Source organism: Maribacter zhoushanensis, assembly GCF_029350975.1.
Lineage (GTDB): Bacteria > Bacteroidota > Bacteroidia > Flavobacteriales > Flavobacteriaceae > Maribacter > Maribacter zhoushanensis.
The window spans coordinates 692,058-749,728 of sequence record NZ_JARKMR010000001.1; the positions used below are offsets into that span (position 1 = coordinate 692,058).

The following is a 57,671-nucleotide window of genomic DNA, read 5'->3' on the forward strand; positions in this document are numbered from 1 at the left end:
ATTGTAAGTTTTAAACTTAAAAACCAAGTTTGATGGAGCATATAAATCAAAGTCAACATTCTTTTTGTAGAAATCTGACTGTAAGCGAAAAGCTGTTCCACTATAACTAGGTCTTGTTTTCTCCACATAAAAGTATTCAATAACACTACCTTTTTCTACCCCCTCAAAAGCAAAATACTTGTAGTTTTTTCCAGTTTCTTCATCCTGGGCCGTGAGGATTTTTGATTCGTCCAAGTCTATTACTTTTCCAGATTTGGTTATTACTCTGGCCTTACTTTTTAAGAGTATTGAATTAGATGAGTAGGGCAAATAAATTTTATTGTAATCTTCTATTCTGTCATTACTATTCAACCAAAGTGCTTTGTGTTCTAAATAATGCTCTGTAAATTCATTTTCATTTGAATAAGCAAATTCGGCAACATACTTTTCTTTGAGAGCCATCATAGGTTCTTCATTATCAATGTCTAAGATATATTGTGGTGATTCATCCCAATTATAGCTTAAAACAAAAAGATTGTCTTGACCATAAAATGTGTTTGACAAAACAACAACAATTAGAAAACAAAAATTTTTCATTCTACTTTATTTTTTCTTTAATACCACCACTTCCTTGTATTGACGCTCTACCTTTTTCACAAGTTGATTCACGACTTTTTGAGCCTCAGAATCAAAAACCAGAGCATTTAGTCGAAAGTTGTGTTTATATATAATTTGGTTTCCTTTTAATTTATAATAAATACTACTATCAAAGTATTGACTTGTAATATCTACGCCTTCAGGCAAATAGTCAACTTCATAACCATCAGGAATATTTAGTACATAATGGTACTGAACACTGTCTAAATAGTCGTGTTCAAGTGGTACTTGACGTTTTTTATCCGTTTTTATATTTGAAACGATAGTTTTGCTCAAATTCATATTAACATAGATTTCATCTCCTAACACTTTGACATAATTTGGAATATTAAAATCATAATCTACAATGAAGTCATTATCGTAACTATATTTATTCGTTTCCTGAAACTTATCAATTAGGAAGCTATTGTTGCCCTTTCGAAAGACCGAGTTGTACAATTGAAGAAGTTCGGTCTTAGTTTCCTTTTTTTCTAGATTATAGAAAAAATCCATTTTTCCGTATCCTGATAACTCGGACTTTGATTTTCCTTTTAGATTAGTTCCATCCAATTCGATAATGGCATTATCCTTATACCAGTTTTTTGAAGGGTCAATAATTGGAACTTTTTTAATCATAAAAGAATCTTGACCTACTGAAACTAAAGCTTCTTTTCCCTGAATGAATGAACTAGGTATTTCTATGGGGTTGTACCTGCCTGTTGCATCTAAGAAATAAGATTTTCCCTGATATTCATAATGTAAAATCATGTGATTATCTGCCGATGGTGTAGGAACGTCATTATAACTATAAGGAATACTTCTCGTGCCGATCCAAGTTAAGTTTCCTTCAATACCGGCGATATTGAGCATTTTCAGTAATAGGCTTGAGTTATCTTTACAATCGCCATACTTTTTATAAAACACCTCATTAGCTTCTCTAGGCACAAAACCGCCTAAGGCATATTCAAAAGCTATATATTTTACGTTCTCTTGAGTCCAATAGTAAATGGCTCTGACTTTTTCCAACTCATTTTCCTTGTCTGCGATAAGGCTTTCAACAAGCTGAACCAGTTCTTTTGGTGGTATTTCTTTATTTAAATCTTTTACTAAAGAAAAATACCATTCGTAAAGGTTTGAGACATTTTCCAATAGTTTTATGGTCTCCCCATCTTGCTCATAAGAAACTATAATTGGAATAATATGGGGTAATATGTTTTTATAATCAGGAGCTTTGTCCTCATACTTAAATTCGTCTGTGTTTTTTATTTGCCAAGTATAAATGTTTTGTTTTCTCGTCTTTTTTTCCGTGAATTCAACCGAGATACCTTCCATATTGATTTTTTCAAATCGTAGATGTACATTTTTATCTGATACAATGGTGAATTTGTTATTTTCAATCGGATAAAAACTGCCAAAATAAAAAGCACTTAAAAAACGTGGATTTTTAATCGTTTGCTTATAATTCAGTTTTGTTTTTGCACCTTTCCCAAGGCTGGGAAAAATAAAGTTAATAGACTTAACATCATCATAGAATGAACCATCCAATTCATCCTTATCCTTAAAATCAGAAACTTTTAACTCTTCATATTTGTTATCCTTAACAATAAATGATGATGCCTCTATTTTATCCAATTCATAGAAAGAAGAATAATTCAAAGATTGCTTCGCATCATACTTGGCACTCTCATAAAGGTATAAGTCTTCTTCAATAGACTCTTTAGATATCACAAATTGACCTCTTTCAATACCAATTTTCAAGACGGTTTCTTGGTTTAACCTAACAGACTGGGAATTTGGATATTGTTCCTTGTATTTGTCATAATTTAATGCAGTTTGAGCATAAGAAATAGACCCAATTAGTAATAATAAAAGTGATGTTATCCTCAAATTCTTTTTATTTAGACGTGGATGAAATAATGTCTCCATTAAGGTAGGTTTCTTCAACAATTAATTTCCCGTCTTTATCATATTTCTTGGTGCTGCCCTCTTTTACATTATGCAAGTAAGTTTCTTCCTTTTTCAAATTCCTATTCTCGAAATACTCTTTAACAATACCGTTTAGATTACCCAATTGATAAGATTGTTCCTTTCGTATTGAGCCATTAGGGAAATACTCTGTTCTTTTACCATTAAACTCGCCATCTATGTACGACACTTTCTCTAACAATTGTCCAGAGTAATAATACTCTTCAAAGTTATTTATGAGGTACCCATTTTTATATTCCATCTCCCTAGAAATAGAACCGTTGTTATAATAAGTTGTGATTTTACCTGATTCATTATCAATTGGAATAATTGGTACTTCCTTGGCGTTTGTATCTAGATAACTATACCCTATTAAACGACCGTGCTCATAAAACCTAACCAATTGTAATTCTCCGGTTGGACTGAAATCTTCTCTTCTTCCATGTCTTTGGTCATCATTATATTGTCCTTTAGATTGGACTTTTCCATTTTTATGATAGTGAATAACCTCTTTTTGTAATTTGCCTGATTGATAGTTGTATTCGCTTTCTAAAGTTCCATCTTCGTAATAATAAATATAATCGCCTTGCAACTCTCCATAAACATAGTTTGCTTTTGTTTCGATATTTCCATTATCATGGTACCAAATTAATTCTCCATGTAATTTACCATTTAAATATTGACCTTGCATTACTTTTCTTCCATAAAAATCAGAAAAAGAGAATGGCCCATGTCTAACACCATTAACATAGGTTAATTTAGTACTTGGTTCGTTACTACTGTGCTGATAGACCAATTCATAATTCTCGTTTTCATTCTCGTAGTTAATGGAGTATGAAATATTACTACCGTTTACATCATAAAAAATGTCTTTAATCTGATTACCATAATTATAAATGCTTGCTTGTAATTTAACCCCTTTACCCGAAAAAAAAAGTTGTTCCCCATGCAGCGACCCTTTATGGTAAAAGTTGATTTCCGTAATATTGCCCTTTGGATTATATGACCTCCATTCTCCATGCATATTGTCTTTCTTGTACCAACCTTGCCTATTAATTTTACCGTTTTTGTGATAGTTCACATAGTATCCTATTAAACTATCATTTTTGTATTTCGAAATAGACTTTAACTTTTGGTTTGGATAATATATTTTATATTCCCCTTGCAACTTGTCTTCTTCATATATCCCTTCATCTGTCAAAATCCCATGGGGAGAATAATATTTCCATTTACCTTTCTTTCCTCCTTTAATATCATATTGACCTTCAGATTTTATTTTACCATGAGGTGAATAGCCTTTATAATAAAACTCACCTCCTTTTTTTCTATTTTCTTCGATTAAACTGCCTTCTTTGTCAAAGTACTTATAGGCAATGAACTCTCCTTTACGATACTCAAAAATATAGTGTAATTTTCCATCGGTATCATAATATTTATACTCACCTTCGATTTCTCCATCGTCGTTATAGTTAAAATCACTTTCTAACTTGCCATTACTATAAAAAGTTTGCCACCTTCCTACATAATCACCTTTAGAAGTCTTTCCAATCTCCTTCGGAGAACCGTTAGGATAGAATAACTTGTAGGAGCCATCTACAAATCCATCTTTACTGTTTAAATCTGTATCCAAAGCCCCGTTTAAATAATATTTTATCTCTTGCCCATTGGCCTTTCCGTTTTTAAAATTTATTTTAGAACTTATCTGTCCCGTGGGGAAGTATTCAATATATTCTTCTTTTATATCACCATTAATATAATCGGCTTGAGCTTTCAATAGCTCGGCACCTACATCATGATATGCTTTATAAAGACCGTTTAATTTTCCATCTTTAAAGTATTTTTTTTGCTGTAATGCTCCTTTTTCATTGAAGTATAAATATGCTCCATTTAAATTACCGCTGATATAATTAGCGACAATTTTTTGTCTGCCATTATCGTAAAACTCAATATTACTGCCATTAAGTTTTCCATCTAAGTATTGAGCAGTTTCTCGAATTTTTCCTTGATTGTTATAAAACGTCCAATCTCCGCTTCTGTCTCCATTTGAATTAAATTCACCTTTTGCTGTAAGCCTACCTTCTTTAGTAAATAATTCCCACGGTCCAAGAATAACATCTCCTTTCGTTTCTCCAATACCTTGAAGATACCCGTCATCAAAATAATAGGTCAAGTTTTCTTCAATGCTATTTTGCTCAATAGTATTCTTTTTAACAATTTCAGCCCATTTTTTTTTAGATAAGTCAAAAAACTCAGTAATCTCAGACTTTTTTTTCTCAATAACTTTCTTATAGGTTTCGTTCTCGATAGAATATGAAAGTGTATAACTAAAAACATCAAAATATCCGTTATCATTTATCCATTTATAAAATGGAACAAATTTCGTGTCCCAAAATCCCCCGTTCCCAGAAAAGTTTTTTATCGATTCTAAAAGGGCATGATTTTGTCTGGTTAATGCAATGTCAATTTCGTTGCCTGTATCATACTTTTCGTTCAGGGCAATACGATTATTGATAATTAAATCAATCTCTTCAAATGATTCATCATCATCTGAAATTTTAAGGTTAGGATTTTTAGAATTATCATTCTTGCTTTTGACAATATTGTTCAAAGATTTTAAGGTATTAAATGCATTGCCAGCATCGGGCTCAAGTAACAAATACATATTGTAAGACATTAAGGCTTGACTCATTTTTTCTTGCCTGTAACAGATATTACCCAATTGTAAATAGGAGTTTTTATAAAATGGATCAAGAAGAATTGCCATTTGATATGCTGCTATTGCCTCCTCTATCTCTCCAATTGCTTCCAAAGAAACCCCTTTGTTGTACCATAAGGTTTTGTTTTGTGAAAATCGTTTAAGCCCTTCTGTGCAAGTATTGAGAGCTTCTTGATTTTTATCTTGTCCCAATAGTACAGCCACTTTATTTATATAAAATGAACTGTGTAAATCATAGCATTCAGTATCGAGGCCTTCATCTATTACTTCTATGGCCTTATCATACTTTTTAAGAGTCATTAAATAGTAAGACTTCGATACCAGTACCGTACAATACGTAGAATCATTTTTGTTAATTTGATTGAGATGGTCTATTGCTTGTTCATATTCCTTCTTTTCTATAGTCTCTTTCAATTTTTCCTTTACTGAATCATAATCTATGAACGGAATTTTTTCTTGTGCGTTACTAAGGAGGCTAAATAGTAAAATTGGTAGTAGGAGTAGGTTTTTTTTCTTCATTTCTCAAATATAAAAAAGCAAGAGGTGTTTCCGTAATTTTTGTAAGTAATTTCGATATTTAGTATTTAAAATCGATTATAGTATTTTAAGAATTTTCTCTTTTATAAGTGCTTCTTTTTTAGAATCTAATTCTTCTGCATAAACGAGTTTCCAGGGTCCTTTGTTTTTGGTGTATGTTGTTTTACCTTGATTATGTTGTTCCAGTCGCATGGTATAATCTGTAGAATATCCTTTGTAGTAGACATCGTGCGAAGCAGAATAAATAATGTATACGTAGTGATTGGTCATAAAACAGAAAAAAGGTTGTAAACTAAAAAAGCTCTCAATTTCTTGAGAGCTTTTTGCGGTCTGGACGGGACTCGAACCCGCGACCCCCTGCGTGACAGGCAGGTATTCTAACCAACTGAACTACCAGACCGTGGCGTTTAGCGAGTGCAAATATATGTGGTTTATTTAATTGCACAAACATTTTTTTTACTTTTTTTTCAATCTAGAGAAATTTATTTCTTTCTACGAGAAAAGTATTGAGCACTGTTGAGAAATCTCGGTGTATATCTATGTCTACATATTTGATTTTATATTGGGCGCATTTCATTTTTATGTCAGATAAATAAGCTGTAATACGTTCATTGTAAGCTTCTTTAATATTATCGGCATATAAGTCTATATGTTCGCCGGTTTCTACGTCGACAAATCTTTTGGGCGTATTTTCAAAATTGAAGTTTAATTCACGATTTTTATCCATCGGATGAAAAAGTACAACATCGTGCTTATTATATTTCAAATGACGGAGCGCTTCGAACAATTCATCATCATTTTTTTCGGTTTGAAACATGTCGGTAAACAGGAAAATGAGACTTCTACGTTTAATATTTTCTGCAATTTGATGTAAATAGGTATAGGTATTTGTCTCTTTTGGCGGATTTTTAGCCATGCCAACGGCACTTAATTGTGCCAATAACATTTGAAAATGACGCTCGCTACCTTTTTCTGGAGCATAATAATTATAGGCATCAGAATAAATACTCAAACCAACAGCATCACGCTGCCTTTTAAGCACGTTCATCAGCGCAGCGATTGCTAAGACGCTAAATCCTATTTTATTTAAGGAATCGATGCTTAAATTATCGACCTGTGGATAATACATAGACGCAGAGTTGTCCAATATCATATGGCACCTTAAATTGGTTTCCTCTTCATACCGTTTGGTGTAGAGTTTGTCTGTCTTGGCAAAAAGCTTCCAGTCTATATGTTTGGTGCTTTCACCATTGTTATAGATTTTATGTTCGGCAAATTCAGCAGAAAACCCATGAAATGGACTCCTGTGTATACCGCTAATGAACCCTTCTACAACTTGATTGGCAAGAAGCTCTAGGTTAGAGAATAATGATGATTTGTTTAATTCTGATTGTAGATTCACAATTCTAAAGATACTAAAGACGGTTTAACTTTAAGGATGGTAATAATTAAAATTGTCCCAAATAAAAAGAGCTGGCATATGCCAGCTCTTTTTATATTTTATATAAGTCTATGAAGCTTACAAAGCTGCGTCTATAGCATCTGTATAAACTTTCTTAGGTGATACACCTACTTGTCTGCTTACAATTTCACCACCTTTGAATACTAATACAGTAGGTATGTTACGTACCCCGTATTTAGCGGCGAATTCTTGATTTGCATCTACATCAACTTTACCAACAACAGCTTTGCCGTCATATTCAGTACTAACTTCGTCAATGATAGGACCTACCATACGACAAGGACCGCACCATGCTGCCCAAAAATCTACTACTACTGGTTTATCGCTTTTTAATACTACCTCGTCAAAAGTAGCATCTGTTATTTCTAATGCCATCTTAATTTCTTTTATTGATTATGCAAATTTAGTCAATTATTCTTCTGTTTCCTTACAGCTTGGCAATTCGTTTTGCCTATTCAGGTATCAAGCTAATTTATATATTTATATAGTTCTTTTCTTACATAGAGTCGTTGGTCATAAAATACAGTTAGCGATTCTAATATGTGAATTTTACTATTTCAATAGTCAAATATGATACTCGTTGCTTTAATTCAGTTTAAAATGAACGTCTTGTTTCTCTAAAAGTTGTAATAACTCGGTCGAAATATTTACTTTTTGTCGCCTGCTGTTTAAAGTGACCTTAATTTTTTCTTCCATTTCATAAACGATAAAATTAACCGGATGTTCCCCTACGTGGTCTATGAAGGTGTCTTTGAGGGTGCGTACCTTCTCTTCTTTTAAATCGGCAATGTTTAGTTTTATCGTAAGCTTTCTGGCATAGGTTTCCATAACTTCTTGTAATAACATAAAGCTATTGAACTGCATTCTTGGGTCTCCTTTTTTACCCGTGTCCTTATTCATCCATCCATCACGAACAAATAATTTTACATAGGCAAAAGAGTTGATCATTAAGAAGTGCCTGAATTTTAAATATTCTTCTCCAAAAATCCGAAATTCATAAGAGTCTGTGTAATCTTCCATAGTAAAAGCGGCCCAGCCTTTTCCATTTTTAGAAACTCTATGTTGTACATCTGTAATTACGGCGGCAAAGGTGAGTTCTCTATTTACATAGGTAGGCAAATCATTTACACAAGCTATGTTGGCATTACAGAATGCTTTTACCTCTGTTTTGAAATCATCTAGAGGGTGACCTGATATATAAATACCAACCACTTCTTTTTCTCTGCGCAGTTTCTCCATAGTTCCCCATTCCTCACATGGTGGTACCACAGGTTCTGGTATTTGCACTTCGCTGGCGTCACCAAATAAACTTACTTGACTTGAGTTCTCGCTTTCTTGGAATTTAGCGCCATACTTTATGGTCTTTTCCAGAAAGGTTACTCCGTCACCTTCATTATGAAAATACTGTGCTCTGTGAGTGTCTCCAAAAGAATCGAACCCACCTGCCACAGCTAAACTTTCAAATGCTTTTTTATTGGCTGCGCGAAGTTCTATACGCTTTGCAAAATCGAAAACGGATTTATAGGGTCCGTCTTCTTTTCTGTTCTCAACGATGGTTTCTACTGCACCACGACCAACACCTTTTACGGCTCCCATGCCAAAACGTACGGCGCCGGCATCGTTCACTGCAAACTTGTAGTAAGATTCGTTTACGTCTGGACCCAATACTTCTAAGCCCATACGTTTACATTCCTCCATGAAGAAGGTAACTTGCTTAATATCGTTCATATTGTTGCTCAATACCGCAGCCATATACTCGGCAGGGTAGTGGGCTTTGCAATATGCGGTTTGGTAGGCAATCCAAGCATAGCAAGTAGAGTGAGATTTGTTGAAAGCATAGGCAGCGAATGCTTCCCAGTCTTTCCAGATTTTCTCCAGTTTATCAACCGCATGTCCTTTAGCAGAAGCTTGTTCAATGAACTTTGGCTTCATTTTATCAAGTACGTGCTTTTGCTTTTTACCCATTGCCTTACGCAAGACATCGGCTTCACCCTTTGTAAAGTCCGCCAACTTTTGCGAAAGGAGCATCACTTGCTCTTGGTATACCGTAATACCGTAGGTTTCCGCTAAGTACTCCTCACAGGCATCTAAGTCATATACAATTTCTTCAGTACCGTGTTTACGGGCAATGAAACTTGGTATGTATTCCATTGGGCCGGGACGGTACAAGGCGTTCATGGCAATAAGATCCGCAAAAACCGTTGGTTTAAGCGATCTCATGTGCTTTTGCATACCGGGAGATTCATATTGGAATACACCAACTGTTTCTCCTCTTTGAAAGAGTTCGTATGTTTTTACATCATCTAGCGGAAAATTCTCTGGGTCTAGCTCAACACCATGTTTTGCTTTTACGATCTTAACGGTGTCCTTTATCAAGGTCAGCGTTTTCAATCCCAAGAAATCCATCTTCAACAATCCTGCATCTTCCACGACCGAGTTGTCAAACTGGGTACAGTACATTTCGGAATCCTTGGCTAGGGCAACAGGAACGAACTTGGTAATATCATCTGGAGTAATAATGACCCCACAGGCATGAATACCGGTATTACGAACGGAACCTTCTAAAACATATGCTTGGTTCAAAGTTTCCGATTCTGGACCATCGCCCTCGGAAATCGCTAAAAGCTCGTTTATTTTTTCTAAATCTTCTGATCTAAACTTTGAGCGTAAGACCTTTTCATCGACTCCAATTATCTTTTTTAGCTTAGACATATCGGGTATCAACTTTGCCATGCGATCAGAATCTTGCAGAGGCAAATCTAAAGCACGTGCCGTATCTCTAATAGCAGATTTGGCGGCCATGGTACCATACGTGATAATCTGTGCCACTTGGTTAGATCCGTACTTGTCAATTACATAATCCATTACACGACCACGCCCTTCATCATCAAAGTCAATATCAATATCGGGCATACTTACACGATCCGGATTTAGGAAACGCTCAAAAAGTAGGTCGTACTTAATAGGGTCTAGATTCGTAATCCATAAACAATAGGCTACGGCAGAACCTGCTGCGGATCCACGACCAGGACCAACGGATACATCCATGTCTCGCGCTGCTCTAATGAAATCTTCCACAATCAAGAAATAACCAGGGTACCCTGTTTTTTCAATTACTTTAAGCTCAAAATCTAGCCTTTCATCAATTGCAGGAGTAATTTCCCCATATCTCTTTTTGGCGCCTTCATAGGTAATATGGCGTAGAAATTTATTTTCACCACGCTTACCACCGTCCAGTTTATCTTCCTCAAATTGAAACTCTTCAGGAATATTAAAGGCAGGTAACAGTACATCACGTGCCAAAGTAAAGGTCTCTACCTTGTCCACGATTTCTTGAATGTTGATGATGGCTTCAGGAATATCCTTAAAAAGCTCTTTCATCTCATCAGATGACTTAAAATAGTATTCTTGGTTGGGCAGCCCGTAACGATACCCGCGACCACGACCTATTGGTGTAGCCTGTTTTTCACCATCTTTTACACAAAGAAGAATATCGTGCGCATGTGCATTTTCTTTCTCTACATAATAGGTGTTGTTGGTAGCAACCAGTTTTACATTGTGCTTTTTTGCAAATTTTATCAATACCTGGTTTACGCGGTCTTCGTCTTCCTGTCCGTGACGCATAATTTCCATGTACAGGTCATCACCAAAAGTTTCTTTCCACCAAATTAATGCTTCCTCTGCCTGGTTTTCACCAACATTCAATACTTTACTGGGAACTTCACCATAAAGGTTCCCTGTAAGTACCATAACATCTTCCTTGTACTGCTCAATAACTTTTTTATCGATACGTGGTACATAATATTTACCGCTAACGAATGCAATTGAAGACATTTTTGCCAAATTGAGATATCCTTTTTTGCTCTTGGCAAGCATTACAATTTGGTATCCGTTGTCTTTTTGAGATTTGTTGGTGTGGTCTTCACAGACTTGAAATTCACAACCTATAATTGGGGTTATTTCCTGTTCAGGTTCCGGTAATTCGTTTAAAGGTTCTTGTCCTTCTTCTAAGGTGCCGTTTTGTGTAGCTTCAAATCTTTTTTGATTGGCTTCATTTCTAGATACAACACCTTTGTTATGATTTAATACTCCGTTTACAAAATGGAAAGCACCCATCATATTGGCATGGTCCGTCATGGCAACTGCAGGCATATTGGCTTTTGCTGCGGCTTTCACCAAATCAGGTACGCTTATGGTAGATTGTAATATGGAGAATTGTGTGTGATTGTGTAAATGTGCAAAACTTGCGTTTTCTAAGTAGGCAAGATTTTCTTCTATTTCTTCTTGAGAAACGCCACCAGTATCTTTTGCCCAAAGTGCATCGGCAATTTTTTTCGATGCTTTCTTAAGGTTGATATGTTTAAGACCGATAAGTTCTATTTCCTTCGGATTCGCCTCAGAGAAATTCTTGAAATAATCGGGCTGAACATCTAATTGTTCTTTGGTGTACTGTTGCTTACGAATAAGTTCTAGAAAACAACGCGTAGTTGCCTCAACATCGGCAGTTGCATTATGCGCTTCGCCAAAAGGCTCGCCAAATAAAAATTGATGCAGTTCAGTTAACGTAGGCAGTTTAAATTTACCGCCACGGCCACCAGGAATTTGGCACAATTGTGCCGTATGCTCGGTACAGGTATCTAAAACAGGTAGTTCCTGTAACGGATTTTCAACTCCTAAACGGTGAAATTCCGCCCCCATAATATTGACGTCGAATCCAACATTTTGCCCAACAATGAATTTTGTTTTAGACATGGCAATGTTGAATTTCTCAAGAACCTCTGCTAGCGAAATACCTTTTTGTTCGGCTAGCTCTGTAGAAATACCGTGAATTTGTTCTGCGTCATATGGAATGTTGAATCCGTCTGGGCGTACTAGGTAATCTTCATGCTCAATGCAATTTCCCATATCGTCATGCAACTGCCAAGCTATTTGAATACAACGTGGCCAGTTGTCGGTGTCGGTAATAGGTGCGTTCCAGTTTTTTGGAAGACCGGTGGTTTCGGTATCAAAGATGAGGTACATATAGAATATTCTGTGTGTTCAAAAGCGGTCAAGTCATTGACCTAAAAAGTGTGTATAAAATTACAAAAAAAGTGATGGTTGAAAAGGTGGTTCTTACAAAGAGTTATTAACGTATGATTTTAAAGTGCGTTTTTTTAATATAAGTCGGTTTTGTTTTATTACTTATACACTTTGGAATAGCTGTTTAAACTGGTGTTTGAAGCTTAAAATATGATTTCTTTGCATTAGGTAATTAATCAGTAATTTTCTAAAGAATAAATAACTTGAATTCATTGTTGTCAATTCGGCATTTTGAATTATATTTGCACCCGCTTTCAGATTAGCTTTGCTCACTGATGGCGAACGAGTTAAAAAACTAGAATTAATAATCAAGGGTCGGGCACCCTACAAATTAATGTGATATGCCAGTAAAAATTAGATTACAAAGACACGGTAAAAAAGGAAAACCATTCTATTGGGTAGTTGCTGCAGATGCAAGAGCTAAAAGAGATGGTAAATTCTTAGAGAAATTAGGTATCTACAATCCTAATACAAACCCTGCAACAATTGAACTTGATGTTGATAGTTCTGTAAAGTGGTTACAAAACGGTGCACAACCAACTGATACTGCTAAAGCTATTCTTTCTTACAGAGGTGTTCTTTTAAAGCATCACTTATTAGGTGGTGTACGTAAAGGTGCATTGACTGAAGAGCAAGCTGAAGAAAAATTCAATGCTTGGGTTACTGAAAAAGAAGCTGCTATTGCCGATAAAGTTGGTGGTATAGATAAAGTTAAAGCTGATGCTAGAGCTGCTGCCTTAAAAGCAGAGAAAGAAGTTAATGATAAGCGTGCCGCTGAAGCTGCAGCTGCTGCATTACCAGAAACTCCAGAAGGGGAAAGTGCTGAAGAAGAAGTAGAAGCTGTTGAAGCTGCTGGTGAGCCAGAGCAAGCTACAGAAGCACCTGCTGCTGAAGAAGATAAAGCATAATTTTTAAGAGACGATGCGAAAGGAAGATTGTTTCTACCTAGGTAATATCGTTTCAAAATATAGTTTCAAAGGTGAGGTTCTAGTAAAACTAGATACCGATGACCCCGAGATTTACGAAAACATGGAATCAGTATTTGTTTCTTTAGGAAACAATCTGGTTCCATTTTTTATTAAAAGATGCCGACTTCACAAATCTAACTTACTTCGTATAGATTTTGAAGAGGTGAAATCAGAATCTGATGCTGATCGCATTATGAAATCTGGACTCTATTTACCCCTTACCATGTTACCAAAACTTTATGGTAACAAATTTTATTACCACGAAATTATCGGTTTCTCTATGATAGATTCTGTTCACGGTGATATTGGTATTATACAAAGTGTCAACGATACTACCGCACAAGCCTTGTTTGAAGTTGAAAAAGATGGCGTACAATTATTGATACCCGTAAGTGATGATATCATTACTAAAGTAGATCGTGAGAACAAAAGTATTTTTGTGACTACTCCTGATGGTCTGGTTGAGTTGTATTTGTCTTAAATGCCATTTTTTTTAGTATGTTCTTTATAGTTTAGCATACTTTAATGACGTTTTTTTAATTACCATTATCTTATTATGTATTGTTCGGTTAAAAACACTAATTTTCAATTGTGGATATTAGATTGAGGAAGTTTTTACGCAGACCAAAGTTTTTTGGTACAAGTGATATTAAACCTTGGCATCATATTCTCTTTTGGTCGGTTTACTTCATCTTCAATACATTTCGTTGGACATTTATACATGATGATTTTCTACTCTCACTACGTACCAATTTAATTGGTTTCCCTATTCATATGTTCTTGGCATATTTGAACGCGTACTATTTAATGCCTAAATTTATTTATACCAAAAAGTACCTTCAATACACTGTATTTATACTGTTGGCCTTGGTTGTAATGCTTTTGTTTAAATATAATCTTACCTATTACTTGGTGAGTACAGATGTTATGCCTGAAGCAAATGAAGTCGTAGATTCACTGACCATTGGTTTTGCCGTACAGAGTATGATAGGTGAAGTATATGTAATTTCATTTTTTACGGCGATAAAGCTTACCGTAGATTGGCTTAGGGAAAGTAGTAAGCTTCATGATCTAGAAAAGAGGCAACTTAAAACGGAACTTCGTTTTTTGCGGTCTCAGGTATCGCCACATTTTTTCTTCAATACTTTAAATAATATATATTCTTTAACCTTGGAAAAATCTGATCAGGCACCAGAGGTTATTTTGAAGTTGTCAGAATTAATGCGCTATTTGTTGTATGCTACTAAAAAACAGCGTCAAGATTTAACCAGTGAAATTAATTGTATTAGAAATTACATAGATTTGGAACGTATTCGGTTCGATGATTCTTTGAAAATAGATATGAATATTTCAGGTAGTCTTACTAACTGTAAAATACCACCCATGTTATTGATTCCCCTAATTGAAAATTGTTTTAAACATGGAGCGAATAAAAATATAGGGGAGATGAAAATTATCATCGATGTTAAAGTCGATGATGGATTTATGGATTTTGAGGTGTCGAATTCCATACCATTGGTGAATAAAGAATACGTTTATCCTGTAAAAATTGGAGGTATTGGACTCTCGAATGTTAAAAAACGTTTAGAGTTGGGATATGGTAAAAACGATTACGATCTAAAGATTTTTGAAGAGGATAATATGTTCAATGTTTTTTTAAAGCTTAAGGTGATATGATTTTGAAAGTGATAGTAGTTGATGATGAACCGTTGGCAATAAATGTGCTAAAAAACTATATAGAAAGAGTAAAAGAATTGCAATTAGTAGCTACTTTTTCTAATGCACTTGATGCCTCTACTTTTTTGAGAGATCACAAGGTAGATATCATGTTTTTAGATATTAATATGCCTTTTCTTGACGGATTAGAATTTTTAAGCACCTTACATAATAAACCCTTCGTTATTATGACGACCGCACATGAAGAACATGCTTTAAAGAGCTTTGAACTTGAGGCTATAGATTATTTGGTGAAGCCTATTCCATTACCTCGTTTCTTTAAATCTGTTGATCGTGTTATTTGTCTTAAAAAGGGTTCTGGTAACGGTGGTTCAGATAAAGATGAGAAGCCTTCTATTTTTGTAAAAGTCGATAAAAAGAAACTTCAAAAAGTATACCTTGAGGAAATTATGGTCGTAGAAAGCCTTAAAGATTACATTAGGATAATTACGCCTACGGCTAAATATATTATTCATAGAACCTTAAGTAGTTTTACCGATGAGCTACCTGGAGATAACTTTATTAGAATTCACCGCTCTTATACTATTGCTGTAGATAAAGTAAGTGTGGTAGAGGGTAATAGTGTAGAAATTGGCGGTATTAGATATACTATTGGTAGAAGCTATTTGGCAGATGCCAAAAGTAGAATTTTGAATGATTTAATTAATTAGGAAATATACATTGAGCAAACTATTTAAATTTAAGCAATTCAGTATCAACCAAGACCGCTGTGCCATGAAAATTGGTACTGACGGTGTGTTACTTGGTGCTTGGACTACTGTGGATGCTAATCCGGAATCTATTCTTGATATTGGTGCTGGCACAGGGGTTATTAGTTTGATGTTGGCACAAAGAAGTCATGCAGAAGTTGTTGATGCCTTAGAAATAGATGCAGATGCCTACGAGCAATGTGTAGAGAATTTTGAGTTATCACCTTGGGGCGATCGTTTATATTGCTATCATGCCGGTCTAGATGAGTTTGTTGATGAAATTGAAGATCAATATGAGTTGATAGTTTGCAATCCGCCATTTTATTCAGAAACTGTTAGTTCAGGAAACGTACAGCGTGACCAAGCTAGGCAAAACGAGTTTCTTCCTTTTAATGAATTGTTAGAGGGAGTTTCAAAATTATTATCAGAAAACGGATTGTTCACTACCATTATACCATTCAAGGAAAAAGATACTTTCGTGAAAATGGCATCAGATTTAGGTTTAGTTATAACTGAATGTCTTCATGTAAAAGGTAATCCTACTGCAGAGATTAAACGCGTATTATTGGCTTTTTCTCGTAAAGGACAAGATTGTAAAGTGTCTGAATTAATAATTGAAACTGGCAGACATCAGTATACCCCTGAGTATGTGGAGCTGACTAAAGAATTTTACTTAAAAATGTAACTTTACCTTAGTAAACTGTTGTATTTCTTTAATTATATTTGATAAAAGCATTGATATGAGACCAGATTTATTTGAAGCGCCAGACTATTATAATTTAGACGATTTACTTTCTGAAGAACATTTACTAATTCGTGATGCGGCTCGTCAATGGGTGAAAAGAGATGTCTCTCCTATTATTGAAGAATATGCCCAAAAGGCAGAATTTCCTAAGCAGATTATAAAAGGTCTTGCCGAGATTGGTGCTTTTGGTCCGTACATTCCTGAAGAATACGGCGGTGCAGGGTTAGATCAAATTAGTTACGGACTTATCATGCAAGAAATAGAAAGAGGAGATAGTGGTGTTCGTTCTACGGCATCGGTACAAACTTCTTTGGTGATGTACCCAATTTTTACCTATGGAACAGAAGAGCAACGTAAAAAATACTTACCAAAATTAGCTTCGGGTGAATGGATGGGTTCTTTCGGTTTAACCGAGCCTAACCACGGTTCTAACCCTAGTGGTATGGAAACCAAGTATAAAGATATGGGTGATCATTATTTGTTGAACGGTGCAAAACTTTGGATTTCAAATTCGCCTTTTTGTGATATAGCCGTAGTATGGGCAAAGAATGAAGAAGGTCGTATACATGGCTTAATAGTAGAACGTGGTATGGAAGGTTTCACAACTCCAGAAACGCATAACAAATGGTCTTTAAGAGCTTCGGCAACGGGGGAGCTGATTTTTGATAATGTAAAAGTGCCAAAAGAGAACCTTTTGCCCAATAAATCAGGATTAGGTGCGCCATTAGGTTGTTTGGATTCTGCAAGATTCGGAATTTCATGGGGAGCCATCGGTGCTGCAATGGACTGTTATGATACCGCATTAAGATATGCTAAGGAGCGTGTACAATTTGGCAAGCCGATTGCCGCAACACAATTACAGCAAAAGAAATTGGCAGAAATGATTACCGAAATCACCAAGGCGCAATTGCTAGCATTTCGTTTGGGTCAGTTAAAGAATCAAGGTAAGGCTACTTCGGCACAAATATCAATGGCAAAAAGAAACAATGTGGAGATGGCTATAAAAATAGCCCGTGAGGCAAGACAGGTGTTAGGAGGTATGGGTATAATTGGCGAGTATAGCATTATGCGCCATATGATGAATTTAGAAAGTGTAATTACTTATGAAGGTACCCATGATATTCATTTGTTGATTACAGGAGCCGATATTACAGGTATGCCTGCTTTTCAATAAAGTAACAGTTTGGTATAATTGCCTTAACATAGTATAAAGATTGAACATATACCTTTGAACATCGCGTGTAAGATGTGTGTATGTTTTTTGGATAAGAGCTTAAGCCGATGGGAGCATCGGCTTTTTTATGCGCTAAATTTAGTTGGCTAGGAATTCTGAAAACCATTTTCCAGATTTTTTAATCGTTCTTTTCAGTGTTTTAAAATCTATATGAACGAGTCCAAATCTTGGGTAGTAGCCTTCTGCCCATTCAAAGTTATCTGTAAAGGTCCAAACGAAATATCCATGTATATTTAAGCCGTCTTGTTTTGCCTTTAAAACTTGACGTAAATAGCGTTGTAAAAAGCGCACCCGTTCATCGTCAGTAATGTTCTCTCCCTCTAATTTATCTTTGAATGCGGCTCCATTTTCGGTAATGATCAATTTCTTTATCTGGGGATAATTACTAAACTTTTCAATCATATTATAAATGCTAGGGGGATACACTTCCCAATCCATCAACGTGGTTTTTACGTTTCGTTTACTCGCTTTTACGATCTTAGCTCGTATGTAGGGTACCAATAAACTGTATTTAACTTTTTCACGAGTATAGTTCTGAATTCCGATAAAATCAAAATCGAACTTACAATTAATCATGTCGTTCGGTTTAATATAAGGTTGTAGTTTTTTTAGGACAGGAGCTTCTTTTACGGGGTAACCTAACCCAAGTGCTGGCTCAATAAACATACGATTCAATAAGGCGTCTACTTTAACGGCAGTTTTCTTGTCACGATTATTCTCTCTATATGGTGTAATCTGTGAACATGAAAATGTGGTGCCAATATTAGCGTTGGGCACTAGTTTTCGAAGTATTCTACCGCCCTCTGCTTGACAAAGAACAGCATGATGCGCAGCTGGCATAAAATTTTTGAGCCTTTTTTTACCTGGTGCATGTACACCTAAAAAATATCCGGCACCTATAAATACCATAGGTTCGTTCAATACCATCCAATTTTTTACTCGGTCGCCAAATGCATTGGCGCAAACTTTTGTGAATTCTGAAAACCATTGAATTATTGCTCTATTGGTCCACCCGCCTTTTTCTTCTAATGATTGTGGTAGATCCCAATGATATAACGTTACCCACGGCGTAATTTCTTGCGCTAAGCAAAAGTTAATGACATCATTGTAAAATTGTAAACCTATTTCATTTATTGTTCCTGTGCCGTTAGGTAAAACTCTTGCCCATGATATGGAGAAGCGGTAGTTATCAATGTTCATGGATTTCATTAATAGGATATCTTCCTTGTACTTATGGTAGAAGTCACAAGATACTTTTGCATTTTCTCTTTTGCGAATAGCTTTTGGTAAAGCAGTAAATGTATCCCAGATAGATGGTCCTTTGCCGTGAGAATCAAAAGCACCTTCAATTTGATATGCTGCGGTAGAGACTCCCCATGCAAAATTTTCACCAAATTCTGATGCATTGAATAATAGCTCTTTTTGTTTTTTCAATGAAATGGTGGGCTTTTTTAGCAAGTTGCTAAAGATTCTTCTAGAAGTTTTGAAACAATTTTATCTGTAATGTCTGGATAATTTACAGGTATAACGGTATCTGAATTTAGCCAAGCTTTTACTTTGTCAACATGTTTCTTTTTAAGTGATTTTATAATAGGAACTCCCATATCTGCTAAAGCTGCAGCATTACATTGTTGCTCATATTGCCCTTTCATAGGTACAACGAGTAATTTCTTTTGCATGTAAAGACTTTCTGCAGGAGTCTCAAAACCTGCTCCGCATAGAACACCTTTACTAGAAGCCATGCTTTTTACAAAAGCATTATTAGTTATTGGTTTTATATATATGTTTTTATGAAAATATTCATAAGTGTTGTGTTTAGAAAATACTTCCCATTTAACACTTTTTATCCGGCTTAAAAATTTTAATAATTTTTCATCACTGTAGGAGGGAAGGTACACTGTGTAATGGTCACCGTTCGTAATTGGTGCCGACCTAATATCATCTCTGATTATAGGAGTGTAAATATTGTCTTCATAAGATTTAAAATGTAAACCGAATTGCTGACTTGTTGGGGCATAGTTATTTAGTATCCATTTGCCCATTCTATCTTTCTTCTTTGGTTTCGGAGCTCGATCGGATAATACCGCTGCTTGGTGGCTAAAGCTGTAACAGGGTTTGTTCTTTAGTTTACAAGCCCAAGCGGTTACAGGTTCAAAATCGTTTATGACCAAGTCGTAATCTTCTACGGGTATGCTTTTAATTTCTTTCTGTAAACGCAAAGAATTTGCCTTGTAATAAGTTTTCCATACATCTACGCCACCTTTTTTACCAAAGATGAAGCTGAGTCCTTTTAATTGATACTTAACCGGGTAGGGCAACTTAATATCAGCTTGTATGCCGCTAACCAAAATGTCTAACGAAATGTTATGTTTTAAAAGTGCAGGAATTACATCTCTTGCTCTGCTTAAGTGGCCGTTACCGGTTCCTTGTATGGCGTATAGTACTCTCATTTGCTTTGTTGTGTCATTCCACTAATTCTAAACTCTTCTAATAAGCTTTGAAAGAGTTCTGCCTTTTCTAAGACAAATGTTTCTTCTTTAGAATCCTCTTTATGGTCTATGGTCAATTGGTCTTCTAAATAAGAGTAAAGTTTCCATTTGCCTTTATGGTATTCTAAGGCGGTTAAATTTTCTATCCAATCTCCTGAATTTAAGTAGGTGACTTCCCCTTTGTCTGTTTTTATTTTACGTATTTCTGGTTGGTGAATATGTCCGCATATCACGTAATCATATCCATTTTCTATTGCAATATCTGCTGCAATCTGTTCAAAGTCGTTTATAAATTTTACGGCAGATTTAACCCCGTTCTTAATTTTTTTTGACATAGAAATAGGACCCTTGCCCATTTTCTTGCTAATGAAGTTAATTGCCCTATTTAACAAAATTAAAAAGTCATAACCTTTAGCACCTAATTTGGCAACCCATTTAGAATGCTGCATGGTTACATCGAACACATCACCATGAAAAATCCATGCTTTTTTATCTTCTAGTGGAATGACCATCTTATTTACAATGCTTAAAGATCCCATTCTATTGCCAGAAAATTTGCGTAAAAGCTCATCATGGTTCCCTGTTACATAATGAACGGGAATTCCTTTTGCCACCCACTCTAATAAAAGCTTAATAACTTTCATATGAGATTTGGGCCAATAGCGTTTGCTAAACTGCCATATATCTACAATATCACCGTTAAGAATTACTTCTTTTGGCTTTATAGATTTCATATATTTCAATAGTTCTTTGGCGTGGCAACCGTATGTTCCTAAATGAACATCAGAAATGACCACAATATCAACTGGTCTTTTTTTCATATACTGATTGGAGGTTTCTTACTTAATTTTGAAAAAGTAATGAGGGTTACATTGACCTCCAACTTGGCATGCTGTGCAAGATGTAGTTTTGGACAAACGGTCAATGTAATAGATTTCATGTGCTGAAACATATGACCGTAAAGTTTCAAAATATACGGGGATAGATAGGTTACTGCTAACTTATATTTGAGTTACCAGATTGTTATGTACTTGAATTTCAATGGTTAATTGGTTAACTATTTCTTTACCAATCTCACTTTAACAGATTTGCTAATTGGTGTTTTACTACGGTCTGCAAAATGGTTGTAAGGTACAAGTACATTGGTTTCTGGGAAATAAGAAGCCAAATTGCCTGAGGGAATATTATAGGGTACTACCTTGAAATTATGGGCAACTCTAATAGTATCGTCATAAGTACTGGTAATATCTACCACATCTAATTTATTGAGACCTACAGCTTTCATGTCATTAATGTTCATGAAAATTACGCGTCTTGCATTATAAACACCTCTATAGCGATCATCTAAACCGTAAATGGTAGTGTTGAATTGGTCATGAGAACGAATGGTCATTAACATGTATTCGTCTTTTGCTAAACTATGTTCGGGTAGTTTATTGATTGAAAATTGTGCTTTTCCGTTGGGTAGCATGCTAAAATCAAGCTCACGCACGTTGTTTGGTAAATAGTAGCCTGCGCCTACAGAACGCTCTTCTGTCTTGCTAAAACCTTTTGCTACTTGGTCTATTCGCGTTCTAATCAATTCATAGTCATTTCCTAAAGATTTCCAGTTCATAGAATGACCTTCACCAAAATAAGCAAGACCCATATTGGCGATAATCTCAGGTTCGCTCATTATGGTATCTGCTGCGGGCTTAAGTATTCCTTTCGATCTTTTAACACGACCCATACTATTTTCAACTGTAAAATGGCGTGGCTTGCCATCTTTCATATCTTTTTCTGACCTCCCAATAGTTGGTAGAATCAATGCAGTTTTTCCTGTAATTAAATGGGTTCTATTCAGCTTCGTACTTATTTGTACGGTAAGGTCACAATTTTGTAAGCCTTTTGCAGTGTATTCGGTGTCAGATGCCGCCATTAAAAAGTTACCGCCCAAGCACATGAATACTTTGGCATTACCTTCATACATAGCTTTTAATGTACCTACTACATCTACGCCCTCATGATCTGGTGGGGTGAAACCTAAATGTTTTTTTATGCGGGCATTCATGTCTTTATCAACAAAGTGTTGAATGCCAACGCTACGATCGCCTTGTACGTTACTGTGCCCACGAACTGGACAAGTACCTGCATTTGGTTTACCTATGGCACCTTTTAACAAAAGAAGGTTGATGAATTCTCTTATGTTTTCAACTCCATTCTTATGTTGGGTTAGACCCATTGCCCAACACACTATAATTTTAGATTTGTTTGCTAGTAGAGCAACCGTTTCATTGATTTTTTCTTCTGATACGCCCGTTTGTGATAAAAGGTCTTCTGAATTGTAATTTTTTAAATCAGAGATTAAAGATTCATATCCATCTGTATATTTTTCAATAAAAGCATGGTCAAATACATCTTTTGATTGTTTGTCTAGAGCAACTAATTTTTTAAGAATCAGCTTCACTAAAGGAATGTCTTGATTGATGTTGACCGGCAAATGAATATCTGCCATGTCTTCGCCACCACCGATCCATCCACCAAGATGTTGTGGGTTCTTGAAGTTTACTAGCCCAGACTCTTCAAGTGGATTTATACTGATAACCTTACCACCATTCTGCTTGCATTTTTCTAATGCAGATAACATTCTTGGGTGGTTGGTGCCTGGGTTTTGTCCGGCAATTAAAATTACCTCAGCCTCATAAAGGTCCTCTAAAGTTGTTGATCCCTTGCCTATACCCAAAGTTTCGCCCAATGCAACACCACTACTTTCGTGGCACATGTTAGAGCAATCTGGTAAGTTATTGGTGCCTAATGCACGTGCAAACATTCCGTATAAAAAGGCAGCTTCATTACTAGATCTGCCAGAGGTATAAAAAATAGCCTCATCTGGGTTGTTCAATTTTTTTAATTCAGTTGCTATTAAGTCAAAAGCTGCTTGCCATGAAATAGGTTGGTAATGAACACTGCCCGGTTTTAAAACCATTGGTTCTACCAAACGACCAAATTTATTTAATTCGAAGTCGGTTAATTGAGATAGTTGTTCAACTGAATTTTTCTGGAAGAAACTGGCGTCAATTTTGTCAGTGGTAGCTTCATCTCCCAAAGCTTTAGCTCCATTTTCACAATATTCAGCTACGGGTGAAGGATGTTCTGGGTCTGGCCATGCACAACTAGGGCAATCGAAGCCATCTTTTTGATTCATGCTAAGCAAGGTTCGCATAGATCTAAGAACGCCCATCTCCTTAAAAGTATGCTTTAAAGCTTCACGCACACCTAAATATCCTGCGGCATGTGTAATTGGATCTTTTAGTTCAATGTCTAGAAATTCCTCTGAGCCTCTAAAGGAGACCTTACGTTCAGTTTTTGCATCCATACTATAAACTTAGTGATTGTTATAGTAATGGCGGTACTCAATGTTATTAAAAACTATCTTAAAAGATATTAAATACTAAAGAATTTAACTCAATTTAGGGTTTGGGTAATTATCAGATTGATCTTCAATGGTATTATCTAAACAAGTAAAATCTTTCTCAAGTAAAAGGTATAGGTCGTTCCCAGCAGCTGTTTTCATAGTGTGGTCATATGTAATGATGTCATTTGAAAACCATGCTTTACCTATGGCTTCTGGCATTTCTAAAATTATGCTATTGTTATCAAAACTAATATGAAGCTGTTCTATAGTACTCTTTAAAACTACGCCGTAGTTGAATTTTATAGTTCCAAAATTAGTGCTGTCATGTATCTGTCCATTGTCCGATAGAGATTTCACTTCTGTTTGGGTAAGTCTAAACCGAATGGAATCACCTTTTATTCTAATTTTCATAGCTATAAATTGAGTTCACAACAAAAATAGACCATCTGACAACAAAAAATGAGCAGTTGACATCAATTTGTTTTTAATATTTAATGGTACCTGTACATTTACAGTGTTATTAAAAACGAAATAAAATTTTTTCATTTTCATATAGTGTTCTCGTAAAAGAGTCCGGTCTGTTAAGATCGGACTCTTTTTAGTTTAAGCCTTTTTTAAATATAAAAAGACCCATTAAATAGAAATCTAATGGGTCTTTTCGTTTTGTTGTAAAAGTCTTATTTCCAAATAGGAGCAGGGTATTTGCCCGAATCAGATTTTTCTTTTAAACTGTTCATTGCTTTTTCTTTATCACTTGCATACGTAACACCAAACCAATCTCCACCAGAAGGAATACACTTCACTTCAATTTCGTTGGCCTGTAACATTTCTTGTATCATTAAGGGAATGTATAGTTCGCTGTTTGCAATTCGATCTTCATCTTTCAAGAATATTCTGAATTCAGATTCAATTTTATCAAAGATAGATGGTCTACATACCCAAAAGTTCATACTGGCTTGTTCGTCACCGGTAAATTCTAGATTGGTATCTTCATCTACAATGCTGTTCTCTTTTTGTACAAGTTTAAGTCTTTCTTGTACAGAAACTAGGTTGTCGCCATTTACTTCGCAAACACCTCTAGACACTGATCCATGTTCAGATAATGTATCTTTCAACGTATAACCTAAAAGGGCATAGGCGTTGTCGTCAGACTTCATAAAATCAGCCGCTTTTTTATAGGCAGATTGACCATAAAAATCATCGGCATTGATTACTACGAATGGTCCGTCAATTACTTTTCTTGCCGTCCAAACCGCATGAGCTGTACCCCAAGGTTTTTTACGCTCACCAGTGAACGTAACACCGTCAGGTAAATCTGTAAGTTCTTGAGCAAGAACGTTTAATTTTATAGTGCTTGGTATTCTTTTAGAAAGGTGCTCTTCTAAAAAAGATACATTCTCCTTTTTAGTAATAACTACAATTTGATCAAAATTATTCTGAATGGCATCATAAATGGCAAACTCCATTAAAAACTCTCCATTAGGTCCTAAATCATCAAATTGTTTTAGCTTTCCATATCTACTACCGCTACCGGCAGCCATTAAAAGTAATGTCATAATTTTCTGTATTTACGGGTCAAAAATAGCGAATGTGATTAAAATTCGTACAATATATCGGTTTTAACATCTATAAACTTGATGATTAGTTAATCTAGATCGGTAAGTTTTTATAAATTCAAAGTTCATAAACTTTACAACTAAATGGCAACAAGAAGAAATTTTATTAGAAATATATCATTGGCAGGTATGGGACTATTTGCAGTACCTGGTTTTGCCCAAAATAGCTTTAGCGCTGCAGATAAATTAAATGTTGGTTTAATTGGAGTAGGGTTAAGAGGAACCAACCATTTACAAAACTTGTTACTTCGAAAAGATGTCAACGTTACCGCTATTTGTGATGTAGACGAAGAGAGAATAACAATTGCTAAAAAGCATATATCAGATGCAAAAGGAAAGGCTCCAAAAGTGTTTGGTGCAAATGATCATGATTATAAAAATCTATTAGCTTTACAAGAGGTTGATGCCGTAATTATTGCTACACCTTGGTTGTGGCACACGCGCATGACGGTAGATGCTATGGAGGCTGGAAAATATTCTGGTGTAGAAGTTTCTGCTTCTAATACCTTGGAAGAATGTTGGGATCTGGTAAATACCCATGAGCGCACGGGTACGCATATGATGATTTTGGAAAATGTAAATTACCGTAGAGATGTTTTGGCGGTTCTAAATATGGTGAAACAAAACGTATTTGGTGAAATGGTGCATTATAGATGTGGGTATCAGCATGATTTACGCCATGTAAAATTTAATGATGGTAAAACGGCTTATGGAAAGGGTGTGGAATTCGGTGGAAAAGGAATATCCGAATCTAAATGGCGTACCGATCATTCTCTAAAAAGAAATGCCGATGTATACCCAACTCATGGATTAGGACCTATTGCCGTAATGGCAGATGTTAACCGTGGTAATCGTTTTATGTCAATGACTTCTCATGCATCTAAAGGGATAGGGTTGCATAATTATATTGTAAAGGAAGGAGGAGAAGAACACCCTAATGCTAAATTGAAGTTTAAGCAGGGTGATGTCATTACTTCTACCATAGATACCGCAAATGGAGAAACAATTATTATTACACATGATTGTAATCTACCTAGACCTTATTCTTTAGGATTTCGTGCGCAAGGTGCCAACGGACTTTGGGAAGTTGATGGTAGCAGAATTTATGTGGAAGGCAAATCTGAACCTCATCAATGGGATGATGCGCAACCTTGGTTGGATAAGTATGATCACCCACTTTGGAAAAAATATGGTGAGTATGCATTAAACGCAGGTCATGGCGGAATGGACTTTTTTGTACTGAACTCATTTGTGGAATCTGCAAAACAGAACATAGCCCCACCTTTAGATGCTTATGATGCAGCCGCTTGGAGTGCGGTTACGCCGCTTTCAGAAGTTTCGATTGCCAATAATAGTGAGCCTCAAGATTTTCCAGATTTTACTCGAGGCCTTTGGATGAAAAGAAATCCTTATCAGTGGATGAAAGAAATATATTGAGCATAGCTTCAACTAGCCTTTGCTTCGTTTAAGTTTTTTTTGTCTTCGCGGTTAAAATTGTTATTCGCAATTGTAATTTGAGAATCGTCAGTTATTATTTTTTGACCGCGATTTGTACTAATTGACTTTATAATATCCGGAGTAAAAGTGATTGCTAGAATTACTGTGCCAAGTCCAATTAATGTCAACGGATTTATAAAGTAGTCACTAAAAGAAAAGATACCAATAATTAACAATGTAGAAAAAGGCAGCGAACATGCCAAAATATTTAATCCGAAGTTGACATCAAAAGTTGGTTTTGGGTGCTCGTCTTTATCTTCCATTGATTGTATGGCGCTCATGTGGGCAAAAGGCCAGAAGCTACAGGCACTTTGTGGAAATACGACCAATAGTAGAATCATAGCCGGTGTTAATCCCGGTAAAATAAAAGCAAAAACTCCGCTAAGTAAAAATGCTAGACCACTTCTACGTAAAAGCATGGACAAGATTAGTTTAAACTCCCCCGAATTTATTCTAACTGCCATACCTATAAATAGTAGAACTAATGGGGTCATTAAGCTTTTTATACTTAACGCAGTGTTTTGAAAAAAAGAAGGAAGAGAAGAAAGGTTCAATCCAAAACCTAGCATAACCAAGCCCACTACAATGACCATATTTATAGGCTCATTAATCAATGATACTAGTAGACCTTTTAGTTTGCTTTTAGATGATTCTTTTTTCTCTGTAATTGAATTTTTTCGATACCAATGCATGGCTAACATGTACAGTAGTATCAAAACAAATATTTTATTTCCAATATCTGCAAGTGCAGCCAGTGCCAAGGTATCATCACCTAAGTAAGCTACAATAAATGGAAAACATGATAGACCAGGTGCAGTAGATGGCAATAGCATCATCAAGGTCCGTTTTTTACTATTCTCTTCATTGGGTAAAGATGCCGCTAAAAAATATTTACTAGCTAGCAGCATTAACAAATTGAAGGTCAAGGCCATTAATGGGTAGGCCAATAAAGTTCCGTTAAGTTCTATTTTTAGTAGTGCAACAAAGATTGTTGCAGGTAGGGCAACACTTAATATTAAGACTTTAACTCCTTTTAAATCTTGCTTGGCTACCTTCTTTTGTAGAAGTACACCAAGACCTATAATAAGTATTAATTCGAGGGTTTTTTGTAGTGCAAAATTCATTTTTAGAGTGTTTTGGATTAAGTATTAAGATGAATTATGAATAGTCCTTAGGAGTTGAATTTAGATCGTTGTTGTCAAGGCAATTATCTGCATATTCAACTCCTGGACTAATTCAAACTTAAACTAGCACTTTTTCAAGGGCAGTTGTAAACAGCTTCATTTCATCCATAGTACCCATACTTACTCGGCACCAGTTTTTTCCGTAGATTTCAAAAGCTCTTACACCAACACCTTCGGCGGTCATTTTTTCTAAGAAAGGTTTACCGTCCATTTCTATTGGGAATATGATAAAACTTGTAGAAGAAGGCACATATTCGAACCCTAAACGATCAAGGTTTTCATACACATATTCCCTACATTCTTTATTCAATTTTCTAGATTTATCTTTGAAAGCAATATCTTCCATACTTGCCATTGCAGCATATACAGATGGTAAGGATATACCCATACCACCACGTGTAATTTTTTGTATGATGTCTAAAGTTTCCGGTTGTGCAATTACATAACCAACACGTAAGCCTGCCATACCTTGTATTTTAGAGAAAGTACGCGCAATGATTACATTTTTACCTTCGTTGATAAGTGATACCATACTCTTTTTAGCAGCATCGTCTAAAAAGCCTAAATATGCCTCATCAACAAAAATTGGTGTCTTTTCAGATACTCGAGAACAAAAATCGATTAGTTCTGCGTGATCCGTCATACTACCTGTAGGGTTGTTCGGGTTACAGATGTATACCAATTTGGTATCTTCATCTATAGCCGCTTCCATTGCCGCTAAATCGTGAGACCAGTCTTTCTTTAGTGGAATTGGTTTCCAAGTAGCACCGGTAGCTTGAGCTACTTTGATCAAAGACATGTATGCAGGATCTGCAGAAACAATGTTTCCTCCGTTTTGGAAGAATACCATTGCCGTTTTTTCCAATAAATCAGAGGATCCTGGACCCATCATAATATTCTCTTGCTTAACACCTTCTTCTACAGCAATTTTATCCATTAATTGATACAGCTCTTTCCAAGCATATCGGTTTCCTTTTGGTGCATATTCCTGCATTGCAGAAACAGCCATTGGTGATGGACCATAAGGATTTTCGTTTGCATTCAATTTTGCTGCAAGCGCTAAAGGTTCTGTTGGTGCATATGGTAAATACTCTTTAAAAAACGGAGTGTACGGTATGTTTCCTTTTGCATCTAATGCAATAGGTTGAGAGGGAAAAGCACCATAGGTCAAATAAGGTGCTGCCATTACACCTGCCGCCGTGAGTACGCCTTTCTTAAGCCAATCTCTTCTGTTTACATTTGTTTTCATAATGTGCTATGTTTAAGTTAAAAGTTTCTAGTTTGTTTCTACAGGGTCGGCATTGGCGCCAATATTCCCCTCGGCCACTACAGTACTGTCATCTGGACTTAAAGAAATACTTACGTGTGCATCCATTGATTCAATTGAATCGTAGAACGAGGTGTCAGAAATAAGGAAAAACTTATTTGCTGCCAATTCTCCGGTTGATCCATCTACATCATCTAACGAAACTGATACCGAAGTTCCAACGCCAACGGCTCCATCAATAAGTACTGCTGGGTGTAAAGTATCTTCAATAGTATTGTAAAGTGATATTTGTACCAAGGTTTGCTCCAAGTCAGTTTTCCAGAATACGATTCTTCCAAAAACATTGGATCCCATTGGGTCTGTAGAATCTATGGTATAGGCTGTAAAAGTGTCTAAGGTGCCACCACCTTCGGCTACCTCTTGAGCTGAATCTAGCCGTTCTAAATCGCACGACCCAAATGTTATTAAGATTATAGTTAATACACTTAACTTTTTTATATATGTCTTTATCATTTTCTTAATTTTTAATATTAAACATCAATTAGAAGCTTAGTGTAGCCCTTACTGAATAAAAAGCCCCTAGAGATCCTTGTTGTGCATTACCGTATAGGTAAAAACCTCTTTCTTCTGATCGGTATAAATCGGGATAATTATTGAAAATATTTTGTCCGGTAAGGGTAAAGGCCAAGTTCTCAGATGCCTTATATGTAATTCCTAAATCAGAGGTAACCTGAGCAGAAAATGTTTGATCAGAATAACCCTGTTCTCCAACATTTGGAAAGTTTGCATCGGTCAAAGTGCCAATTCCGTCATCTATTCTGGCGATTTCCCCAAAATAGTTACCTCTTAACATTCCAGACCATTTTCCTATGCTGTAGGTTGCGGAAGCAATAAATTGCGTATTTGGAACACCTTGCTCATAGGCACCTATTACGGCACGGTCAATATAAAGATCTTCAAGTTCTTGATCGGTCAAATCCGTATTCAAGTCGGGAACGTTTGCACCTTCAAAGGTTCTGTCTGATAGCAATCCGGATACGTTTAGATTCAACATTCCTTCACCAACTTTTTCACTATAGTTAGCTACTATTTCTATACCTTTTGTACTAATATCACCACCGTTGATTCTAAAACTTGCCAAACCAGCACCTATAAGTGGTTCTAAAGCTGGGGCATCATCTGCGCTGAAGTTTCCAGTACTGAACAAGCGGTCTTTAATATCGATTTGAAAGGCATCAATACTAAGGTCTAACTTATTAAAAAGTTTTGCTGTAATACCTAAACCAATGTTGGTTGATCTTTCTTCCTGTAATTGTTGAATACCAATAGTTTTTGCGACCTGACTGCTATTTGGGTAAAGTGTTCCGTCAAACGGTTCTAGATCTACAAAAAAGGTAAACGTATGTGAGTAATTCAATTCTTGTAATGATGGTGCTCTAAAGCCATTACTTATCGATCCTCTAACTGATAAATTATCTGTAATAGAATAACGAGTAGCAAATTTTCCGGTAAAAACCCCGCCAAAATCTGAGTATTGTTCTGTACGTAACGCACCACTAACAAACCATTTGTCTGTAACATCTAATTCTAAGTCTAAATAAAGTCCAGTAACAGAGCGAAACTCATTTGCCTCGTTCTCAGGGGCAAAACCTCTAAAACATTGACAATTTGGACTGTATTGTAGTACAGGATAAGAGCTCACACCGCCATAAGGTAGTACAAGAGCATCTCCATTAGCATCAACAATTGGACTGCCGTCCAAACCTTCTAAAGGAAAACCATCTGGTCCAATAAGTTGTTGATTGTCTTCTGTTGCGGTAATAACACCTGCATCGCCTGCAGCGTAACTTTCTTCTTGTCCTCTTTCTATAATATAGTTTTCAATTCTAAATTCTCCTCCAATAGCTATGTTAAGGCCAGATAAGAAATCTGGATAGTATCTAGAAAGGTCAAAATTGGTTGTGTTCTGTGTAAATTTGTGCGTACCCAAATCCATTTCTGTTGGTGAAGCGGATTGTAAACTGGCGTTAAACGTATTAAATTGTCCAAGTCTTTGAGTATTGGTGCCAAAGGTATTGCTAAAATCAAAGTCCCATTCACCAACTTTTCCTTTAATACCACCTGTAAAAGCCAAATTGGTTTGGTCATTAGTCATTTGTGGTCTAAAACCGTTAGGATATAGGTCATAATTGAAACGATCGGTTTGTGCTGATCTTCTATAAAAACATCCAAATAGTTGACCGGATTTATACCCGAAATCACCAAAGGAATAAAAGCTGCTTTCAGATGTTTCGGAAAGTGGTATTTCTAAATCATAAGAAACTACACCCAATACACTCGGTGATAAACCTGCAAAGGTGGATATGTCTCTCGCAGTAAGGCCACGTGCGGCAAGTAGACCCGCATCTGTCTGTAATTCTGCGGCAAGTGCAGCATCTCCAGCTGTTTGTGCTGCCAATAATTCTGGATTGGTTATTATAGGGTTACCCTGTGCATCTGTTCGTTCGTTATTTAAATAAGAGTCGCCATAAGGTGTAGCGCCGCTAATGTTTGGGCGAATTGCGGCTTCATTTTGACGATAGGTTCCTGCAACGTTAAGATATCCTCCGTTTTCAAAAGAGGTTCCGTAATTGATTCCAAGTTGATGTGTTATGCCATCTACTCCGTCCGTATCGTTAAGCAAATCTTGGTCAGATTCACTGATATTGGAATCACTGATATCTGGATTGGAATTGGTATAAAAACCAGCAGTGTAGTTTGCTGTGAATTTGTCTGTACCTTTTCTGGTAACTATATTGATTACCCCTGCAATAGCGTCAGAACCATATTGTGCTGAGGCACCGTCCCGTAGAACTTCCACACGGTCTATAGCATCCAAGGAAATGAAATCCATATCAACTGAATTTGCAGATCCCCCCGTTGCGGAACTTATCAACTGTGCTCCACTATGGCGTCTTTTACCATTTACTAAAACCAATAATTGATTGGGACCCAAGCCTCTTAAAGAAGGAGGTGTAACCGAAGCACTAAGGTCGCCACCCTGTGATCTAACGGCGGTAAACGATGGTGCGGAAGCAACAAGTAATTGACCAACATCCAATTGTGGCATGTTAATGGCTTGTTTGCTCACGCTTATAACATCTACAGGAGCTGCGGTCTGTAATTTTGTTCTTGCTTGTCCTCTAGAACCTACAACAACTGTTTCTGTTAATTGTTCTGCAGATTCTTCAAGAATAGCATTAATTGTAGTTTTACTATTTACTGGTATTTCTAATTTTGCATACCCTATAAAAGAATATACAAGTATGGCATCGCTAGATGCCGTGATGGAGTAGAGACCATCAAAATCTGTAATGACCCCTTTAGTGGTTCCTTTGACCATTACGTTTACACCGGGTAAAGGTCCTTGTGTGTCAGAGACTTTACCGTTAATGGTGATTTCTTGTGCTTGTACCAACATAGTGAATAAGGACAAGACAGTTAAAAATAGAATTTTCTTCATAATCATGTGAGTTTAGTTGTTTCTCAATGATGTATTTACCTAACTAGTTATCCTTTGGTTTAGAAGGACAACTATAGGGGGAATACATTATGCGTAAAAGAAAAGTTCCGGACACTTTACAGGTCATATAATCATGTTATTAAGTGATAGTATGACTTGAACAATATTATAAATTGTTCTACGGATAAAAAAATACACTATTTTTTTAAGTGCCTGCTTTTTAAAGTATTATGAAGGATAATATTGAATTATTGATAGTTTTTTCAGTAAAAATTATCAATAATTTAGATTTTTTAAAATTTGAAAATGAAAATGTAACAATATGATATTACGAGCTAAAAAAGTGCTTTTTATGTAATTAATAATTTGATTAGGAGAAAATCAATAATAACGTATTAATTGGCTATTTTATTGTCATATTTAAACTAAAAATTAGATAAGTATAAATTAAATTTGTTAAAAAGGGTCAAATACCTACAATTGTTCAATAAATATTCAGCTTTTATTGAAATAGCCATTTAAACCAACTATACAGATGAGAAACAAATTAGACCAAGTTGATTTCAATATTTTAAACATTTTAGCAGAAAATGCACAGACCCCCTATACAGATGTAGCGAAGAAATTGATCGTTTCTCCTGGTACAGTTCATATGCGAATGCGAAAAATGAGGGAAATGGGTTTGATCACAGGAGCAACCCTTAGTTTAGACTATGCAAAGATGGGGTGGAAGATGACTATTTTTTTAGGTATTTTCTTAAGTGAAATTAGCCTATTTAAAAAGGTAATGGCACGGTTGAATGAGATTGAGGAAGTGGTCAAAATACACCACGTAACCGGAAAATACGATGTTTTTATAAAGATGCATGCAAGAGATAGTTTTCACTACAAACAAGTATATCAAGATGAAATTCTTAGTATTTCTGGTATACGCGGTATAGAATCTTTTATTTCTATTGAAGAGAACTTAGAACGCCACATTCAATTCGTAGAAGTAGAAGAAGATTAATTACATTAGTTTCATTTCTTTTGGATTCCAATGAACCGGCTGTTTTCTTGAATAGCTTTCGTTTGCCAAAAGAGCCGCACCTGCTGCTCTTAATCCAAATTTTGGGTCTTGAATTACTTTTTCGTTGTTTCTAATGCTGTTGAAAAAGTTATAGAAATGATCATAGTGCGCTCCTTTATAATCTCTTGGTGCTTGCCAAGTAGTTGATCCCGTAGCTAAACTACTGGCTCTAGTATTTAATTCTTTTGACGCGTATTCTTTTCTAATCTGCGCTTGCATATCTTCTGTAAATGATATCATAGAGTATCCGCTAGGTTCCATACTTAATTTAGAACGGTTTACGGTAACCGAATTTTGGCCTACTTCCATTTCTCCTTCAGTACCTATTAATTTAAATCCGCCACCACCGCCACTACCAGCAATGAAATTAATGCGAAATGCGGCATTAAAAGGTGCGTGTGTTTCGGTCTTTGGATAATCATATAGTGTTATAGAAACATCTGGTACGTCTCTACCATCTTTCCAATAACGCAGTCCACCTGTTGCCAAAGCTCTATTAGGTCCGTCTGAGCTAATGACATAATTTAAAGTTGAAAATGCATGAACAAATAAATCGCCGGCAACACCGGTTCCATAATCTTTATAGTTTCTCCATCTAAAAAATCTATTGTTATCATAAGGTACTTTTGGAGCCTTGCCCAAGAATGTATCAAAATCTACGGTTTTTTCACTAGCATCGGTTGGTACAGGATATTGCCAAGCGCCTTCTGCAGAATAACGGTCATTATACATATCTAACATAACAATATCACCAATAGCACCATCTTCATAAAGTTCCTTTGCTTTTTCATTACCAAGGGATGCCATACCCTGACTACCAATTTGACAGATTTTGCCAGAAGCTTGTTGTGCTTTTATGATTTCTTGTCCCTCATTGAAATTTTGGACCATTGGTTTTTCGCAATACACATGCTTGCCTGCTTTTAGAGCGGCAACGGTTATCGTTTGGTGCCAGTGATCGGAAGTAGCAATTAAAACAGCATCAATATCTTTTCTGTTTAAAATTTCGCGGTAATCTCTTGTTAGAAAAATATCATTGCCCCAGAGTTCTTTAGCGCGTTCTAATCTACCGGTATATAGATCACATGCGGCAACGATTTTTACACCCGTTACCTGTAGGGCTGCTTGCGTATCATAAATACCTTGTATGCCCGTGCCTATTAAGGCAATGTTTATTTGTTCATTTACTCCAAATTCCTTTGTAGAATATATTCTTTGTAAAAGTTGAGGCTGATTTGTAGTTGCCGATATTATAAATGGTGCAGTACTTAATGCGGCTGAGGTTAGCGAAGCCCGTTTTATAAACGACCTTCTTGAATTTTTTTGACTCATGAGTTGTTATGCGTTGAAATTAGTTGTTGTTGTTGTTGTTGTTGTTGTAAGCTATTAAAAATACCAAATAATTACGGGCTGTAGTGCATGCCAATACAGCATATTCTTAGTTTTTTATAAGTCTAGGCTAAGTGTTTTAGGGTCATTCACCTGAGTAATTGACCAATTGGCAACATTTATGATTTAAATGGCATTAAATTTTTCTAGAACAACGTAATTTTGCATTCGCTTAAAAAAGAGATTTGTTGAAAGATATACTTATAGCCGCACTTTGGAGTATCTCCCCTTTAGGAGAGGCTAAAGTTGGTATTCCTTATGGTCTACTACAAGGTGGTAATATTTATGTGGTATTCATTGTTTGTTTCTTGGCCAATGTTCTTGTTTTTCCTATAATGATGTTTTTTTTAAACACCGTTAATAGGTATTTACTTAGGTGGCATTTTTATAAAAAGAATGCATTGTTTGTTGCAAGAAGGGCAAAAACAGGTTCTGGAGATCAAATTAAGAAGTATGGTTTTTATGGACTCATATTTTTTGTAATGTTACCTGTGCCAGGTACTGGTGTTTATGCAGGTAGTATTGCTAGTTACTTATTTAAAATTGAAAGAAAGAAAGCCTTTTTGGCGAACACCATAGGTATATTTTTATCTTCTTTAATAGTTTGGGCAACTACTTTGTTGACCATGAAGGGAATGGCATAATTTTTAAAATCCAAGATTTTTTATCCATTTTTTTTGTGAATAACTATAGCCAATTTTAATTTCATTAAAAGACTTACCCTTTTAAATTTGTAGCTTTTTGAAGCTATGGATACCCTAAAAATTGGAGATAAATTATATAATGTTGAACAAAACGGGTTCAACGATTTTGCACGATATTCATTCTCTGAAGTAGTACGACTTACCGAAACCCTAGCTGTTTTAAAAAATGGAGTTAGGCTCATTAATAGACCCAAACAGTCATACATTATGGAAGATGTGGGTTATTCAGTTAATAGAAATAAAGGTTCTCATTGGCATATTGTTTCTTTAAAAGCGATACGAAATGCCCAAATTGAAAATCAAAAAATTAAGATTCATGATTGGTTTGAAGAAAAACAATTTACTTTAAAAGAGAAACAATATATCTATAAGTTGTTCAAAGCTGATGAAGAACGATAATATTCAAAAGTAGTATAGTTGTTACAAGAAATGAACAGACCGTTTTTTAATTAAAAAACTCTTACTACCTTTACGGCGTTGTGTTGTGTCTCAAAGAAATTTGAGGCAATTGTGTTTATCGAATTTAATCGATAGAACCCAATGAAAGGCTTTCCATTAAGGGAGGCTTTTTTTGTTTAGACCAATTATATTTTGTGAATTACATAGTGTATTAATGAAGCTGCTAGTCTTGCAGTTTGATCATCAATATCATACTTAGGATTTAGCTCTACCACATCTAATCCTACTAATTTTCCTGACTCTATAATCAGTTTCAAGCTTTCAATTACAATATCTGGAGAAAAACCCATTGGTGAAGGAGCACTTACTCCTGGTGCATATGCGGAGGAAAACCCGTCTAAATCTATTGTAGTGTATACATAATCTACATCCTCAAGAAATTGAATAATCCTTAACTGAACATGTTCTAGGTAGTTCATGTTATAATACTGCTGATAAAGGTAGTTGACTTTATGTAGTTCTGCGAATTCAAATAAATTTTTGGTGTTGGCATCTTTTCGAATGCCCAAGGCCATATATTTCATTGATTGACCTTTTTTGTTATGGTCTATTGCAATTTGATAAAATGGAGTGCCAGAATTATTACCGTTTGTATTTGACCTTAAATCAAAATGGGCATCAAAATTTATAATTCCTATTTTTTCTTTAGGTTTTATATGTTGAAGTAATCCGTTATAATGGGCATAGGCTAAATCATGGCTGCCTCCAATTAAAATTGGAGTTGTTCTATGTTTTATCAAATGACTTACTGCATTGGTGCACTCTTTCTCCAGCTCTTCTAGGTTTTGATTATTACATTCTAAATTTCCGAAATCTAGTAATTGAGTGCCGTCATCTAAATGATTGGGCATTTTTCCCAACTGCCTGCGTATAGCATCCGGACCCATTGACGAACCAACTCTGCCAAGATTTCTCCTAACTCCTTCATCGCTACTATAACCTAATAGCGCTATAGTAGTATTAGTGGTAGCAGGAAAAGGTTCGTTGAGGTTAGTAAAAGCTACTTTTTCATGAAGATAGAGTTGCTTGTCAGATGTTCTGCCAAACCAATTATCGGTATTCGCTAACTTATAAATGGACATATAATGCTGTTTTTCGGAATTAAAAAATTATAAACTACCTGAAAATCGAAGTAATTTATAATTCTAGAAAAAGTGTTTTAGTAAAACGAAAAAGTAATACTAATCTTACTTTTTAATATGTTAAATATGAAGGAATAGCTTTGAGTTACCTTGGTTGTTGACCTTAATCTTTAAAATAGGTTTTCTAGATGCTTATCTGCTACCAAAGTAGGGAAAGTTATTTTTAGAGTTTTTGTACGTTCCATTTCACGCTTTAAGGCAAACATAGCCTCTTTATTTCTAGCCCAGCTACGTCTAGCTATTCCGTTATTTACATCGTAGAAAAGCATATTCTTCAATTTACGTGCTGCATCTTCAGAACCATCTAATACCATACCAAAGCCCCCGTTAGTGACCTCTCCCCAGCCAACACCGCCACCGTTGTGTATAGATACCCAAGTTGCGCCCCTAAAACTATCGCCTATAACATTGTGTATAGCCATGTCTGCGGTGAATTTACTACCGTCATAAATATTGCTTGTTTCTCGGTATGGCGAATCTGTTCCGCTAACATCATGGTGGTCTCTGCCTAATATAATGGCATCGCTTAATACTCTATTTTCGATAGCCTCATTGAATGCCAGTGCTATTTTTGCTCTGCCTTCAGCATCGGCATATAAAATTCGTGCTTTTGAACCTACTACCAATCTATTTTGTTTGGCTTCAGATATCCATTTAATATTATCCGCTAGTTGTTGCTGAATTTCTGCCGGAGCATCTTTTTTTATTTCCTTTAGAACACGTAATGCAATCGCATCGGTCTTTTGTAAATCTTCTATTTTTCCTGAAGCGCATACCCAGCGGAAAGGTCCAAATCCGTAATCAAAACACATTGGGCCTAATATATCTTGAACATAAGACGGGTATTTAAAATCTATTTTGTTCTCTGCCATAACATCCGCTCCGGCTCTTGAGGCTTCTAATAGAAAAGCGTTTCCGTAATCAAAGAAATAGGTTCCTTTTGCTGTATGCTGGTTAATGGCTTTAGCATGTCTGCGTAATGATTCTTGAACTTTTGTTTTAAAAGTATTGGGATCTTGATTCATCATTTCGTTGGATTGCTCAAAAGATAACCCGACAGGATAATAACCACCTGCCCACGGATTATGCAAAGAGGTTTGGTCAGAGCCTAAATGAATGAATAATCCTTCTTCGTAAAATCGTTCCCATACATCTACCACATTGCCAATAAAGGCAAGAGAAACGATTTGTTTTTTAGAGATGGCTTCCTTTGTTCTTGAAACTAAAACATCTAAAACATCAATAAGTTCATCTACCCAACCTTGTTGATGTCTTTTTTCTGCCGCAAGTGGATTCACTTCTGCGCAGATAGTAATGCATCCGGCAATGTTTCCGGCTTTTGCCTGTGCGCCGCTCATTCCACCTAATCCGGCAGTTAAGAATATTTTCCCAGCGGGATTTTCACCCACTTTCAATACTTTTCTAAAGGCATTCATTACCGTAATAGCAGTGCCATGAACAATGCCTTGCGGACCAATATACATATATGAACCCGCAGTCATTTGACCGTATTGCGTTACACCAAGCGCATTGTATTTTTCCCAATCGTTTTGTTTGGAGTAATTGGGAATCATCATTCCATTAGTTACCACAATTCTTGGTGCTTCTTTCGATGAGGGAAATAAACCCATGGGGTGACCGGAATAGATATGTAACGTCTGCTCATTGGTCATTTCAGACAAATACTGCATGGTCAATAGATACTGCGCCCAATTTTGAAATACAGCACCATTACCGCCGTAGGTAATGAGTTCTTGAGGGTGCTGCGCTACGGCTGGATCTAGATTGTTCTGAATCATGAGCATGATTGCTGCAGCGTGACTCGTTTGTGCTGGATAATCTGAAATAGCTCTTGCATGCATCTCATAAGAGGGTTGAAAACGATACATATAGATTCTGCCATAGGTTTGTAATTCCTCAGCAAATTCAGAAGCCAAAAGCGCATGCCAGTCCGCCGGAAAGTAGCGCAACGCATTTCTAATAGCCAATAACTTCTCTTCTTTAGTAAGTATTTGCTTTCGGTTTGGCGCGTGACTAATCGCTGAAGAACGCTCCTTTTTTGGAGGTAATTCAGTAGGTATTCCCATCTGTAACTGTGCTTTAAAATCCATCTTAAATATTTTAAATTTCGAAAAGTCTAAATTGGTTTAGGACCTTAAAATTTATTTTCCAACAACCAACAACTACTTATGTCTATCAAAAACCAACTCCCCATTTTTCCAAATCATACACGGTTTTAGATTCCCTTGGTTGTACAAAATATCTTGATAATTATCTGAATGAAAAACTGCTAGGTCGGCTAAAAGTCCTGCTTCCAATTTTCCACGGTCTTCTAATTTCAAAGCAGCTGCTGCTCTAAAAGTGATACCCGCCAAAACCTCGGCATTGGTAAGTTTTTCAAATGTTCCTAGAATGCTGGCTTGGGTAAGTAAATCTCCCATTGGGGCAGAGCCAGGGTTGTGATCACTAGCTATGGCAAGTGCTGCACCTGCATCTAATAATTTGCGTGCTGGAGTAAAATCGCATCCTAAACCAATAGAAGCACCAGGTAATGCTACGGCAATGGTATCGCTGTTTGCTAAAAGTGCTATTTCTGTATCGGTACTAGCTTCAAGATGATCTGCGCTAATGGCGTTATGGTTCACGGCAACTTTGCTTCCGCTTGTTGAGAATTGGTCTGCATGTACGGTAATATCAAAATTCATGTCGTGGGCTATTGAAAAATACGCCTGAATATCATCAGTAGAAAAAGCACTTTCTTCAATAAAAGCATCAATTCTATGTGTTAGATTTTCTTCTTTAAGAATTGGGAACAACTCCTCGCAGATCATTTTTAAATACTCTTTTTCTGTGCCCTCAAAATCTTTAGGTAACATATGGGCAGCTAGGCAAGTTGAAATCAATTCAGGCAATGCCTTTTCATTAGCTTCTTTAATTGCACGAAGCATTTTTAGTTCTTCATCTACTGTTAATCCGTATCCACTTTTAACTTCTAGTGTTGTAGTGCCATTTTTTAGATGACGATTGGCTCTTTTAATCGTGTTCTTGGTCAATTCTTCAATACTCGCTTTTCGGGTTTCGGTAACTGTATCCCAAATGCCACCACCTGCATTTGCAATCTCTAAATATGATTTCCCGGCATTTCTCATAGCATAATCTTTGGCGCGAGATCCACCAAAACAGATATGGGTATGGGCATCTACAAAGCCAGGTAAGCAAACATGATTGCCTTTTAATAATTGAATGTTTGCATCTGGATGTTCCGATTTTAGATCATCAAAATTTCCTGTTGCAAGTATTAGGTTGTTTTCAAATAAAATTCCGCCTTCAGCAATCACCTCAAGTTCACGATCAGAAATTGCACCTTTAAGTGCTAATCCGGTCATGGGTATGATTTGTTTAAACGGACCTATAAGTGTTCTTTTTGTCATTAGATTAGTAGTTTTCGAACTGTTCTGAGTGTTTTGTTTTTAAAGATATGCCATGTTCCGCTTGTACGCGGTCTATAACTTTAAGTATTGCCTGATCTTTGATCATGGCAATGCCTTTTTCAATATCATCTGCAAATACACGGTCTTTACTGGCAAAAGCTACTTGACTGCGAACGGCATTATGTACTTCTTCTAAATATATGCCCGATTTCAACGGCTTTCTAAATTCAAAAGCTTGGGCAGCGGTCAATAGTTCTATCGCCAAAATCTTCTCTACATTACCAATTACTTGCAATGCTTTTCTACCGCCTATTGATCCCATGCTTACATGGTCTTCTTGACCTAGGGAAGTGGGAATACTATCTGCACTTGATGGAAAGCAAAGTCCCTTATTCTCACTAGCCAATGCCGCGGTAGTGTATTGTAAAATCATGTAACCAGAATTAATGCCGGTATCGTTCATTAGTAATTTTGGAACACCGGGACTATTTCCTTCCAAGGATAAATAAATGCGACGGTCAGATATATTACCGATTTCCGATGCAGCTAAACAAGCATAGTCCAATGCCATTGCTAACGGCTGACCATGAAAATTACCACCACTTATGGTCAGTTCTTCATCTATAATTACTGGATTGTCCGTAACCGAATTTAATTCTACTTCTAATAATTTCTTTAAATGTAACCATGCTGTTCTAGAAGCTCCATGAACTTGAGGAATGCATCGAATGGAGTAGGGGTCTTGTACCTTTTCGCAATCTATATGAGCTTCCATAATTTCAGAACCTTTCAGTAATTTTTTAACCCGTTTTGCCACATGCACATTTCCCTTAAATGGTCGTAACTCGTGTAATTCATTATAAAATGGTTTTACTGAACCTTGTAAACCTTCTATCATCATAGCGCCAATAACATCTGCCTGCGCTAAAATAGAATGTAATTGTGCTACCACTTTTACGGCATGTGCCGCTATAAATTGTGTGCCGTTTATAAGCGCCAGTCCTTCTTTTGGTCCTAAAGCAATTGGTTCCAGTCCTGTTTTTTTGAAAAGTGCCTCAGTTGTGATTATTTTATTTTTATATTCCACTTTACCTAAGCCAATAAGTGGTAAGAATAAATGGGAAAGCGGTGCTAAATCTCCAGATGCGCCAACAGAACCTTGTGAGGGAACTATAGGGATGGCATCATTTTCTATATGCCAAATAATTCGGTTTAAAGTGGTTAATGCTATTCCGGAATATCCTTTTGCAAGTGATTGTGCCTTTAGAATCAGCATTAATTTTGCAATGTCTTTTGCTATTGGTTCACCAACACCAACGCTATGACTTTGAAGTATATTGGTCTGTAAAATATTGGTTGCTGACTTAGATATTTTGGTGGTACATAATGGTCCAAAACCTGTGTTGATACCATAAACGGGCTCGCCTTTATCTACAATGTTTTGTACTATTTTCCAGCTATTGGTTATTTTTTGTTCTGTAGCTTTTGACAGTGTAGTAGAAAGGTTACCAAGAACAATTTGCGTTGCCTTACCTGCGGTTAGCCAATCTTCACCCAATTTAAATGTCTGTTTGCTCATAGCTTAAGCTTTTCAAATATTTTAATTAAAATTAATATCTATTTTTGATACTTGGTAATATCAATTTTATCATCAATTAATAACTATGAGTAATCAGATAGAATTACGTCACCTATCCTATTTTCTAGCGGTTGCGCAAGAATTACACTTTAGAAAGGCTGCTGAAAAATTATTTATTTCTCAACCAGGGCTCAGTAGGCAGATAAAGCAGATGGAAGAGATTCTAGAGACCCAATTATTTGAAAGAAATAAGAAAAAAGTAGGGTTAACGCCTGCCGGGCACTATTTAAAAAAGGAGGTTGAATATATTTTTAGCCACCTGGAAAAGGTAGAACGTCAATTAAAAATGGTGGGCGATGGTAATAGTGGTGAATTACGCATTGGCTTTTTAGGTTCGGCCATGCAACAGGTAATACCAGAATTGTTACTTGGCTTAAAGGAGCAATACCCAAAGGTGAAAACATCTTTAGAAGAACTTTCTAATGTTGCGCAAGTTGATGCTGTATTAAAAGATAAATTGGATATGGGGTTTGTTCGGGTTTCTAGGGTTCCAAGCACCTTAGAGATGAAAACAGTTTTTACAGATACTTTTTCGCTTGTCTTGCCTGAAAGATACCCTATGCTAACTAGAGAGTTTAAAGGAATGCAGCGCTTTGCAAAAGAAGATTTTATACTGTTTAGTCAGGCATATAGTCCGTTGTACTATGAAACAATCATGAGTATTTGTCAAGATGCTGGTTTTGCACCGAAAATCTCACATAAATCTGTTCATGCGCATACTATATTTAAATTGGTAGAAAATCATATGGGGATTGCCATTGTGCCAACATCTTTGCAAAACGGGTTTCAAATGCGGGTTAAGTTTGTGGAGTTAAAAGATATACCACAACGTGCGGAACTATCGGTAATTTGGAAAAAAGAACATACCAATCCTGTTTTGAAGAATTGTATGGAATTGCTTTTGGAAGATAAGTTTTAATACTTGTCTAACATAGAATGAGTTTTTGAAGGGTTAATTTTACTTTGAGTATAACAGAGAGAATAGAAAATAGAGAAGAGAGAATAGAAAAGAGAGCTTGCTGCGAATTGCGCTATGCGCGCAGCGATTAACGAACAACGAACAACGATAATTATGATATTAGATATAATAAAGAAGAGACGATCGGTATTTCCGGTACAGTATAATGATACACCAATTGCGAAGGCAGATATAGAAAAGGTATTAGAAGCTGCTAATTGGGCGCCTAATCATAAGTGCACGGAACCATGGCGTTTTAAAGTGATTCAAGGTGAGGCACAGGCAAGACTTGGTGCGTTTTTAGCCAAAAAGTATGAAGAGCTTGACCCTAAGCCAAAGGCAATGAAAATTAAGAAGTTGCAAGAGAACCCTAAAAAAGCAGGTGCTATTATTGCTATTTGTATGCAACGAGATCCTAATGAATCTATTCCGGAATGGGAAGAGGTTGCCGCAGTGGCTATGGCGGTACAGAACATGTGGTTGCAGTGCACGGATATGGGCATTGGTTCTTATTGGTCTTCACCAGGACTCATAAAACACATGGGCGATTTTTTAAACTTAGCCGATGGTGAAAAATGCCTAGGATTTTTCTACATGGGTAATTTTGATGGCGAATTGACCGAAGGTAAACGCGACCCTATCGAAACTAAAACCGAATGGATTTCGGAATAATTACTCCATTAATTAAAGAAAGGAAATAGCGTATTACTATGTTCCCAAGCTTTTGAAATGAAGAGTCCTAAATAAACAATAGCGACCATAAATTTCAAGAACGTACCTGTTAAGAATCCTAAAAAAGAACCAAAAGCCGCTTTCGTAGCGGTTTTTTTATCTGCCTTGTTCAGTAATTCTCCCACTAAAGCACCCACAAAAGGCCATATGATAATTCCGAAAGGTCCTAGAACTGGGAATATTAAAGCAACCAATAATCCTATTGTGGTACCAATCACACCAGCTTTTGTACCTCCAAATTTTTTGGTTCCTATGGCTGGTATGACATAATCTAACCCGAAAACAACAAGAGCAATAGCCAAGGTGATACCTAAGAATGTCCAGTTCATGGTAATTGCACTGGTAGAGTACAATAACAACAGCCCTACCCAGCTAATTGGTGGTCCTGGTAAAACGGGCAAAAAGCTACCTAAAATACCTACGAGCATTAAAATAAAGCCTAGAACTAATAAAAATATATCCATTGTAAATAGTAAGTGTTGCCTATAAGACTAATATAGGTTGCATTTGTTACATCATCAAAGGTCAAATTTATTTTTTTTAACTATAAAATTAGTTTAAACTAAATAATTAGTTATATTTGATCGTAGAACTAAAAGATTAGTTGAATGAAGCAGTTGACAAAAGCAGAGGAAGAAGTAATGATCGTATTGTGGGAATTACAGAAATGTAACGTAGCATCGATCATAGAAAAATTACCGGAGCCAAAACCGGCTTATAATACCGTTTCTACTATTGTAAGAATTCTAGAAAGTAAGGGTTTTGTAGATCATGAACAGCTAGGTAAAGGGTATTTGTATTTTCCATTGGTACAGAAATCAGATTACAGTAATCAGTCCATCAACAAATTGGTAGACGGCTATTTTCAAGGTTCATTTAAAAGTATGGTGTCATTTTTTATGAAGAAGAATGATATGAGTCTGTCTGAATTAGAATCGGTACTAAATGAAATTAAAAAGGATAAACCATGATACAATATATTTTGGAGTGCATTGCCTTTCAACTTCTTTTCTTAGTTATTTATGATTTTTTTCTAAAGAAGGAAACTTTTTTTCAATGGAATAGGGTGTATTTAATGGGAACCTTTGTTTTGTCCTTGATTTTACCTTGGATAAAAATAGAAGCTTTTAAGCAGCAAGTGCCACAAACGTTTGCCCAATACCCAGAGTATCTATGGGAATTACAAAATACAGGTGTTGCAGTGCAGGTTCAAGAATCATCGGGTTGGAATTTTACATGGCAAGAAGGAATTTTTTATGGCGGAATGTTAGTGGCGTTAGTACTATTCGTATTAAAAATTAGACAATTATATATCTTGAGAAAGAGTGGGGAAAAGGTTACATACCCCTTGTTTACACAAATAGTAATAACAAATAGCAACATTGCATTTTCATTCTTAAAGTCCATTTTTATTGGGGATAAAGTATTGAAAATGAAGCATGATACCATAATTGCCCATGAATTGGTACATATAAAACAAGGGCATACGTACGATTTGTTGTTCTTTGAGCTGATGCGAATAGTTGGCTGGTTTAATCCGTTAGTGTACGTGTATCAAAATCGTATTTCAGAATTACATGAATTTATTGCCGATGCTCAAGTATCAAAAGAGCATAAATCAGATCATTATGAGCAGTTATTAGCTCAGGTTTTTCAGACCGAACATATATCATTCATCAATCAATTTTTTAGACAATCATTAATCAAAAAACGAATAATCATGTTACAAAAATCAAAATCAAAAAAAGTTTGGCAGTTGAAGTATTTATTGCTAGTCCCAATGGTGTTAGTGATGTTGTTATATACCAGTTGCGAGATGTCACCAAAATCAGAAAGTGACGAATCTATAAATGCTACTTCACTATCTGCAAGTAAAGATGTTCCTTACGCCGTTGTGGAGGAAGCTCCAATTTTTCCTGGCTGTGAAGATGTAGTTGATAAAAGAGCCTGCTTCAATGAAAAAATACAGCAACATATTGGCAAATATTTCAAATACCCACAGGCTGCTCAAGATGCTAATATAGAGGGGCGTGTAAATACTATGTTCGTCATTTCTTCTGAGGGTGAAATTGAAAACATTAAAATGCGTGGTCCAGATAAATTGTTAGAAGACGAGGTGGAACGCATTGTGAAACTATTACCAAAAATGACTCCAGGAATGCAGTCTGGGAAAGCGGTTAATGTGCCTTTTTCGATTCCTGTTCAGTTTAAATTACAAGATGATAATATTGCAAATATGGTTTCCGAAATTACAAACGAAAGTGAGTTAGAACCTATGTATTATGTTGATGATATAAAAATAACTAAACTAGAAATGGAAGCTATTGATCCAAATACTATAGAAAGTATTTTTATTCTTAAAGATCAAAAAGCAATAGATACATATGGTGAGGAGGGTAGAAATGGAGTAGTTGAAATTAGAATTAAAAAGTAATAAGTGAAGCACCTTATTTTTTCGATACTACTATTGTTAATGTTTACAGCCGAAGCGCAATCTTCGGCTTTAGCTGTTGCAGATAGTTTATACATCATTGGTAATTATTCAAAAGCGATTAATGCGTATTCGAAGGTTGGCGGACTTACTGCTGCACTTCAGATAGCAAGAAGTTATAACGCCGTTGGCAATTATGAGAAAGCTATTACCCAATACCAATATGTAGTTGAAGAAGATGTTGAAAATCAACTCGCACAATTTGAACTTGGAAAATTATTGCTAAAAGTAAATAGGTTCGAAGAAGCAAAATCTGTTTTTACAAATTTGTCTAATCTCAATACGACTAACCCTGAGTTTCAGTTTTATTTGGGGGAAGCAAATCGTCATTTAGAATTAACAGATGAAAGTTTAAAACAATATAAAAAAGCAATTAAATTAGATAGTACACATCTTAGAAGCTTGTTTCAGCTTGCAAAGCATTACACTATTAAACAAGAGCGCGACAATGCATTAACGTATATTTTAAAAGGATTGAATTATTATGAGAATGATGTATCACTCATAAATTTGCATGCATTGGTACTATTCAATGATGCTCAGTTTGAAAAAGCTATTCCTTTATTTGAACGGGTATTGGAGCTTTGGGAGGATAAAAATTATGTGTATGATAAATTAGCCTTTTCATACAACAAGAATTGGGAGTTTCATAAAGCGAAAGAAGCCTATAATATTTTATTAAAAAGAGATGATACCAATTCACAAACCTATTTTGACCTTGCCGGTGTTTATCAGAAAGAAAATAAAATTGACAGCGCGAAGATTTTCATTAATAAAGCAATGGCAGTTCAAAAACCGATTTTCGCGAATGGTTATAATCAATTGGCATATATTGCCCGTGAGCAAAAAGATTTTAAAAACGCATTCAAATTATTTGAAAGGCACATAAAGAAGATTCATCTGATGCGCGTACCTATTTCAATATGGCTACAACATACGATCAGTTTGGCAAGGACTTGAAGAAGAAATTAGGCTATTATCAGAATTTTTTGAAGGATTATCCGAATCAGCATCCGTACTATTATGAAACTGCCAAAAAACGTATTTCTGAGTTAAAGGAAGAAATCCATTTTGCTAAAGATTAAACTCCTTAAAAAAATCGTAATTTCACTTGTAGAACAGGTGTAATGAAACGAGTTGTATTTTTTCTTTCGATAATACTGATAAGTTCATGTTCGTTCTTTGAGTCTAAACAAAAAAGAACACAAGAACTTATTGATGAAGAATTACGCCATTTGGACTGGAACAGTGTAGATTCTTACCCGTTCTTTTACACTTGTGATGAAGCGGTTACCAAAGAACAGCAGAAAATTTGTTTTGAAGAGACATTAATCTCCCATTTTCAAGAAACCTTAAATGATTTTGAGTTTACACTAACCGATAAGGAAAGTGAAACTGTTGAGGTCATTTTTGTTATTGATACCCTTGGTCAAATTAAGGTCGACAATATTTACAAAAATGCGCTAGTATTAAATCAAATGCCAGAATTTGATGGCGTTATAACCCAAAGCTTAAAGAATCTTCCTAAACTTGCACCCGCTTTAAAAAGAGGAATTCCGGTGAATACCAAATACCGTATTCCTGTTCAATTAAATACAAACTAAGCATATTGGCGAACGAAAAAATAATATTGGGTATTGACCCCGGTACTACTATTATGGGTTTCGGACTCATAAAAGTAGTGGGAAAAAAGATGGAGTTTATTCAAATGAACGAATTGCTCCTTCAAAAATATAGCGACCCATACACAAAGCTAAAGCTCATTTTTGAGCGTACCATAGAACTCATAGATACCTATCACCCAGATGAGATTGCTATTGAAGCGCCTTTCTTTGGTAAGAATGTACAGTCTATGTTAAAGCTAGGTCGTGCACAAGGTGTTGCTATGGCTGCAGGGTTGTCACGCCAAATACCCATAACAGAATATCTTCCTAAAAAGATTAAAATGGCGGTTACAGGTAATGGTAACGCTAGTAAAGAACAAGTGGCTAGAATGCTACAAAGTGTATTAGGATTAAAAACACTTCCAAAAAATCTAGATAGTACTGACGGACTAGCTGCTGCCGTTTGCCATTTTTATAATCAAGGTAGAATTGATGTTGTTGGTAAAAGCTACTCTGGCTGGGATGCTTTCGTAAAGCAGAATGAGAAACGAGTTAAGAAGTAGGGTTCAGTTGACAGTATCAGTTTTCAGTTAGCAGTAACAGTAACAGTAACAGTAATAAGTAAAATGTTTTATGCAATTTCAGGATTTATTGGCTTATAAGAAGTCTTTTGCGCTTGCCATGAAGATATTTCATGCTTCAAAAAACTTTCCTAAAGAGGAGAAATATTCTTTGACTGACCAAATTAGACGTTCGTCTAGAAGTGTAAGCGCTAATATTGTAGAATCTTATCGAAAAAGAAGTTATCCTAAGCACTTTATAAGTAAGTTGACAGATAGCGACGCGGAAAATTCAGAAACTCAAACCTGGCTAGAGTTTGCATTTAAATGTGACTATATTGACCAAATAACATTTAATGATTTTATAAAAGATAGTGAAGAAGTTGGTAAGCTGTTAAACTATATGATTAATAACCCAAGTAAATTTGGTTCAAACTAATAACTGTAAACTTTTTACTGGTATTGCCTACTGAATACTGGTACTGCCCACTGAAAACTGAAAACTAAAAATATGTCCGGAATTTACATCCACATCCCATTTTGCAAGCAGGCTTGTCATTATTGCGACTTTCACTTCTCTACTACTATGGGGAAGAAAGAAGCGATGGTAGATGCGTTATGCAAGGAGATAAAACTTCGTAAAGCCGAGTTTTCTGGGGAAACTGTAGCTACCATTTATTTTGGTGGTGGTACCCCTTCAGTTTTAGAAACTTCGGAAATTGCGCAGTTGATAGGTAAGGTCCATGAATATTATGATGTTATAGACAATCCGGAGATTACGTTAGAGGCGAATCCTGATGATTTATCCGAAGAGAAAATACTGCAGCTGGCAACTAGCCCAATAAACCGATTAAGTATTGGGATTCAATCTTTTTTTGAGGAGGATTTAAAGTTGATGAACAGAGCGCATAATGCTCTGGAAGCCGAAAAGTGTTTGCAATTGGCAAGCGCACATTTCGATAATATTTCCATTGACTTAATTTACGGCATGCCCAATATGACTCTAGAGCGTTGGAAGCAAAATATTGATAAAGCACTTAGTTTCGGTATACCACATATTTCTAGTTATGCCTTGACGGTAGAACCTAAAACGGCTCTGGCTAAATTTGTTGATGACGGATTGATTACTCCCGCAACCGACGAGGAAGCACAACAGCATTTTAACTTGCTGAACGAAATATTACTTGCTGAGGGGTTTGATTGTTATGAAATATCCAATTTTGGAAAACCTGGGCATTACTCTAAAAATAATTCCGCTTATTGGCAGCAGAAAAAATATATAGGTATTGGTCCGTCTGCACATTCTTTTGATGGTGTGCAACGTGGATGGAATATCAACAATAATCCAAAGTATATAAAATCCATTGAACAAAACATTTTACCTATGGAGGTTGAGGTGCTTTCTTCGACGGATAAATATAATGAATACGTGATGACCGGACTGCGGACTATCTGGGGAGTATCGTTGGCTAGAATTGCGACTGATTTTGGACCTAAATACAAAGAGTACGTACTACTGCAAGCCGATAAATTTATAGAAGAGCATTTGCTTTTTGTAGATGGTGACATCTTAAAAACTACTAAAAAAGGGATGTTTTTAGCAGACGGCATTGCTGCCGATTTGTTTATGGTGAATTTGAAATAACATATAAGGCACTGTCAGTTCGAGTGATTTTTTATTGAAGTGAAACGGAAATGAAAAATTGTATCGAGAACAGGTTTTGGAACACGAGAGCTTCTCGATACAAATTTCCTCGTGCCTCAAAAATTCACTCGAAGTGACATGGTTATAATAAATTAAGAAGGTGAAATAAAACGCATTGTCAGTTCGAGTGTTTTCTGCAAGAAAATGTATCGAGAACAGGTTTGGAACACGAATCCCTCTCGCTTTTAAGAAAATTTCTTTTTTGCAAGATTTGGTAATTCGTCATATTTTCCAGCAATAAGCGCTCTTTTCTTTGCTTGTGACCATTTTTTAATGCGTTTTTCGGTTTCAATTGCTATGTTTGGATTGGTGAATTCGCAATAAAAGACGAGTGTAACTGGTTTTCTTTTACTTGTGTAACTGTCCTTATATTTTCCTGTTTGGTGCGATTCTAATCTTTGAGTAAGGTTAGAAGTTATCCCTGTGTAAAAAGTGCTGTCGGCACATTTCAATATGTAGACGTAGTAATTTATCACTTTTCCAATTTACGATTTAGATTGTAACCGACGAGTTCTCGATACAAATTTCCTCGTGCCTCGGAAATTCACTCGAAGTGACATGGTAACATTATATTAAGAAGGTGAAATAAAACGTGTTGTCAGTTCGAGTGTTTTCTGCAAGAAAATGTATCGAGAACAGGTTTTGGAACACGCGAGCTTCTCGATAAAAATTTCCTCGTTCCTCAAAAATTCACTCGAAGTGACATAGTAACATTAAATTAAGAAGGTGAAACAAAACGAATTGTCAGTTCGAGTGATTTTTTATTGAAGAGAAACGGAAATAATAAATTGTATCGAGAACAGGTTCGAAACACACGAGCTTCTCGATACAAATCTCTTCGTTCCACAGCAATTCACTCGAAGTAAAATGGTTACAATAAATTAAGAAGGTGAAATAAAACACATTGTCAGTTCGAGTGGTTTTTTTATTGAAGAGACACGGAAATGAAAAATTGTATCGAGAACAGGTTTGGAACACGCGAGCTTCTCGATACAAATTTCCTCGTACCTCGTAAATTCACTCGAAGTGACATGGTAACATTATATTAAGAAGGTGAAATAAAACGTGTTGTCAGTTCGAGTGTTTTCTGCAAGAAAATGTATCGAGAACAGGTTTTGGAACACGCGAGCTTCTCGATAAAAATTTCCTCGTTCCTCAAAAATTCACTCGAAGTGACATAGTAACATTAAATTAAGAAGGTGAAACAAAACGAATTGTCAGTTCGAGTGTTTTCTGCAAGAAAATGTATCGAGAACAGGTTTGGAATACGATAACTGCCCTCTTCTATTATCCTTTCTTCATATACCCACAAAAAGTTGTAATTTTCTTATTTCAAAGATTACCATCTAAACTGAGGTTAAAAACAATGAAAACTACCATAACCCATAATGCTAACCAATATCAAATTAACCTATCTAAACCGTTAGATATTTCAATACCGATCACCAGTAAAAAGGATAATGTAAACGCATGGTATGTTGACGCGCCTAAGATGGAGCCACATCGTGAAAAAGGTTTTGTTGGGAGCATTCCGGCAGGTTCTAGTACTAATTTTTATGATATTTCATTTAATCCGCACGCGCATGGTACGCATACGGAATGTGTGGGGCATATATCAAAAGAGCATCAATCTGTAAATCAGTATTTAAAGCAGTTTTTCTTTTTGGCTGAGGTTATTACCGTTACACCAATAGAACAAAAAGGAGATTTGGTAATTACCAAAGATGAACTAGAAAATGCAGTAGGTAGTAAAACACCAACAGCACTGGTCATAAGAACGCTACCTAATACGGCATCTAAATTAAAAAGACAATATTCACATACTAATCCGCCATACATTTTAGAAGATGCAATGGTTTTTATTCGAGAATTGGGTGTTGAACATTTATTGATAGATCTACCATCTGTTGACAAAGAAAGAGACAATGGTGAACTATTGGCACACAAAGCATTTTGGAATTTTAATGGTGAGGTTAGGCTTGGGGCAACCATTACAGAATTTATTTTTGTGCCTGATACCGTTATTGATGGAACTTACTTTTTAAACTTACAGGTGGCACCATTTGAAAATGATGCCAGCCCAAGTAGACCGGTGCTTTATAAATTTGAGTAATTATGAAAAATCTTTTAAAATTAGAGGAATTGGCATTGTTGATTCTAGGTATTTTTATGTTTGGTTTGTTAGGTTATCAATGGTGGTGGTTACCGGTTTTAATATTGACCCCAGATATATCTATGCTAGGTTACTTATTGGGAGCTAGGGTTGGTGCTGTGTGCTACAATATTTTTCATCATAGAGGTTTTGCAATCCTTTTATACTTTGTAGGCATCTATTTAATGTTGCCCGTAGTTCAATTAATAGGTACAATTCTTTTTATACATACGGCTATGGACCGTATCTTTGGCTACGGACTCAAATATGATAAAGGGTTTAAGTTTACGCATTTAGGTGAAATAGGAAATAACAATGGATAATATTTTTGATACCATTCTTGGTCTGGTTTTAGGCGCTATTGGCATGTATTGGCTTTTTAATTTTTTTAAAGGCAAAAAAAGAAAAGAGATTACAATACACCAATCTTCGGTGTTGTTAGAAAAGATGAAAAGCGTTTGCAAACTAATATCTGTAGAAGGGGAATTTGCAGAAATCTACCAGTATGAAAACGTAAAGGATTTCATGAGTTTGGTAAGTAGTAAAAAGAAGGCTTTGGTGGTTATTAAAGCTAAAGCACATATTGGTTATGACTTAAGCAAACTTTTAATGCATGCCGATGAGAAAAAGAAAACGATAGTACTTGATAATTTCCCGCAACCAGAGGTATTGAGCATTGAGCCAGAGTTGGAGTTTTATGATATTAAAAGTGGCTTTTTTAACTTTTTTGCGCCAGATGATCTTACAAAACTAAATGCCGAAGCAAAAACTCATATTAAAGAAAAAATACCTGAAAGCGGATTAATGGATACCGCTAGAAAAGAAGCGTTACAGAGCGTTTTAATAATGGAGAAAATTGTGGAGACTATTGGGTGGACATTAGATTACTCCGCTCTTGAAATTCCTCAAAAACAAATTGACTTACTCGAAGAATAATAACAAACAACTAAAAAAATAAAAATGAAAAACGTAATTTGTATCCTTGTACTAATACTAATGACCAGCGTTTGTTTTGGTCAAAATGATGATAAAATGACAGAATTCGATGCTAATTTTTCCCATACCGTATTTTTTTGGTTGAAAAACCCTGATAATCAAGCGGACAGAACGGCTTTTGAAACTTCTTTACGCAAGTTCTTAGATAATTCGTCGTATGCCAAAACACAGTTTATTGGTACGCCACCAAAAGCAAGTAGAGATGTAGTGGATGGTTCATTCACGTACTCTTTAATCGTAAGTTTCGATTCTGCCGAATCTCAACAAGCTTATCAAGATGAGGCACCTCACAAAGTGTTTATTGCTGAATCTGAGAATCTGTGGTCTAAGGTCATTGTTTATGACTCTACAGGTATCTAAAAAATTATCCTGATTTTAAGGTCAGGTACTTTTTACAGTGTTTGACCTTATTCAAAATTATAGTCTAAAAACTCAATAGCATGAACGTTGAAGAATACCGAGACTATTGTATTTCAAAAAAAGGAGTAACAGAATCTTTTCCTTTTGATGAGGTTACCCTTGTATTTAAGGTGATGGGTAAAATGTTCGCATTATGCGGATTAGAAAATGTGCCGTTACGCGTAAACCTAAAATGCGATCCAGAAAGAGCCATAGAACTTCGCGAAAAGCATGATGGCATTATAGAGGGCTGGCACATGAGCAAAAAACATTGGAATACCGTCTACCTAGATCAAATATCTAAAGAACTTACGTTAGAACTTATTGACCATTCTTATGATTTGGTAGTGTCTAAATTGACTAAGAAGGTAAAGGCAGAGTTGGAGGGGTTGTAGTATTTTGTTATTGCATAAAGATTTAAAAGTTTTTGAAGTGATGTTTTGGAAAAGGAAAAAGAAAAAATTCCCTGAATTTAAATGCACTGAATGTGGTAAAATCCATTCTGAGTGGCCTGCTTTAGCTTTTAATTCTCCTGCTAATTATAATAATCTTTCAGATAAGAATAAAGAGGAAATAGGAAAGTTGGATACGGACTTTTGTGAAATTCATTACGCTGACCAAATTGACCGTTTTATAAGGGTGACACTAACTCAAAAGGTTAATGGTATTTGCGAAAATCTGGAATATGGTCTGTGGGTATCTTTAAGTGAAAAAAGCTATTTCAATTATAAAGAGAATTACAATAACCAGAATCACGAAACAGGATATTTCGGATGGTTATGTAGTAATATTGCTGAATATGGAGATACGTCTTCAATTCCTTGTGATGTTATAACTAAAACTGGAAATAGTAGACCTGAGATTTTTCCGCATCAGGATTTTGACCACCCGTTTGTTAAAGATTATTATGGGGGTATTTCAAAAAAGGAAGCGGTAAAGCGTATAGATGAAATGATAAAAAATGTTGGTTGATTTTAATGGCTTAATTAGTTGTATATATGTTGATTACATTTTAATTATTAAAAATATCATAACTAAATAATACTTATCAAATTTATTTTAAATTCAAAAAGAATCCCATTCCCTCACTCAAAACCACCATTCCCTCATTCTTACTTTTTAATACTTATTGATTTGCTGTACTTAATAGTGCTTAAAACCACTATTTATGAAAAACCACAGATCACCACAAGAAGTTAATGCCGGTTCAATGGCTGACATCGCTTTTCTATTATTGATTTTTTTCTTGGTCACCACATCTATAGAAAATGATGCTGGGCTCAATCGATCCTTGCCTCCTGATGTTTCTGATAATATCGTTGATATAAAAGAAAAAAACCTTTTTGAAATCAGTATAAATAATGCCGATAAAATAATGGCAGAAGATGATATTGTAGATTCTAAAAATCTTAAGGAGAAAGTAATTGCCTTTATTGATAATGGCGGATTATCAAGTGAAAGTGATAAATACTGTGCGTATTGTAAAGGTAATAGGCTTGCAAATTCATCTGAGAACCCTGATAAGGCAATTGTCTCTATAAAGACACAACGTAATTCTAGTTACCCTGTTTATGTTGCTGTACAAAATGAAGTTTTGGGTGCCTACAATTTCCTACGTAATAGAGAAAGTTTACGATTGTTTAATACCACTTATGAAGCTATGAATGCTCAATATTACAATGATGAAATTAGTGAGAATCAAAAGATAGAATTAAAAGAACGACTTGAAATTATTAGAGCACTTTATCCGCAGAAAATTTTAGAACCAGAAACCGTAAATAACTAAGACCATGATAAAATTCAACAAATACAGATCAAGTAAAAGCTTGCCTCCAGTTTCAACTGCTTCATTGCCCGATATCGTTTTTATTCTTCTCTTTTTCTTCATGACGGTTACGGTGATGAAAAATCAGAATTTATTGGTGGAAAATACCTTGCCAACAGCTACTGAAACCGAAAAATTGGATAAGAAAGACCGTGTAATTGAAATTTATATAGGTAAGCCTACAACTGATGGCAATGCCAATTTAGGAGATGAGCCCAGAATACAAATGGATAATAAATTTATAACCGTAGACGAAGTTGGTGATTATGCCCTTCAAGCCCTATCATCAATGCCCCAGCATTTAAGAAGTGTAGCAACAGTCTCTATAAAAGCTGATGTGGAAGTAAAAATGGGAGTAATCGATGATCTTAAAAATCAACTACGTAAAGTGAATTTGCTGAAAATAAATTATACTACTTATGAAGGTGCCATTGTAGATAACTTATAGGATATAAGAAGTGATTTTAAATCCATTTTCCATTTATAGAAATCATTTTCTAAGGTTATCTTTACCTTTTCTATAACAGGTTATTTTCATGAATAGTTTAGAGGAGTTTTATAATAAGCGAGTACAAAAGTATAATGAGGCTATAGAGGCCTTGAATAAAAAGCTGTTTACTTTTAGTACACTTCGCTTACTTATATTTTTGGGTACTATTGCAGGTATTTATTTTGCATCGGTAAATGCAAAATATGTTATTGGGGTTTTGTGTGTAGGTATTCCGTTATTCTTGATTATGGTAACCAAGTACACGAATTTAAAACTTCAAAAAGCTAAAATTGAGGAATTAAGAAATATCAATACAGTAGAGTTACAAGTACTTAAAAGAGATTTTTCAAAACTACCCAACGGAAAAGAATTTACAGACGACATCCATTTTTTTAGTCAGGATATTGACCTATTTGGTGAAGGTTCGTTTTATCAAATCTCCAATAGAACAAAACTTGCAGAGGGGAGTTTGTTATTGGCAGATACCTATAAAGAAAATTCAATAAACGACATAAAGGAAAAGCAAGCAGCAATTGCTGAAATAGCTGAAAAAGTAGATTGGAGACAAGAGTTTTCTGCAATGGCAGCTTTGACGAAAACAGAAACTTCTACTCATACCATAGCGCATTGGTTAAAGAACTATAACGCCTTTGTTCCAAAGGTCATGAAGTTTATTCCACTTGTGTTTTCAATTATTTCTGTGGCTGTTTTTGTTGCTTATTTTTTAGATTACCTGCCAGAATCTGTTTTAATTTTATGGTTGGTGCTAGGTATGCTTATTGTTGGGGTGTTCACTAAAAAAGTCACTAATTTAGGACAGAATGCTACTAAAATGAAATCTACTTTTGACCAGTACAATCAGTTATTGGCAATGATAGAAACAACAGATTTTACTTCGGATTTATTAAAACAGCAGAAGGCAAATATTCTAAGTAACGGAGAAAGTAATTCTAAGGTTTTAAAGAAATTTGCATCACTTCTAAGTAATCTTGACCGTAATAATAATCTTTTGTATTTGATTTTTGCAAACGGATTTTTTCTTCGCTCTTTAACCGATTGTCTAGCGGTTGAAAAATGGATAGAGGAACATGGTAAGAGTGTAGAAACCTGGTTTAATACTATTGCTTTTTTTGATGCCTATAATAGTTTAGGGAACTTCGCTTTTAATCACCCAAATTTCACATATCCAACAATTGCTAATGACGGTGTGGTATTAAAATCTAAGAA

52 protein-coding genes and 1 tRNA gene (2 of these 53 cut by a window edge) are annotated in these 57,671 nt (G+C 35.7%); 28 read left to right on the forward strand and 25 right to left on the reverse strand.

Features of this window, described 5'->3' with window-relative positions; translation table 11 throughout:
* From PXD56_RS02860 to dnaE, 8 genes are all read right to left on the reverse strand, one after another.
* Window positions 1–576, reverse strand: partial view of a DUF3857 domain-containing protein gene (locus tag PXD56_RS02860; RefSeq protein ID WP_276491852.1) — the 5' end (the start) only. Its footprint begins 1,389 nt before the window's first position; 576 of the gene's 1,965 nt are visible here — the first part of the coding sequence; its start codon is at window positions 574–576; the stop codon falls past the left edge of the window.
* Window positions 577–582: 6 nt separating this feature from the next.
* Window positions 583–2,541: a DUF3857 domain-containing protein gene (locus PXD56_RS02865; RefSeq protein WP_276491853.1), complete on the reverse strand. Its 1,959-nt coding sequence runs from the start codon at window positions 2,539–2,541 to the stop codon at window positions 583–585.
* Entirely contained in the window at window positions 2,510–5,815 is a 3,306-nt protein-coding gene (locus tag PXD56_RS02870; protein WP_276491854.1) for a hypothetical protein, read from the reverse strand. The genes PXD56_RS02865 and PXD56_RS02870 overlap by 32 nt, the downstream gene beginning before the upstream one ends.
* Window positions 5,816–5,890: 75 nt before the next feature.
* Window positions 5,891–6,103 (reverse strand): GIY-YIG nuclease family protein, encoded by a 213-nt coding sequence (locus tag PXD56_RS02875; protein ID WP_276491855.1) that lies wholly within the window; start codon window positions 6,101–6,103, stop codon window positions 5,891–5,893.
* A 56-nt stretch (window positions 6,104–6,159) separates the two neighbouring features.
* Window positions 6,160–6,233: transfer RNA gene (locus PXD56_RS02880), tRNA-Asp, on the reverse strand.
* Window positions 6,234–6,305: 72 nt separating this feature from the next.
* Entirely contained in the window at window positions 6,306–7,235 is a 930-nt protein-coding gene (locus PXD56_RS02885) for a DUF58 domain-containing protein (protein ID WP_276491856.1), read from the reverse strand.
* A 117-nt stretch (window positions 7,236–7,352) separates the two neighbouring features.
* Entirely contained in the window at window positions 7,353–7,670 is a 318-nt protein-coding gene (gene trxA / locus PXD56_RS02890) for a thioredoxin (RefSeq protein WP_024481982.1), read from the reverse strand.
* 210 nt (window positions 7,671–7,880) lie between these two features.
* Window positions 7,881–12,317 carry a DNA polymerase III subunit alpha gene (gene dnaE / locus PXD56_RS02895; RefSeq protein ID WP_276491857.1) on the reverse strand — a complete coding sequence of 1,479 codons (4,437 nt, stop codon included), beginning with the start codon at window positions 12,315–12,317 and terminating at the stop codon, window positions 7,881–7,883.
* Window positions 12,318–12,718: 401 nt separating this feature from the next.
* On the opposite strand from dnaE, the gene PXD56_RS02900 reads away from it, so the two are divergent.
* The 6 genes from PXD56_RS02900 (at window position 12,719) to PXD56_RS02925 (ending at window position 17,690) form a co-directional block, all read left to right on the forward strand.
* Entirely contained in the window at window positions 12,719–13,285 is a 567-nt protein-coding gene (locus tag PXD56_RS02900) for a 30S ribosomal protein S16 (RefSeq protein WP_276491858.1), read from the forward strand.
* Window positions 13,286–13,298: 13 nt separating this feature from the next.
* Window positions 13,299–13,826 (forward strand): ribosome maturation factor RimM, encoded by a 528-nt coding sequence (gene rimM, locus PXD56_RS02905; protein ID WP_276491859.1) that lies wholly within the window; start codon window positions 13,299–13,301, stop codon window positions 13,824–13,826.
* Between the two features lie 110 nt (window positions 13,827–13,936).
* Window positions 13,937–15,022 carry a sensor histidine kinase gene (locus PXD56_RS02910; RefSeq protein ID WP_276491860.1) on the forward strand — a complete coding sequence of 362 codons (1,086 nt, stop codon included), beginning with the start codon at window positions 13,937–13,939 and terminating at the stop codon, window positions 15,020–15,022.
* Window positions 15,019–15,732 (forward strand): LytR/AlgR family response regulator transcription factor, encoded by a 714-nt coding sequence (locus PXD56_RS02915; protein ID WP_276491861.1) that lies wholly within the window; start codon window positions 15,019–15,021, stop codon window positions 15,730–15,732. The genes PXD56_RS02910 and PXD56_RS02915 overlap by 4 nt, the downstream gene beginning before the upstream one ends.
* Before the next feature lie 10 nt (window positions 15,733–15,742).
* Window positions 15,743–16,456: a tRNA1(Val) (adenine(37)-N6)-methyltransferase gene (locus tag PXD56_RS02920; RefSeq protein ID WP_276491862.1), complete on the forward strand. Its 714-nt coding sequence runs from the start codon at window positions 15,743–15,745 to the stop codon at window positions 16,454–16,456.
* Window positions 16,457–16,511: 55 nt separating this feature from the next.
* A complete protein-coding gene (locus PXD56_RS02925; protein ID WP_276491863.1) occupies window positions 16,512–17,690 on the forward strand; it encodes an acyl-CoA dehydrogenase family protein in 1,179 nt (392 codons plus the stop codon).
* 138 nt (window positions 17,691–17,828) lie between these two features.
* On the opposite strand, the gene PXD56_RS02930 is transcribed toward PXD56_RS02925, so the two are convergent.
* The 6 genes from PXD56_RS02930 to PXD56_RS02955 all read right to left on the reverse strand — a co-directional run bounded on the left by PXD56_RS02930 (window position 17,829) and on the right by PXD56_RS02955 (window position 25,189).
* A complete protein-coding gene (locus PXD56_RS02930) occupies window positions 17,829–19,184 on the reverse strand; it encodes a GH1 family beta-glucosidase (RefSeq protein ID WP_276491864.1) in 1,356 nt (451 codons plus the stop codon).
* A 17-nt stretch (window positions 19,185–19,201) separates the two neighbouring features.
* Window positions 19,202–20,200: a glycosyltransferase family protein gene (locus PXD56_RS02935; protein WP_276491865.1), complete on the reverse strand. Its 999-nt coding sequence runs from the start codon at window positions 20,198–20,200 to the stop codon at window positions 19,202–19,204.
* Window positions 20,197–21,060: a UDP-2,3-diacylglucosamine diphosphatase gene (locus PXD56_RS02940; RefSeq protein WP_276491866.1), complete on the reverse strand. Its 864-nt coding sequence runs from the start codon at window positions 21,058–21,060 to the stop codon at window positions 20,197–20,199. Before PXD56_RS02940 ends, PXD56_RS02935 begins: the two co-directional genes overlap by 4 nt.
* A gap of 236 nt (window positions 21,061–21,296) precedes the next feature.
* Window positions 21,297–23,594: an FdhF/YdeP family oxidoreductase gene (locus PXD56_RS02945; protein WP_276491867.1), complete on the reverse strand. Its 2,298-nt coding sequence runs from the start codon at window positions 23,592–23,594 to the stop codon at window positions 21,297–21,299.
* A gap of 84 nt (window positions 23,595–23,678) precedes the next feature.
* Window positions 23,679–24,044 carry a DUF7009 family protein gene (locus tag PXD56_RS02950; RefSeq protein WP_276491868.1) on the reverse strand — a complete coding sequence of 122 codons (366 nt, stop codon included), beginning with the start codon at window positions 24,042–24,044 and terminating at the stop codon, window positions 23,679–23,681.
* A 266-nt stretch (window positions 24,045–24,310) separates the two neighbouring features.
* On the reverse strand, window positions 24,311–25,189 hold the full coding sequence (locus PXD56_RS02955; protein ID WP_276491869.1) for a nucleotidyltransferase family protein: 879 nt from the start codon (window positions 25,187–25,189) through the stop codon (window positions 24,311–24,313).
* A 144-nt stretch (window positions 25,190–25,333) separates the two neighbouring features.
* Between PXD56_RS02955 and PXD56_RS02960 the strand changes: the two genes are divergently transcribed.
* Window positions 25,334–26,686, forward strand: a complete 1,353-nt coding sequence (locus PXD56_RS02960; RefSeq protein WP_276491870.1) for a Gfo/Idh/MocA family protein — start codon at window positions 25,334–25,336, stop codon at window positions 26,684–26,686.
* An 8-nt stretch (window positions 26,687–26,694) separates the two neighbouring features.
* Here the strand turns inward: PXD56_RS02960 and PXD56_RS02965 are convergent, their stop codons facing one another.
* From PXD56_RS02965 to PXD56_RS02980, 4 genes are all read right to left on the reverse strand, one after another.
* Entirely contained in the window at window positions 26,695–27,870 is a 1,176-nt protein-coding gene (locus PXD56_RS02965) for an AEC family transporter (protein ID WP_276491871.1), read from the reverse strand.
* A gap of 118 nt (window positions 27,871–27,988) precedes the next feature.
* The gene (locus tag PXD56_RS02970; protein WP_276491872.1) at window positions 27,989–29,179 is read right to left on the reverse strand and encodes a pyridoxal phosphate-dependent aminotransferase; all 1,191 of its coding nucleotides are present in this window, start codon (window positions 29,177–29,179) and stop codon (window positions 27,989–27,991) included.
* Between the two features lie 27 nt (window positions 29,180–29,206).
* Window positions 29,207–29,710 carry a hypothetical protein gene (locus PXD56_RS02975; RefSeq protein WP_276491873.1) on the reverse strand — a complete coding sequence of 168 codons (504 nt, stop codon included), beginning with the start codon at window positions 29,708–29,710 and terminating at the stop codon, window positions 29,207–29,209.
* Between the two features lie 28 nt (window positions 29,711–29,738).
* On the reverse strand, window positions 29,739–32,699 hold the full coding sequence (locus PXD56_RS02980) for a TonB-dependent receptor (protein ID WP_276491874.1): 2,961 nt from the start codon (window positions 32,697–32,699) through the stop codon (window positions 29,739–29,741).
* A 535-nt stretch (window positions 32,700–33,234) separates the two neighbouring features.
* Between PXD56_RS02980 and PXD56_RS02985 the strand changes: the two genes are divergently transcribed.
* Window positions 33,235–33,708, forward strand: a complete 474-nt coding sequence (locus tag PXD56_RS02985) for an Lrp/AsnC family transcriptional regulator (RefSeq protein ID WP_036151696.1) — start codon at window positions 33,235–33,237, stop codon at window positions 33,706–33,708.
* Here the strand turns inward: PXD56_RS02985 and PXD56_RS02990 are convergent, their stop codons facing one another.
* A complete protein-coding gene (locus tag PXD56_RS02990) occupies window positions 33,709–35,100 on the reverse strand; it encodes a Gfo/Idh/MocA family protein (protein WP_276491875.1) in 1,392 nt (463 codons plus the stop codon).
* 242 nt (window positions 35,101–35,342) lie between these two features.
* Between PXD56_RS02990 and PXD56_RS02995 the strand changes: the two genes are divergently transcribed.
* Together PXD56_RS02995 and PXD56_RS03000 are read left to right on the forward strand one after the other, a co-directional pair.
* Window positions 35,343–35,801 (forward strand): COG2426 family protein, encoded by a 459-nt coding sequence (locus PXD56_RS02995; RefSeq protein WP_276491876.1) that lies wholly within the window; start codon window positions 35,343–35,345, stop codon window positions 35,799–35,801.
* Window positions 35,802–35,906: 105 nt separating this feature from the next.
* Window positions 35,907–36,260 carry a pyruvate kinase gene (locus PXD56_RS03000; protein ID WP_276491877.1) on the forward strand — a complete coding sequence of 118 codons (354 nt, stop codon included), beginning with the start codon at window positions 35,907–35,909 and terminating at the stop codon, window positions 36,258–36,260.
* A gap of 185 nt (window positions 36,261–36,445) precedes the next feature.
* Here PXD56_RS03000 and hutG read toward each other — a convergent pair whose 3' ends face one another.
* The 4 genes from hutG to hutH form a co-directional block, all read right to left on the reverse strand.
* Window positions 36,446–37,402: a formimidoylglutamase gene (hutG, locus tag PXD56_RS03005; protein ID WP_276491878.1), complete on the reverse strand. Its 957-nt coding sequence runs from the start codon at window positions 37,400–37,402 to the stop codon at window positions 36,446–36,448.
* A gap of 170 nt (window positions 37,403–37,572) precedes the next feature.
* Window positions 37,573–39,573, reverse strand: coding sequence for a urocanate hydratase (locus tag PXD56_RS03010; RefSeq protein WP_276491879.1), 2,001 nt, complete (start codon window positions 39,571–39,573; stop codon window positions 37,573–37,575).
* A 72-nt stretch (window positions 39,574–39,645) separates the two neighbouring features.
* Window positions 39,646–40,893 (reverse strand): imidazolonepropionase, encoded by a 1,248-nt coding sequence (gene hutI / locus PXD56_RS03015; RefSeq protein ID WP_276491880.1) that lies wholly within the window; start codon window positions 40,891–40,893, stop codon window positions 39,646–39,648.
* A 4-nt stretch (window positions 40,894–40,897) separates the two neighbouring features.
* Window positions 40,898–42,472, reverse strand: coding sequence for a histidine ammonia-lyase (gene hutH / locus PXD56_RS03020; RefSeq protein WP_276491881.1), 1,575 nt, complete (start codon window positions 42,470–42,472; stop codon window positions 40,898–40,900).
* Between the two features lie 85 nt (window positions 42,473–42,557).
* Between hutH and PXD56_RS03025 the strand changes: the two genes are divergently transcribed.
* Together PXD56_RS03025 and PXD56_RS03030 are read left to right on the forward strand one after the other, a co-directional pair.
* The gene (locus tag PXD56_RS03025; protein WP_276491882.1) at window positions 42,558–43,451 is read left to right on the forward strand and encodes a LysR family transcriptional regulator; all 894 of its coding nucleotides are present in this window, start codon (window positions 42,558–42,560) and stop codon (window positions 43,449–43,451) included.
* Window positions 43,452–43,604: 153 nt separating this feature from the next.
* Window positions 43,605–44,162: a nitroreductase family protein gene (locus PXD56_RS03030; protein ID WP_276491883.1), complete on the forward strand. Its 558-nt coding sequence runs from the start codon at window positions 43,605–43,607 to the stop codon at window positions 44,160–44,162.
* A gap of 8 nt (window positions 44,163–44,170) precedes the next feature.
* Here PXD56_RS03030 and PXD56_RS03035 read toward each other — a convergent pair whose 3' ends face one another.
* Window positions 44,171–44,686, reverse strand: coding sequence for a DUF456 domain-containing protein (locus tag PXD56_RS03035; protein WP_276491884.1), 516 nt, complete (start codon window positions 44,684–44,686; stop codon window positions 44,171–44,173).
* A 144-nt stretch (window positions 44,687–44,830) separates the two neighbouring features.
* Here PXD56_RS03035 and PXD56_RS03040 point away from each other — a divergent pair, with 144 nt between their 5' ends.
* The 7 genes from PXD56_RS03040 to hemW all read left to right on the forward strand — a co-directional run bounded on the left by PXD56_RS03040 (window position 44,831) and on the right by hemW (window position 50,522).
* Window positions 44,831–45,193: a BlaI/MecI/CopY family transcriptional regulator gene (locus PXD56_RS03040; protein ID WP_276491885.1), complete on the forward strand. Its 363-nt coding sequence runs from the start codon at window positions 44,831–44,833 to the stop codon at window positions 45,191–45,193.
* On the forward strand, window positions 45,190–46,656 hold the full coding sequence (locus tag PXD56_RS03045; protein ID WP_276491886.1) for a TonB family protein: 1,467 nt from the start codon (window positions 45,190–45,192) through the stop codon (window positions 46,654–46,656). Before PXD56_RS03040 ends, PXD56_RS03045 begins: the two co-directional genes overlap by 4 nt.
* A gap of 3 nt (window positions 46,657–46,659) precedes the next feature.
* Window positions 46,660–47,673, forward strand: a complete 1,014-nt coding sequence (locus tag PXD56_RS03050) for a tetratricopeptide repeat protein (RefSeq protein ID WP_276491887.1) — start codon at window positions 46,660–46,662, stop codon at window positions 47,671–47,673.
* Between the two features lie 167 nt (window positions 47,674–47,840).
* Entirely contained in the window at window positions 47,841–48,317 is a 477-nt protein-coding gene (locus tag PXD56_RS03055) for an energy transducer TonB (RefSeq protein WP_276491888.1), read from the forward strand.
* Between the two features lie 5 nt (window positions 48,318–48,322).
* Window positions 48,323–48,880, forward strand: a complete 558-nt coding sequence (ruvC, locus tag PXD56_RS03060; RefSeq protein WP_276491889.1) for a crossover junction endodeoxyribonuclease RuvC — start codon at window positions 48,323–48,325, stop codon at window positions 48,878–48,880.
* Between the two features lie 70 nt (window positions 48,881–48,950).
* Window positions 48,951–49,316, forward strand: coding sequence for a four helix bundle protein (locus PXD56_RS03065; RefSeq protein ID WP_276491890.1), 366 nt, complete (start codon window positions 48,951–48,953; stop codon window positions 49,314–49,316).
* Window positions 49,317–49,388: 72 nt separating this feature from the next.
* Entirely contained in the window at window positions 49,389–50,522 is a 1,134-nt protein-coding gene (gene hemW, locus PXD56_RS03070) for a radical SAM family heme chaperone HemW (RefSeq protein WP_276491891.1), read from the forward strand.
* A 245-nt stretch (window positions 50,523–50,767) separates the two neighbouring features.
* Here the strand turns inward: hemW and PXD56_RS03075 are convergent, their stop codons facing one another.
* Window positions 50,768–51,058 carry a GIY-YIG nuclease family protein gene (locus PXD56_RS03075; protein WP_276491892.1) on the reverse strand — a complete coding sequence of 97 codons (291 nt, stop codon included), beginning with the start codon at window positions 51,056–51,058 and terminating at the stop codon, window positions 50,768–50,770.
* Window positions 51,059–51,948: 890 nt separating this feature from the next.
* Here PXD56_RS03075 and PXD56_RS03080 point away from each other — a divergent pair.
* The 9 genes from PXD56_RS03080 to PXD56_RS03120 form a co-directional block, all read left to right on the forward strand.
* Complete coding sequence (locus PXD56_RS03080; RefSeq protein WP_276491893.1) at window positions 51,949–52,695, forward strand: cyclase family protein; 747 nt, start codon at window positions 51,949–51,951, stop codon at window positions 52,693–52,695.
* Window positions 52,696–52,697: 2 nt separating this feature from the next.
* The gene (locus PXD56_RS03085; protein ID WP_276491894.1) at window positions 52,698–53,057 is read left to right on the forward strand and encodes a DUF4260 domain-containing protein; all 360 of its coding nucleotides are present in this window, start codon (window positions 52,698–52,700) and stop codon (window positions 53,055–53,057) included.
* Window positions 53,050–53,670, forward strand: coding sequence for a DUF4230 domain-containing protein (locus PXD56_RS03090; protein ID WP_276491895.1), 621 nt, complete (start codon window positions 53,050–53,052; stop codon window positions 53,668–53,670). The genes PXD56_RS03085 and PXD56_RS03090 overlap by 8 nt, the downstream gene beginning before the upstream one ends.
* 60 nt (window positions 53,671–53,730) lie before the next feature.
* A complete protein-coding gene (locus tag PXD56_RS03095; protein WP_420828441.1) occupies window positions 53,731–54,090 on the forward strand; it encodes a Dabb family protein in 360 nt (119 codons plus the stop codon).
* Between the two features lie 80 nt (window positions 54,091–54,170).
* Window positions 54,171–54,524 carry an MmcQ/YjbR family DNA-binding protein gene (locus tag PXD56_RS03100; protein ID WP_276491897.1) on the forward strand — a complete coding sequence of 118 codons (354 nt, stop codon included), beginning with the start codon at window positions 54,171–54,173 and terminating at the stop codon, window positions 54,522–54,524.
* 40 nt (window positions 54,525–54,564) lie between these two features.
* A complete protein-coding gene (locus tag PXD56_RS03105; RefSeq protein WP_276491898.1) occupies window positions 54,565–55,101 on the forward strand; it encodes a DUF2199 domain-containing protein in 537 nt (178 codons plus the stop codon).
* 196 nt (window positions 55,102–55,297) lie between these two features.
* The gene (locus PXD56_RS03110) at window positions 55,298–55,915 is read left to right on the forward strand and encodes an ExbD/TolR family protein (protein WP_276491899.1); all 618 of its coding nucleotides are present in this window, start codon (window positions 55,298–55,300) and stop codon (window positions 55,913–55,915) included.
* 4 nt (window positions 55,916–55,919) lie between these two features.
* Complete coding sequence (locus tag PXD56_RS03115; protein ID WP_276491900.1) at window positions 55,920–56,402, forward strand: ExbD/TolR family protein; 483 nt, start codon at window positions 55,920–55,922, stop codon at window positions 56,400–56,402.
* A gap of 88 nt (window positions 56,403–56,490) precedes the next feature.
* Window positions 56,491–57,671, forward strand: partial view of a MutS-related protein gene (locus PXD56_RS03120; RefSeq protein WP_276491901.1) — the 5' portion only. 592 nt of this gene lie beyond the right edge of the window; the window shows 1,181 of its 1,773 coding nt (coding positions 1–1,181); the start codon lies at window positions 56,491–56,493; the stop codon falls past the right edge of the window.

Excerpts from the sequence above, each read along its gene's own strand:
- PXD56_RS02865 (WP_276491853.1), bottom strand. The coding sequence starts at position 2,541 with ATGGAGACATTATTTCATCCACGTCTAAATAAAAAGAATTTGAGGATA.
- PXD56_RS02870 (WP_276491854.1), bottom strand. The coding sequence starts at position 5,815 with ATGAAGAAAAAAAACCTACTCCTACTACCAATTTTACTATTTAGCCTC.
- PXD56_RS02875 (WP_276491855.1), bottom strand. The coding sequence starts at position 6,103 with ATGACCAATCACTACGTATACATTATTTATTCTGCTTCGCACGATGTC.
- trxA (WP_024481982.1), bottom strand. The coding sequence starts at position 7,670 with ATGGCATTAGAAATAACAGATGCTACTTTTGACGAGGTAGTATTAAAA.
- dnaE (WP_276491857.1), bottom strand. The coding sequence starts at position 12,317 with ATGTACCTCATCTTTGATACCGAAACCACCGGTCTTCCAAAAAACTGG.
- PXD56_RS02900 (WP_276491858.1), top strand. The coding sequence starts at position 12,719 with ATGCCAGTAAAAATTAGATTACAAAGACACGGTAAAAAAGGAAAACCA.
- rimM (WP_276491859.1), top strand. The coding sequence starts at position 13,299 with ATGCGAAAGGAAGATTGTTTCTACCTAGGTAATATCGTTTCAAAATAT.
- PXD56_RS02915 (WP_276491861.1), top strand. The coding sequence starts at position 15,019 with ATGATTTTGAAAGTGATAGTAGTTGATGATGAACCGTTGGCAATAAAT.
- PXD56_RS02925 (WP_276491863.1), top strand. The coding sequence starts at position 16,512 with ATGAGACCAGATTTATTTGAAGCGCCAGACTATTATAATTTAGACGAT.
- PXD56_RS02935 (WP_276491865.1), bottom strand. The coding sequence starts at position 20,200 with ATGAGAGTACTATACGCCATACAAGGAACCGGTAACGGCCACTTAAGC.
- PXD56_RS02940 (WP_276491866.1), bottom strand. The coding sequence starts at position 21,060 with ATGAAAAAAAGACCAGTTGATATTGTGGTCATTTCTGATGTTCATTTA.
- PXD56_RS02945 (WP_276491867.1), bottom strand. The coding sequence starts at position 23,594 with ATGGATGCAAAAACTGAACGTAAGGTCTCCTTTAGAGGCTCAGAGGAA.
- PXD56_RS02950 (WP_276491868.1), bottom strand. The coding sequence starts at position 24,044 with ATGAAAATTAGAATAAAAGGTGATTCCATTCGGTTTAGACTTACCCAA.
- PXD56_RS02955 (WP_276491869.1), bottom strand. The coding sequence starts at position 25,189 with ATGACATTACTTTTAATGGCTGCCGGTAGCGGTAGTAGATATGGAAAG.
- PXD56_RS02960 (WP_276491870.1), top strand. The coding sequence starts at position 25,334 with ATGGCAACAAGAAGAAATTTTATTAGAAATATATCATTGGCAGGTATG.
- PXD56_RS02965 (WP_276491871.1), bottom strand. The coding sequence starts at position 27,870 with ATGAATTTTGCACTACAAAAAACCCTCGAATTAATACTTATTATAGGT.
- PXD56_RS02970 (WP_276491872.1), bottom strand. The coding sequence starts at position 29,179 with ATGAAAACAAATGTAAACAGAAGAGATTGGCTTAAGAAAGGCGTACTC.
- PXD56_RS02975 (WP_276491873.1), bottom strand. The coding sequence starts at position 29,710 with ATGATAAAGACATATATAAAAAAGTTAAGTGTATTAACTATAATCTTA.
- PXD56_RS02980 (WP_276491874.1), bottom strand. The coding sequence starts at position 32,699 with ATGAAGAAAATTCTATTTTTAACTGTCTTGTCCTTATTCACTATGTTG.
- PXD56_RS02985 (WP_036151696.1), top strand. The coding sequence starts at position 33,235 with ATGAGAAACAAATTAGACCAAGTTGATTTCAATATTTTAAACATTTTA.
- PXD56_RS02990 (WP_276491875.1), bottom strand. The coding sequence starts at position 35,100 with ATGAGTCAAAAAAATTCAAGAAGGTCGTTTATAAAACGGGCTTCGCTA.
- PXD56_RS03000 (WP_276491877.1), top strand. The coding sequence starts at position 35,907 with ATGGATACCCTAAAAATTGGAGATAAATTATATAATGTTGAACAAAAC.
- hutG (WP_276491878.1), bottom strand. The coding sequence starts at position 37,402 with ATGTCCATTTATAAGTTAGCGAATACCGATAATTGGTTTGGCAGAACA.
- PXD56_RS03010 (WP_276491879.1), bottom strand. The coding sequence starts at position 39,573 with ATGGATTTTAAAGCACAGTTACAGATGGGAATACCTACTGAATTACCT.
- hutI (WP_276491880.1), bottom strand. The coding sequence starts at position 40,893 with ATGACAAAAAGAACACTTATAGGTCCGTTTAAACAAATCATACCCATG.
- hutH (WP_276491881.1), bottom strand. The coding sequence starts at position 42,472 with ATGAGCAAACAGACATTTAAATTGGGTGAAGATTGGCTAACCGCAGGT.
- PXD56_RS03025 (WP_276491882.1), top strand. The coding sequence starts at position 42,558 with ATGAGTAATCAGATAGAATTACGTCACCTATCCTATTTTCTAGCGGTT.
- PXD56_RS03030 (WP_276491883.1), top strand. The coding sequence starts at position 43,605 with ATGATATTAGATATAATAAAGAAGAGACGATCGGTATTTCCGGTACAG.
- PXD56_RS03035 (WP_276491884.1), bottom strand. The coding sequence starts at position 44,686 with ATGGATATATTTTTATTAGTTCTAGGCTTTATTTTAATGCTCGTAGGT.
- PXD56_RS03040 (WP_276491885.1), top strand. The coding sequence starts at position 44,831 with ATGAAGCAGTTGACAAAAGCAGAGGAAGAAGTAATGATCGTATTGTGG.
- PXD56_RS03045 (WP_276491886.1), top strand. The coding sequence starts at position 45,190 with ATGATACAATATATTTTGGAGTGCATTGCCTTTCAACTTCTTTTCTTA.
- PXD56_RS03055 (WP_276491888.1), top strand. The coding sequence starts at position 47,841 with ATGAAACGAGTTGTATTTTTTCTTTCGATAATACTGATAAGTTCATGT.
- PXD56_RS03065 (WP_276491890.1), top strand. The coding sequence starts at position 48,951 with ATGCAATTTCAGGATTTATTGGCTTATAAGAAGTCTTTTGCGCTTGCC.
- hemW (WP_276491891.1), top strand. The coding sequence starts at position 49,389 with ATGTCCGGAATTTACATCCACATCCCATTTTGCAAGCAGGCTTGTCAT.
- PXD56_RS03080 (WP_276491893.1), top strand. The coding sequence starts at position 51,949 with ATGAAAACTACCATAACCCATAATGCTAACCAATATCAAATTAACCTA.
- PXD56_RS03085 (WP_276491894.1), top strand. The coding sequence starts at position 52,698 with ATGAAAAATCTTTTAAAATTAGAGGAATTGGCATTGTTGATTCTAGGT.
- PXD56_RS03090 (WP_276491895.1), top strand. The coding sequence starts at position 53,050 with ATGGATAATATTTTTGATACCATTCTTGGTCTGGTTTTAGGCGCTATT.
- PXD56_RS03095 (WP_420828441.1), top strand. The coding sequence starts at position 53,731 with ATGACCAGCGTTTGTTTTGGTCAAAATGATGATAAAATGACAGAATTC.
- PXD56_RS03100 (WP_276491897.1), top strand. The coding sequence starts at position 54,171 with ATGAACGTTGAAGAATACCGAGACTATTGTATTTCAAAAAAAGGAGTA.
- PXD56_RS03105 (WP_276491898.1), top strand. The coding sequence starts at position 54,565 with ATGTTTTGGAAAAGGAAAAAGAAAAAATTCCCTGAATTTAAATGCACT.
- PXD56_RS03110 (WP_276491899.1), top strand. The coding sequence starts at position 55,298 with ATGAAAAACCACAGATCACCACAAGAAGTTAATGCCGGTTCAATGGCT.
- PXD56_RS03115 (WP_276491900.1), top strand. The coding sequence starts at position 55,920 with ATGATAAAATTCAACAAATACAGATCAAGTAAAAGCTTGCCTCCAGTT.